Source organism: Knoellia sp. B-D-2 (genome assembly GCF_057714695.1).
In genome coordinates this window covers 1,694,380-1,747,871 of the sequence record NZ_CM173189.1, presented here as the reverse complement: position 1 = coordinate 1,747,871, position 53,492 = coordinate 1,694,380, and the positions used below count along the sequence as shown (strand labels likewise).

61 protein-coding genes (2 of these 61 only partly in view) are annotated in these 53,492 nt (G+C 72.9%); 26 read left to right on the top strand and 35 right to left on the bottom strand.

Annotated elements, in window-relative coordinates:
• From AC3EU2_RS08355 to AC3EU2_RS08345, 3 genes are all read right to left on the bottom strand, one after another.
• On the bottom strand, nt 1-718 hold the beginning of the coding sequence (locus AC3EU2_RS08355; protein WP_488179242.1) for an Ig-like domain-containing protein. 1,094 nt of this gene lie to the left of the window's left edge; only the first 718 of its 1,812 coding nucleotides appear in the window; the start codon lies at nt 716-718; its stop codon lies beyond the left edge, outside the window.
• Between the two features lie 161 nt (nt 719-879).
• The gene (locus AC3EU2_RS08350; RefSeq protein WP_488179241.1) at nt 880-1,461 is read right to left on the bottom strand and encodes a signal peptidase I; all 582 of its coding nucleotides are present in this window, start codon (nt 1,459-1,461) and stop codon (nt 880-882) included.
• Nucleotides 1,462-1,619: 158 nt separating this feature from the next.
• On the bottom strand, nt 1,620-2,174 hold the full coding sequence (locus AC3EU2_RS08345) for a TasA family protein (RefSeq protein ID WP_488179240.1): 555 nt from the start codon (nt 2,172-2,174) through the stop codon (nt 1,620-1,622).
• Nucleotides 2,175-2,498: 324 nt separating this feature from the next.
• Between AC3EU2_RS08345 and AC3EU2_RS08340 the strand changes: the two genes are divergently transcribed.
• From AC3EU2_RS08340 to AC3EU2_RS08320, 5 genes are all read left to right on the top strand, one after another.
• The gene (locus tag AC3EU2_RS08340; RefSeq protein ID WP_488179239.1) at nt 2,499-2,648 is read left to right on the top strand and encodes a hypothetical protein; all 150 of its coding nucleotides are present in this window, start codon (nt 2,499-2,501) and stop codon (nt 2,646-2,648) included.
• A gap of 65 nt (nt 2,649-2,713) precedes the next feature.
• The gene (locus AC3EU2_RS08335) at nt 2,714-5,650 is read left to right on the top strand and encodes a helix-turn-helix transcriptional regulator (RefSeq protein WP_488179238.1); all 2,937 of its coding nucleotides are present in this window, start codon (nt 2,714-2,716) and stop codon (nt 5,648-5,650) included.
• Nucleotides 5,651-5,706: 56 nt separating this feature from the next.
• Nucleotides 5,707-6,630, top strand: a complete 924-nt coding sequence (locus AC3EU2_RS08330) for a TIGR02587 family membrane protein (protein WP_488179237.1) — start codon at nt 5,707-5,709, stop codon at nt 6,628-6,630.
• Nucleotides 6,627-7,010, top strand: a complete 384-nt coding sequence (locus tag AC3EU2_RS08325) for a hypothetical protein (RefSeq protein ID WP_488179236.1) — start codon at nt 6,627-6,629, stop codon at nt 7,008-7,010. The genes AC3EU2_RS08330 and AC3EU2_RS08325 overlap by 4 nt, the downstream gene beginning before the upstream one ends.
• Nucleotides 7,011-7,026: 16 nt before the next feature.
• Complete coding sequence (locus AC3EU2_RS08320) at nt 7,027-7,509, top strand: SRPBCC family protein (RefSeq protein WP_488179235.1); 483 nt, start codon at nt 7,027-7,029, stop codon at nt 7,507-7,509.
• Here the strand turns inward: AC3EU2_RS08320 and AC3EU2_RS08315 are convergent.
• From AC3EU2_RS08315 to AC3EU2_RS08305, 3 genes are read right to left on the bottom strand one after another with little or no spacing between them, the layout of a single operon-like run.
• On the bottom strand, nt 7,484-7,894 hold the full coding sequence (locus AC3EU2_RS08315) for a PPOX class F420-dependent oxidoreductase (RefSeq protein WP_488179234.1): 411 nt from the start codon (nt 7,892-7,894) through the stop codon (nt 7,484-7,486). The genes AC3EU2_RS08320 and AC3EU2_RS08315 overlap by 26 nt on opposite strands.
• A 13-nt stretch (nt 7,895-7,907) precedes the next feature.
• Nucleotides 7,908-8,270 (bottom strand): UBP-type zinc finger domain-containing protein, encoded by a 363-nt coding sequence (locus tag AC3EU2_RS08310; RefSeq protein WP_488179233.1) that lies wholly within the window; start codon nt 8,268-8,270, stop codon nt 7,908-7,910.
• 7 nt (nt 8,271-8,277) lie between these two features.
• Nucleotides 8,278-8,667, bottom strand: a complete 390-nt coding sequence (locus tag AC3EU2_RS08305) for a DUF1304 domain-containing protein (protein WP_488179232.1) — start codon at nt 8,665-8,667, stop codon at nt 8,278-8,280.
• Nucleotides 8,668-8,748: 81 nt separating this feature from the next.
• Here AC3EU2_RS08305 and AC3EU2_RS08300 point away from each other — a divergent pair, with 81 nt between their 5' ends.
• Nucleotides 8,749-9,501, top strand: a complete 753-nt coding sequence (locus AC3EU2_RS08300; protein WP_488179231.1) for a histidine phosphatase family protein — start codon at nt 8,749-8,751, stop codon at nt 9,499-9,501.
• On the top strand, nt 9,494-10,408 hold the full coding sequence (locus AC3EU2_RS08295; RefSeq protein ID WP_488179230.1) for an NAD(P)H-hydrate dehydratase: 915 nt from the start codon (nt 9,494-9,496) through the stop codon (nt 10,406-10,408). Before AC3EU2_RS08300 ends, AC3EU2_RS08295 begins: the two co-directional genes overlap by 8 nt.
• Nucleotides 10,409-10,435: 27 nt before the next feature.
• Here AC3EU2_RS08295 and AC3EU2_RS08290 read toward each other — a convergent pair whose 3' ends face one another.
• The 3 genes from AC3EU2_RS08290 to AC3EU2_RS08280 are packed head-to-tail and all read right to left on the bottom strand — an operon-like array spanning nt 10,436 to nt 13,472.
• A complete protein-coding gene (locus tag AC3EU2_RS08290; RefSeq protein WP_488179460.1) occupies nt 10,436-12,022 on the bottom strand; it encodes a helix-turn-helix transcriptional regulator in 1,587 nt (528 codons plus the stop codon).
• Nucleotides 11,935-13,200 (bottom strand): flavin-containing monooxygenase, encoded by a 1,266-nt coding sequence (locus AC3EU2_RS08285; RefSeq protein ID WP_488179229.1) that lies wholly within the window; start codon nt 13,198-13,200, stop codon nt 11,935-11,937. The genes AC3EU2_RS08290 and AC3EU2_RS08285 overlap by 88 nt, the downstream gene beginning before the upstream one ends.
• Nucleotides 13,173-13,472: a hypothetical protein gene (locus AC3EU2_RS08280; protein WP_488179228.1), complete on the bottom strand. Its 300-nt coding sequence runs from the start codon at nt 13,470-13,472 to the stop codon at nt 13,173-13,175. Before AC3EU2_RS08280 ends, AC3EU2_RS08285 begins: the two co-directional genes overlap by 28 nt.
• 130 nt (nt 13,473-13,602) lie before the next feature.
• Between AC3EU2_RS08280 and AC3EU2_RS08275 the strand changes: the two genes are divergently transcribed.
• Nucleotides 13,603-14,559, top strand: coding sequence for an SDR family NAD(P)-dependent oxidoreductase (locus tag AC3EU2_RS08275; protein ID WP_488179227.1), 957 nt, complete (start codon nt 13,603-13,605; stop codon nt 14,557-14,559).
• Nucleotides 14,560-14,561: 2 nt separating this feature from the next.
• On the top strand, nt 14,562-15,041 hold the full coding sequence (locus AC3EU2_RS08270; RefSeq protein ID WP_488179226.1) for an SRPBCC family protein: 480 nt from the start codon (nt 14,562-14,564) through the stop codon (nt 15,039-15,041).
• 42 nt (nt 15,042-15,083) lie between these two features.
• On the opposite strand, the gene AC3EU2_RS08265 is transcribed toward AC3EU2_RS08270, so the two are convergent.
• Genes AC3EU2_RS08265 through AC3EU2_RS08250 form a run of 4 tightly spaced genes read right to left on the bottom strand, consistent with a single transcriptional unit; the run spans nt 15,084 to nt 18,117 of the window.
• The gene (locus AC3EU2_RS08265; protein ID WP_488179225.1) at nt 15,084-16,679 is read right to left on the bottom strand and encodes a phytoene desaturase family protein; all 1,596 of its coding nucleotides are present in this window, start codon (nt 16,677-16,679) and stop codon (nt 15,084-15,086) included.
• A gap of 46 nt (nt 16,680-16,725) precedes the next feature.
• Nucleotides 16,726-17,214 carry a pyridoxamine 5'-phosphate oxidase family protein gene (locus tag AC3EU2_RS08260; protein WP_488179224.1) on the bottom strand — a complete coding sequence of 163 codons (489 nt, stop codon included), beginning with the start codon at nt 17,212-17,214 and terminating at the stop codon, nt 16,726-16,728.
• Nucleotides 17,207-17,674 (bottom strand): PPOX class F420-dependent oxidoreductase, encoded by a 468-nt coding sequence (locus AC3EU2_RS08255; RefSeq protein WP_488179223.1) that lies wholly within the window; start codon nt 17,672-17,674, stop codon nt 17,207-17,209. The genes AC3EU2_RS08260 and AC3EU2_RS08255 overlap by 8 nt, the downstream gene beginning before the upstream one ends.
• The gene (locus AC3EU2_RS08250; RefSeq protein WP_488179222.1) at nt 17,671-18,117 is read right to left on the bottom strand and encodes an SRPBCC family protein; all 447 of its coding nucleotides are present in this window, start codon (nt 18,115-18,117) and stop codon (nt 17,671-17,673) included. The genes AC3EU2_RS08255 and AC3EU2_RS08250 overlap by 4 nt, the downstream gene beginning before the upstream one ends.
• A gap of 202 nt (nt 18,118-18,319) precedes the next feature.
• Between AC3EU2_RS08250 and AC3EU2_RS08245 the strand changes: the two genes are divergently transcribed.
• The 3 genes from AC3EU2_RS08245 to AC3EU2_RS08235 are packed head-to-tail and all read left to right on the top strand — an operon-like array spanning nt 18,320 to nt 22,666.
• On the top strand, nt 18,320-20,437 hold the full coding sequence (locus AC3EU2_RS08245) for a catalase (RefSeq protein ID WP_488179221.1): 2,118 nt from the start codon (nt 18,320-18,322) through the stop codon (nt 20,435-20,437).
• A gap of 37 nt (nt 20,438-20,474) precedes the next feature.
• Entirely contained in the window at nt 20,475-21,653 is a 1,179-nt protein-coding gene (locus tag AC3EU2_RS08240) for a zinc-dependent alcohol dehydrogenase (protein WP_488179220.1), read from the top strand.
• Complete coding sequence (locus AC3EU2_RS08235) at nt 21,650-22,666, top strand: SDR family NAD(P)-dependent oxidoreductase (protein ID WP_488179219.1); 1,017 nt, start codon at nt 21,650-21,652, stop codon at nt 22,664-22,666. The genes AC3EU2_RS08240 and AC3EU2_RS08235 overlap by 4 nt, the downstream gene beginning before the upstream one ends.
• Here AC3EU2_RS08235 and AC3EU2_RS08230 read toward each other — a convergent pair whose 3' ends face one another.
• The 13 genes from AC3EU2_RS08230 to AC3EU2_RS08170 all read right to left on the bottom strand — a co-directional run bounded on the left by AC3EU2_RS08230 (nt 22,667) and on the right by AC3EU2_RS08170 (nt 34,539).
• Nucleotides 22,667-23,386 carry a helix-turn-helix transcriptional regulator gene (locus AC3EU2_RS08230; RefSeq protein WP_488179218.1) on the bottom strand — a complete coding sequence of 240 codons (720 nt, stop codon included), beginning with the start codon at nt 23,384-23,386 and terminating at the stop codon, nt 22,667-22,669. It lies immediately after the preceding gene.
• Nucleotides 23,383-24,255 carry a glycosyltransferase family 2 protein gene (locus AC3EU2_RS08225; RefSeq protein ID WP_488179217.1) on the bottom strand — a complete coding sequence of 291 codons (873 nt, stop codon included), beginning with the start codon at nt 24,253-24,255 and terminating at the stop codon, nt 23,383-23,385. Before AC3EU2_RS08225 ends, AC3EU2_RS08230 begins: the two co-directional genes overlap by 4 nt.
• Nucleotides 24,248-25,303 carry a glycosyltransferase gene (locus tag AC3EU2_RS08220; RefSeq protein WP_488179216.1) on the bottom strand — a complete coding sequence of 352 codons (1,056 nt, stop codon included), beginning with the start codon at nt 25,301-25,303 and terminating at the stop codon, nt 24,248-24,250. Before AC3EU2_RS08220 ends, AC3EU2_RS08225 begins: the two co-directional genes overlap by 8 nt.
• Nucleotides 25,300-26,385 carry a glycosyltransferase gene (locus AC3EU2_RS08215; protein ID WP_488179215.1) on the bottom strand — a complete coding sequence of 362 codons (1,086 nt, stop codon included), beginning with the start codon at nt 26,383-26,385 and terminating at the stop codon, nt 25,300-25,302. Before AC3EU2_RS08215 ends, AC3EU2_RS08220 begins: the two co-directional genes overlap by 4 nt.
• 1 nt (nt 26,386) lies before the next feature.
• Nucleotides 26,387-26,773 (bottom strand): hypothetical protein, encoded by a 387-nt coding sequence (locus tag AC3EU2_RS08210; protein WP_488179214.1) that lies wholly within the window; start codon nt 26,771-26,773, stop codon nt 26,387-26,389.
• A complete protein-coding gene (locus AC3EU2_RS08205) occupies nt 26,770-27,312 on the bottom strand; it encodes a hypothetical protein (protein ID WP_488179213.1) in 543 nt (180 codons plus the stop codon). Before AC3EU2_RS08205 ends, AC3EU2_RS08210 begins: the two co-directional genes overlap by 4 nt.
• Before the next feature lie 66 nt (nt 27,313-27,378).
• Nucleotides 27,379-28,119 carry a glycosyltransferase family 2 protein gene (locus AC3EU2_RS08200; RefSeq protein WP_488179212.1) on the bottom strand — a complete coding sequence of 247 codons (741 nt, stop codon included), beginning with the start codon at nt 28,117-28,119 and terminating at the stop codon, nt 27,379-27,381.
• Entirely contained in the window at nt 28,116-29,477 is a 1,362-nt protein-coding gene (locus tag AC3EU2_RS08195) for a PIG-L family deacetylase (RefSeq protein WP_488179211.1), read from the bottom strand. Before AC3EU2_RS08195 ends, AC3EU2_RS08200 begins: the two co-directional genes overlap by 4 nt.
• Nucleotides 29,474-30,535, bottom strand: a complete 1,062-nt coding sequence (locus tag AC3EU2_RS08190) for an acyl-CoA dehydrogenase family protein (RefSeq protein ID WP_488179210.1) — start codon at nt 30,533-30,535, stop codon at nt 29,474-29,476. The genes AC3EU2_RS08195 and AC3EU2_RS08190 overlap by 4 nt, the downstream gene beginning before the upstream one ends.
• 87 nt (nt 30,536-30,622) lie before the next feature.
• Nucleotides 30,623-31,498 (bottom strand): 5-oxoprolinase subunit C family protein, encoded by an 876-nt coding sequence (locus AC3EU2_RS08185; protein ID WP_488179209.1) that lies wholly within the window; start codon nt 31,496-31,498, stop codon nt 30,623-30,625.
• Nucleotides 31,495-32,112, bottom strand: coding sequence for a 5-oxoprolinase subunit B family protein (locus AC3EU2_RS08180; RefSeq protein WP_488179208.1), 618 nt, complete (start codon nt 32,110-32,112; stop codon nt 31,495-31,497). The genes AC3EU2_RS08185 and AC3EU2_RS08180 overlap by 4 nt, the downstream gene beginning before the upstream one ends.
• Entirely contained in the window at nt 32,109-32,879 is a 771-nt protein-coding gene (locus AC3EU2_RS08175) for a LamB/YcsF family protein (RefSeq protein WP_488179207.1), read from the bottom strand. Before AC3EU2_RS08175 ends, AC3EU2_RS08180 begins: the two co-directional genes overlap by 4 nt.
• A gap of 40 nt (nt 32,880-32,919) precedes the next feature.
• Nucleotides 32,920-34,539, bottom strand: a complete 1,620-nt coding sequence (locus tag AC3EU2_RS08170) for a fused MFS/spermidine synthase (RefSeq protein WP_488179206.1) — start codon at nt 34,537-34,539, stop codon at nt 32,920-32,922.
• A 96-nt stretch (nt 34,540-34,635) separates the two neighbouring features.
• Here AC3EU2_RS08170 and AC3EU2_RS08165 point away from each other — a divergent pair, with 96 nt between their 5' ends.
• The gene (locus AC3EU2_RS08165) at nt 34,636-35,256 is read left to right on the top strand and encodes a cytochrome b (RefSeq protein ID WP_488179205.1); all 621 of its coding nucleotides are present in this window, start codon (nt 34,636-34,638) and stop codon (nt 35,254-35,256) included.
• A gap of 32 nt (nt 35,257-35,288) precedes the next feature.
• Here the strand turns inward: AC3EU2_RS08165 and AC3EU2_RS08160 are convergent, their stop codons facing one another.
• On the bottom strand, nt 35,289-35,795 hold the full coding sequence (locus AC3EU2_RS08160; RefSeq protein ID WP_488179204.1) for a 2'-5' RNA ligase family protein: 507 nt from the start codon (nt 35,793-35,795) through the stop codon (nt 35,289-35,291).
• A 100-nt stretch (nt 35,796-35,895) separates the two neighbouring features.
• The gene (locus tag AC3EU2_RS08155; RefSeq protein ID WP_488179202.1) at nt 35,896-36,432 is read right to left on the bottom strand and encodes a glycine cleavage system transcriptional repressor; all 537 of its coding nucleotides are present in this window, start codon (nt 36,430-36,432) and stop codon (nt 35,896-35,898) included.
• 142 nt (nt 36,433-36,574) lie between these two features.
• Here AC3EU2_RS08155 and AC3EU2_RS08150 point away from each other — a divergent pair, with 142 nt between their 5' ends.
• A complete protein-coding gene (locus AC3EU2_RS08150) occupies nt 36,575-37,084 on the top strand; it encodes a YqcI/YcgG family protein (RefSeq protein WP_488179200.1) in 510 nt (169 codons plus the stop codon).
• A gap of 103 nt (nt 37,085-37,187) precedes the next feature.
• Nucleotides 37,188-38,135 carry an NAD(P)-dependent alcohol dehydrogenase gene (locus AC3EU2_RS08145; RefSeq protein ID WP_488179199.1) on the top strand — a complete coding sequence of 316 codons (948 nt, stop codon included), beginning with the start codon at nt 37,188-37,190 and terminating at the stop codon, nt 38,133-38,135.
• On the opposite strand, the gene AC3EU2_RS08140 is transcribed toward AC3EU2_RS08145, so the two are convergent.
• Both AC3EU2_RS08140 and AC3EU2_RS08135 read right to left on the bottom strand, forming a co-directional pair.
• Nucleotides 38,132-38,980: an Fpg/Nei family DNA glycosylase gene (locus AC3EU2_RS08140; RefSeq protein ID WP_488179198.1), complete on the bottom strand. Its 849-nt coding sequence runs from the start codon at nt 38,978-38,980 to the stop codon at nt 38,132-38,134. The genes AC3EU2_RS08145 and AC3EU2_RS08140 overlap by 4 nt on opposite strands.
• A gap of 20 nt (nt 38,981-39,000) precedes the next feature.
• Entirely contained in the window at nt 39,001-39,222 is a 222-nt protein-coding gene (locus AC3EU2_RS08135) for a hypervirulence associated TUDOR domain-containing protein (RefSeq protein ID WP_488179197.1), read from the bottom strand.
• 122 nt (nt 39,223-39,344) lie between these two features.
• On the opposite strand from AC3EU2_RS08135, the gene gntA reads away from it, so the two are divergent.
• From gntA to AC3EU2_RS08115, 4 genes are all read left to right on the top strand, one after another.
• Nucleotides 39,345-40,025 (top strand): guanitoxin biosynthesis heme-dependent pre-guanitoxin N-hydroxylase GntA, encoded by a 681-nt coding sequence (gntA, locus tag AC3EU2_RS08130; protein WP_488179459.1) that lies wholly within the window; start codon nt 39,345-39,347, stop codon nt 40,023-40,025.
• Nucleotides 40,022-40,642: a DUF1989 domain-containing protein gene (locus AC3EU2_RS08125; protein WP_488179196.1), complete on the top strand. Its 621-nt coding sequence runs from the start codon at nt 40,022-40,024 to the stop codon at nt 40,640-40,642. Before gntA ends, AC3EU2_RS08125 begins: the two co-directional genes overlap by 4 nt.
• Before the next feature lie 284 nt (nt 40,643-40,926).
• Nucleotides 40,927-42,249 (top strand): DUF2252 domain-containing protein, encoded by a 1,323-nt coding sequence (locus AC3EU2_RS08120; protein WP_488179195.1) that lies wholly within the window; start codon nt 40,927-40,929, stop codon nt 42,247-42,249.
• Between the two features lie 71 nt (nt 42,250-42,320).
• Nucleotides 42,321-43,097 carry an isocitrate lyase/PEP mutase family protein gene (locus tag AC3EU2_RS08115; protein WP_488179194.1) on the top strand — a complete coding sequence of 259 codons (777 nt, stop codon included), beginning with the start codon at nt 42,321-42,323 and terminating at the stop codon, nt 43,095-43,097.
• A 33-nt stretch (nt 43,098-43,130) separates the two neighbouring features.
• Here AC3EU2_RS08115 and AC3EU2_RS08110 read toward each other — a convergent pair whose 3' ends face one another.
• Entirely contained in the window at nt 43,131-43,565 is a 435-nt protein-coding gene (locus AC3EU2_RS08110; protein WP_488179193.1) for a hypothetical protein, read from the bottom strand.
• Between the two features lie 199 nt (nt 43,566-43,764).
• Here AC3EU2_RS08110 and AC3EU2_RS08105 point away from each other — a divergent pair, with 199 nt between their 5' ends.
• On the top strand, nt 43,765-44,205 hold the full coding sequence (locus AC3EU2_RS08105) for a VOC family protein (RefSeq protein WP_488179458.1): 441 nt from the start codon (nt 43,765-43,767) through the stop codon (nt 44,203-44,205).
• Nucleotides 44,206-44,213: 8 nt separating this feature from the next.
• Here AC3EU2_RS08105 and AC3EU2_RS08100 read toward each other — a convergent pair whose 3' ends face one another.
• The gene (locus AC3EU2_RS08100; RefSeq protein WP_488179192.1) at nt 44,214-47,003 is read right to left on the bottom strand and encodes a helix-turn-helix transcriptional regulator; all 2,790 of its coding nucleotides are present in this window, start codon (nt 47,001-47,003) and stop codon (nt 44,214-44,216) included.
• Between the two features lie 150 nt (nt 47,004-47,153).
• Here AC3EU2_RS08100 and AC3EU2_RS08095 point away from each other — a divergent pair, with 150 nt between their 5' ends.
• The 4 genes from AC3EU2_RS08095 to AC3EU2_RS08080 are packed head-to-tail and all read left to right on the top strand — an operon-like array spanning nt 47,154 to nt 48,529.
• Nucleotides 47,154-47,597 carry a phage tail protein gene (locus tag AC3EU2_RS08095; protein WP_488179191.1) on the top strand — a complete coding sequence of 148 codons (444 nt, stop codon included), beginning with the start codon at nt 47,154-47,156 and terminating at the stop codon, nt 47,595-47,597.
• Between the two features lie 31 nt (nt 47,598-47,628).
• Nucleotides 47,629-47,964 carry a YnfA family protein gene (locus AC3EU2_RS08090; protein ID WP_488179190.1) on the top strand — a complete coding sequence of 112 codons (336 nt, stop codon included), beginning with the start codon at nt 47,629-47,631 and terminating at the stop codon, nt 47,962-47,964.
• Nucleotides 47,965-48,000: 36 nt separating this feature from the next.
• The gene (locus tag AC3EU2_RS08085) at nt 48,001-48,249 is read left to right on the top strand and encodes a DinB family protein (RefSeq protein ID WP_488179189.1); all 249 of its coding nucleotides are present in this window, start codon (nt 48,001-48,003) and stop codon (nt 48,247-48,249) included.
• A gap of 25 nt (nt 48,250-48,274) precedes the next feature.
• On the top strand, nt 48,275-48,529 hold the full coding sequence (locus AC3EU2_RS08080; RefSeq protein ID WP_488179188.1) for a hypothetical protein: 255 nt from the start codon (nt 48,275-48,277) through the stop codon (nt 48,527-48,529).
• A 235-nt stretch (nt 48,530-48,764) separates the two neighbouring features.
• Here AC3EU2_RS08080 and AC3EU2_RS08075 read toward each other — a convergent pair whose 3' ends face one another.
• From AC3EU2_RS08075 to AC3EU2_RS08065, 3 genes are all read right to left on the bottom strand, one after another.
• A complete protein-coding gene (locus AC3EU2_RS08075) occupies nt 48,765-49,961 on the bottom strand; it encodes a Fic family protein (RefSeq protein ID WP_488179187.1) in 1,197 nt (398 codons plus the stop codon).
• 355 nt (nt 49,962-50,316) lie between these two features.
• Nucleotides 50,317-52,080, bottom strand: a complete 1,764-nt coding sequence (gene dnaB / locus AC3EU2_RS08070; RefSeq protein WP_488179186.1) for a replicative DNA helicase — start codon at nt 52,078-52,080, stop codon at nt 50,317-50,319.
• A gap of 406 nt (nt 52,081-52,486) precedes the next feature.
• Entirely contained in the window at nt 52,487-52,762 is a 276-nt protein-coding gene (locus AC3EU2_RS08065; RefSeq protein WP_404386064.1) for a DUF2277 domain-containing protein, read from the bottom strand.
• A gap of 176 nt (nt 52,763-52,938) precedes the next feature.
• Between AC3EU2_RS08065 and AC3EU2_RS08060 the strand changes: the two genes are divergently transcribed.
• Nucleotides 52,939-53,298 carry a hypothetical protein gene (locus AC3EU2_RS08060; RefSeq protein ID WP_488179185.1) on the top strand — a complete coding sequence of 120 codons (360 nt, stop codon included), beginning with the start codon at nt 52,939-52,941 and terminating at the stop codon, nt 53,296-53,298.
• 74 nt (nt 53,299-53,372) lie between these two features.
• Nucleotides 53,373-53,492 carry the beginning of an MATE family efflux transporter gene (locus tag AC3EU2_RS08055; protein ID WP_488179184.1) on the top strand. It continues 1,239 nt past the right edge of the window, so the window shows 120 of its 1,359 coding nt (coding positions 1-120); it begins with the start codon at nt 53,373-53,375; its stop codon lies beyond the right edge, outside the window.

Genomic DNA, 53,492 nt, shown 5'->3' with positions numbered 1-53,492 from the left:
CCGCGTTGTCGACGGTGACGGCCTCAACGGTGGCCGAGGGGGTCTGGGTGGTGCCCGCGGTGAGGACCGAGCGGAGGTCGTAGTCCCCCGCCGTGAGGGCCGACGTGTTCCAGCTGCAGCCGTAGGGGCTGGCCAGGCCGGTGCAGATCGACTTCCACGAAGTGGTCCCGGTGGGGGCGTACTCGACCCTGACCGTGCCTCCGGCTGCGTTGTTGTGGACGGATGTGGTGAGGCCGACGGTGCCGCGGACCACGTCGCCCGGCGAGGTGAGGACGACGAGGATCTTGTTGGCGACCGTCGTTCGCACGGTGTCGGAGATCGTCTGGTAGCCGGCGTTGTCGGTGGCGCGGGCGCGCAGCGAGTACTGCCCGTCGGCCAGCCCGGCGGTCGCCCAGGAGCATGACCAGGGCGCAAGCGTGTCGGTGCAGATCGTCGCCCAGTCGGAAGCGCCGGGTGCGAGCTGCTGCAGGGTCACCGAGGCGATGCCGGTCTCGGCGTCGGCAGCGGTCATCGAGATGGTGGTGGTGTCCTTGACCGCAGCGCCGGGGCTGACGACCGACACGGTCGGAGGGGTCCAGTCGACGGCGGCCCTCACGGTGGCACCGGCCTGGCTGGTCGCGGTGAAGGTGGCCGACGAGAAGCCGGGAAGACCGATGGTGGTCACTGCGACCACGGCAGCGAGGAGGAGGAGCTGAAGCGAGCGAGAGAGCCTCGTCACGGTGTCGTCCTCTTCTGCGGTGGGTCGGCGGGTGGGTGGTGGGCAGGAGCCCTGGCGTTGGCACCAACGCTAGTGAGAAGGGCTCCACGGCTCTTCCACAGATCTGCCCCAGGTGTTCCCCGTTTCGCTACGGCAGGTGGGGGAAACGCCCGGGGCAGGCATCAGACGGGGAGGCCGGCTCCCGAGGGTGCGGACACCTCCGGGCGGGGCGTCCGCGGGGGACGAAGGGCGCCGACGAGGTCGCGCAGCGCCAGGAGGGCGATGACCGCGGCGGGGCCGCCGATGGCGATCGTCCGCACCTGTGGGTCCGCCAGGGCGACGAACGCGTAGCCGACGTACGGGACGGCGTGCTCGACGACCGGCTGGGTCCCCTCGGCAAGGCCGAAGGTCCACGGGTCCGGGTCGGGGTTCGCGTCGCCCTGGGTCCTGAAGACGGTCGTGCCGTTCTCGCCGGGCGCGATTCCCGTGATGCGGTGCGTGACGAGGTTGCCGACGCCGCTGTCCCGCGGGGGCAGGTAGGTGATGACGTCGCCGACGGCGAGGTCCTCGACGGCGACGGGCTTCTCGAAGACGATCGAGCCGCGCTCGATCGCGCCGGACATCGAGCCGCCGGTGATGACGTAGCGCTCGTAGCCCAGGAGGCCGGGCACGATGTAGGCCACGCAGCCCAGGGTGACGACGAGCAGGAGCACGGTGCCGAGCGCGCGGACGCAGCGGCGGGCGACCTGGGCGAGACGAGGCATCTCGGGCTCCTTCGTGCGGCGGTGCTGGCGGGTGTGGGGTGCGCGGGGCGCAGGGGGGGCGGTCAGGCGGGTGGAGCTGGTGTGACGGGCTGGGCCGGTGGCAGGGCGCCGGTGGGGCGCCCTGCCTCAACCCGGATGTCGATCGTCGTGCTCAGGAGTCAGGACTGGTCGAAGGTCGAGCCGTCGAGCTGGACAGAGTCCCAGGTGTACGTGGCGTTGGCGCTCTTGCCCTGCTCGCTGTTCGGCGCGGCCGCGTCCAGGGTGACGGTGAAGCGGTAGGTGTTGGCGGCGGCGGGGGCGAACTCACCGAGGGCGGTGGCGGTGCCGTCGACGAGGTCGCCGAAGTTGCCGTTGTAGACCGGGGTGTTCGTCGCGACGTCGGTGATGACGAGCTTGAGGTAGTTCTCGCCCGCGGTCTTCTCGCCGAAGGCGTTGGCCGACAGGGTCTCGGTGAGGCTGAACCTGGCCGGCAGGGTGCCCGTGTTCGTCAGGGTGACGGCGCCGATGACGGTGTCACCCGGCTTCATGTTCGTGAGGGTGAAGATCGCGCCGCCGTCCTTGGAGTTCGTGTGCGTCAGCGTGCCACTGGTGACCGAGCTGATGGTGTTGCCGGTCGTCGACGAAAAGGTCGCACCCGAGCCGACGGCGATGGCACCGGCGACGGTCAGGGTGGCGAGCGGGATGAGGATCTTCTTGGTGCGGCTGACGCTCATGTCGTTCTCCTGGATCGAGGCCGCCGGGGTGTTCCCGACGTGTGGGGTTGTTGAAAAGAACGCTACGGAGCCGTGTTCCACAGCATTCCCACGCGCGTGCCCCCGGATCTCCCCACTTCGGAACGAGATGGCTACTCATCGGTACCCACGGCGTCGCAACCCCACGAAGCCGGCCTGAGGCGCCCGACCCACGGGCTGAGGTGGCCCGCCCCGCGGGCTGAGGTGGCCCCGCCCGCGAGAGATACGGCATACGCCCGATGTGGGCGCCTACCTCACGGGACGACCGTGGAGGAGTCAGCAGAACCGGTCACGAAAGGACCCGCCATGAACGCCCTCATCACCCCGGAGCTCGTCAAGGCCGAGATCCACGCCCGCTACGGGCTCACCCCCGAGACGCACGAGCGCCCCGGCTCCTCCCTCCACGTCATCCGTCGGGTCCGAGCCCGCGTCCAGGCCGCGCGCGGGAGCCGCTGAGCGACGGTGGGGCACCCGCAGCACTCGCACCCGCCGGGGACACGGAGTCGTCGATAATCGCCAGCATGACTGCTCCCGTGCGCGAGCTCGTCGGCCGCGACGCCGACCTCGCGAGGATCGCCGAGATCATCGGTCTCGAGGACCCTCATGGGGTCGGCGTCGTCGTGTCCGGGGACGCGGGCATCGGCAAGTCCAGCCTCCTCGCCCGCGTGGCGCAGGACGCCCAGGCGTCCGGCTGGAACGTCGCGTGGGGACACTGCGTGGGCCAGGCCGGCAGCGGGGTCGCGCACCTGCCCTTCACCGAGATCGTCACGCGGCTCCAGCAGCTCGCCGCCGACGTGGTCGAGCACCAGGTGGCGACCCGCCCGGCGCTGGGTGTCCTCCTCCCCGGCGGGCGGGAGGAGACGACGACGACGCAGTCACCCGGGCACGTGGCCGAGGGGGTCCACGCCCTGCTCACCGCGGTCGGTGAGGTCGCGCCCCTCCTCGTGCTCGTCGAGGACGCCCACTGGGCCGACCACTCCTCCCGCGACCTGCTCACCCTCCTCCTCACCCGCGGGTTCTCCACACCGGTGGCCCTCGTCGTCGCCTACCGCTCCGACGACCTCCACCGGCGCCACCCGCTGCACGAGACCCTCGCGGTCTGGGCCCGGATCGCCGGGGTCGAGCGGCTGGACCTGCACGCGCTCGCGGACGCCGCGATCCACGACATCGTCACCCGGGACGAGGGACGGCACCTCGACGACGCCGTGGCCGCCGAGATCGCCCGCCGCGCCGAGGGCAACCCCTTCTTCGCCGAGGAGCTCACCGCGAGCGCCGTCTCCGGACGCCCGGTCTCCGGTGGCCTGGGTCGGGTCCTCGGCGCCCGCATCGACCAGCTCACCCCGCACGCCCAGCAGGTCATCCGGGCGATGTCCCTCGCCGGGCGCACGGTGGGCCACGAGCTGCTGCTGCGCGTCACCGGACTCACCGAGCCCGAGCTCGAGGCCGCCGTCGCGGACGCCGTCGAGCACCACGTCGTCGAGACCCGGTGGCCCCCCGCCTACGCCTTCCGCCACGCGCTGCTCGGTGAGACCGTGACGGACGACCTCATGCCGGGTGAGCGACTGCGCCTCCACCGCGCGTATGCCGGTGTGCTGGCATCCGACCCGACACTCGGCCCGGCCTCGGAGCTGGCACGGCACGCCGCCGCCGCCGGTGACCTCGCCACGGCCGTCGCCGCGTCGCGGGACGCCGCCCGCGGCGACCTGGCCGTGGGTGGGCCCTCGGGGGCGCTCGAGCACCTCGAGCAGGCGCTGTCGTGGATGGCGGAGTCCGCACCGGAGCGTGACGAGGTCAGCCTCGAGGCGTCGGACGCCGCGCTGGCGGCAGGCGACGTCATGCGCTCCGTCCAGCTGCTCCGTGACCGGATCGAGCACCCGGGTCCCGGCCAGACGCCCGTCGCGCGCGCCCGGCTGCTCGCCACCTGCGCCAACCGCAGCCGGCTCAACGACCTGCTCGTGCCCGAGGCCGGGATCGCCATGACGACCGAGGCCCTCGCCCTCGTGCCGGAGGAGGACGGCGCCGAGCGGCTGTTCGTCCTCACCGCGCACACCCAGCAGCTCGTCGACAACCGCCGGTACGGGGAGGCCGCCGCCCTCGGTGAGGAGGCGAGCACCCTCGCCGAGACGCTCGGGCGGTCCGCCGCTCACCACGAGATCCGCACGGTCCTGTCGCGGGTCATCGAGATCCACGACGACCTCGACGCCCTCGAACGGCACATCGACCGGCTGCTCGCCGACCTCGGCGACCGGCCCGACCCGCTGCTCATCCGCATCCACCACCAGGCCGCGACGATGCACCATCGTCGCGGCGACCTCCACCGGGCCCTGGAGTCCTACGACCGGGGCGCCGCCGTCGCCCGCGCGCTCCACCTCGACTGGGCGCCGTTCGCCCTGGAGTCGCGCCTCATCGGTGGGCTCACGGCATACGAGATCGGCGACTGGGACGGCGCGCGGCGACGTCTCGCCGTGGACGACCCGCTGCTGCCGCAGCCCGGCCGCGCCTTCTTCGACGCGGCCCTCATGACGGTGCGCGCCGGCCGGGGCGAGGTCCTCGGTGAGGACGAGATCGCGGCGGTGCGCGAGTGGTGGCACGTCGACGGCTTCGGTGTCGTCCAGCTCGTCATGCCCGCCGTCGAGCACTACGGCGGGCAGGGAGACCTCACCCGGGCCCTCGACATCGCCCAGGACGCCGTCGCGCAGCTCGAGCGGACGTGGGGTCGCTTCCACGCGGTCGTCCGGCTGTCCGCGCTGCTCGCCGGGCAGGCAGGGACCGCGGCACCCCACCTCGACGACGCGCTGCGCCGCAGGGCGCTCGCCGACCTCGAGGCGCTCACGGCGCGGGCCGACGCGATCGTCCAGCGTCCGCAACGCGGCGTCCGGGACCCGTCCGCCGCCGCGCCGGCCGAGGGCCTGGCCCGGAGCAACACCGAGACCTGGGCGTGGGACGTCCGGCTGCGGGCCGAGCTGCTGCGCCTGCGCTGGCGGGACCCCCGCTCGGACACCCCGAGCCCGGACGCCCTGGTCCGCGCGTGGCAGGACTCGGTCGACGCCTTCGAGCGGTACGGCCACGTCCACGAGACCGCACGCTCGCGCGCCCGCCTCGCCGCGGCGCTGCGGGCGGTCGGTGACACCGGCCGGGCGCGACACGAGGCCGGCCTGGCCCGCGAGGTGGCGGTCCGTCTCGGTGCCGCCCCGCTGCTCCGTGAGGTCGACGACCTCACGGTCGGGCCCGGAGCCGGCTCGGGGGTGGGGACGCACGGCGACACCGACCTGACGGCCCGCGAGCACGAGGTGCTCGGCCTCGTCGCCCGCGGCCTGAGCAACGGCCAAATCGGTGCCCAGCTCTTCATCTCCACCAAGACCGCGAGCGTCCACGTCTCGCGCATCCTCGCCAAGCTCGGGGCCGCCTCGCGCACCGAGGCCGCGGCGATCGGTCGCGAGCGCGGCCTCGTCGACTGACGTCGCGACGGCTCGTGCGCGGCCCGCGCCGGGGTCGGGGTCGCTATGGTCCGGGGATGACGCGACGGGTGGTGGCGACGGCGGGCGCCACGGGCCCGCGGGCCGTCCGCCACCCGTGGAAGGCGGAGGCCGTCGACCTCGTCCGGGCGGTCTCGGGGGGCCTGTTGTTCGGGGTTCCGCTGCTCTTCACGATGGAGGTGTGGTGGGCAGGCACGGTGACGCCGTCGTGGGCGCTGCTCCCGCTGCTCGTGCTGCTGTCCGTCCCGGTCCTGTTGATGAACAAGACCGAGGGGTTCCGGGCCACACGCGACGTGCGGTGGCGTGACGCCGCGGCCGACACGGTCGAGGCGGTCGCCGTCTCTCTCGTCGTCTGCGCGGCGGTCCTCGTGCTCCTGCGGGAGCTGACCCCGGACACTCCCCTCGGGTCCGGCCTCGGGAAGGTGCTGTACGAGGCGGTGCCCTTCTGCCTCGGGGTGGGCGTGGCCAGGCACCTCCTCGGGGGAGGCTCCGGGAGCGAGGGTCACGGGGACCGGTCGTCAGGGGGGTCACCGGGCCGGGACCGTGGCCGGGGGGCCGACGGGCGCACGGTGTCCGCGACGGTCGCCGACCTCGGAGCCACCGTCGTCGGGGCCGTCGCCATCTCCCTGAGCATCGCGCCCACCGACGAGGTGTCCGTGATCGCGAGCGCCATGACCCCGGTGTGGCTCCTCGCCCTCATGGCCGCGTCGCTGCTCGTGTCCTACGCCATCGTGTTCGTGGCCGACTTCTCCCGGCAGGACCGCCGGCACGAGCAGGAGGGCCTGTTCCAGCACCCGATGACCGAGACGGTCGTGTGCTACCTCGTCGCCCTGCTCACGGCCTTCGTCCTGCTCTGGGTCTTCCAGCGCGGCCTGACGCCGTGGCCGGACCTGCTCGCCCGCACCGTCGTGCTCGGCCTTCCGGCCGCCATCGGCGGCGCCGCGGGGAGACTGACGATATGAGCCGCACGCGTGAGCGCACGACCGCCGAGTGGGTCACCTTCGTCGGCTCGTGCCTCGTCCTCGCGGTCGTCGTCGCCCTCGTGGTCAGCATGCTCGTCGGGTCGCGTGACCCCGCGGCCCCACGCGCCGTCGCCACGGGTGAGGTGCGCACCGTGGACGGCGCGAACCACGTGACGGTGACGGTGACCAACTCCGGCGACGAGACCGCCACCGACGTCCGGGTGGTCATGGAGTTCACGGTCGGGGCGGAGACGCGCGAGGCCGACCAGGTCGTCGACTTCCTCGCGGGTGGCGAGACCCGAGAGCTCGTCTTCGTCGTCGACCCGGCATCCCCCACGGGCTCGCGCACGGTGGCCGTCACCGGATGGACAGTGCCCTGAGTGGATGATGGGCGCCATGGCAACCTTCTCCGCGACCAAGATCTCCGAGGCCACCGTCGAGCATCCGCGCGACCTGGTGTGGGACGTCCTCACCGACCCCGAGGCGGTCGCCCGGCTGACGCCGATGGTGGCGTCGATCACGGCGACGGATGACCGGTGGCGCTGGCAGCTCACCCGGATTCCGGTGCTGGGGAAGTCGTTCGAGCTCGCCTTCACCGAGACGATGACCTACGACCCGCGGACGCGGATCACGTTCCGGCACACCCCGGTCGGCAGCGAGCGCGCGGGGACCGACGGACGCTACGACCTCGCCGACGCCGCCGACGGCGCGTCCACCGACCTGCGGATCGAGCTCAAGGTCACCGTGGACCTGCCGTTCCCGGGGCTGGCCCGCCCGGCGATCCAGACCACGATGCAGGGGGTGCTCGCGGCGATGGGGGCCGGCTTCGCGCGCTCGATCGAGCGGGAGCTCGTCAGCCGAGCGGCACGACGTCCCTGAGGACGATCGCGGCGCGTTTCTTGCGACCGGGCAGCCGGTCGAGGACCGGCTCCACCGTGGTGAGCGCGCGGTACCACCAGCCGTACTTCGCGCCGATCGCCCGCTTCACGCGGGCGATCGCGGCCTTGTCGCGGTGCACCGTCGCCGTGGCGGCGAAGCGCGGGGCGCCGTCGGCGACGGTGCCCCTCACGTCGCACGGTCGGAGCTCGACGCGGGAGGTGTGGGCCAGGCGCTTGGTCTTGCCGGTCTCGTCCACCGTGACGACGAGGAGGTCGCCGCCCTCGGGGGCGATCCACACGGGGCTCGGCACGGGCTTTCCGTTGCGCCGGAACGTCGTCAGCTCGACGTACTGCTGCTGCGCCAGGAAGGCCGTCGGGTCGCTCACGGGGTCCGCCCTCTCACGTGTGGAGGTGTTCGCGCCAGTCGTCGGGGACGCGCCCCTCGGGTCCGGGCACGGGCTGGTCCGCGGGGTGGAAGCGCGGCTGGGCCAGGGTCGGGCCCCGCCCCAGCTCCTCCGTGGTGTAGTTCCAGAACCACACCTCGTCGGGCTCGTAGCTCGCGACGATCGGGTGGCCGGTCTCGCGGTAGTGCGCCGTCGCGTGCTGACCCGGCGAGCTGTCACAGCAACCCACGGTGCCGCACGTGGTGCACCGGCGCAGGTGGACCCACCAGCCCTGTTCCGCAGTGCACGTGGCACAGCCGGCACCCGAGGGCGGGACGGTGGGGTCGAGGTGCGCGGACCGCGGGAAGTTGACAGGCACGGCGCCGCTACCCCCCGGCCCGGGCGACGAGGAGGACCACGACGGCCAGCGCGGGAGGGACCCCCTGGATGAGGGCGGCCCGCATCTTGGAGCGGTCGCTCGTCGCGAGGACCAGGGCGGCGGCGAGCATCGAGCCGCACCCGGCGAACACCAGGGCAGCCCCGACGTCCTCGGAGCCGGTCGCGGACACGATGATCCCGACGACCGTGACGACGGCGAGGAAGAGGTTGTAGAAGCCCTGGTTGTAGGCCATCGGCCTCGTCACCCGGGCGGTCTCCGGCGTCGTCCCGAAGACGGCGCGCGTGCGCGGGTCGGTCCAGGCCAGCGACTCCAGCCGGAAGATGTAGACGTGGACCAGCGCGGCGATGCCGGCGAGCACGTACGCGAGCGTGAGCATGGCCCGAGCCTAGTGAACCGGGGGTGCGGTGCGGGGAGGCCTTCCCGCCATGGCGGGGTCCCGGACCTCTAGCCTCGGTTCATGCCGGCCACCAGCATCATCCTCGTCCGCCACGGCCAGTCCGAGGGCAACGTCGCCGCCGAGTCCGCCGAGCGCGAGCAGCTCGAGCGCATCGCCGTTCCGGCGCGGGACCCCGACATCACCCTGTCCGAGCTGGGACGCGAGCAGGCCGGCGCCGTCGGACGGTGGCTCGGCGACCTGCCGGAGGACGAACGGCCGCAGATCGCCTGGACCAGCCCGTACCGCCGGGCCCGGGAGACGGCCGAGATCGCCCTCGACGTCATGGGTGACCGTCTGACCTTCCGGGTGGACGAGCGGCTGCGCGACCGCGACATGGGGATCACCGACATGCTCACCGGGGCGGGGATCCGGGCCGCGCACCCGGAGGAGGCCGAGCGACGCGAGTGGCTCGGGAAGTTCTACTACCGGCCCCCGGGCGGCGAGTCGTGGGCGGACGTGGCCCAGCGGGTGCGGGGCGTCCTCACCGACATCGCGAACACGGAGCGTCACGACCGGGTGCTCGTCACCGCCCACGACGTCGTCATCCTGCTGTTCACGTACGTCGCCGAGGGACTCGACGAGGAGGCGGTGCTCGAGCGGGCGCGCACCCATGGTCTGAAGAACGCCGCGATCTGCCGCCTGCACCGCGACGAGGAGTCACCCACCGGCTGGGTCCTCTCCGACTACAACATCGACACCCACCTCCGTGACCTCGGCATCGAGGTCACGGCGCAGCCGGGCGCCTCGGACGAGGTCGGTGCGGGCCGTGGGTGAGGTCCCGGAGGGAGTGCGGGGTGGGACCCGTCGGGCTCCCCGCCTCGTCACGCCGCACGTCCTCGACCAGTGGCCGCTGCCGGAGCCGAGCGGCTCCAAGTACAGCCGCGGGCAGGCCCTGGTCGTGGGTGGCGCTCGCTCGACCCCGGGTGGTGTCCTCCTCGCGGGCCAGTCGGCACTGCGGATGGGCTCCGGGCGCCTCAGCGTCGCGGTGGCCGAGAGCGTCGCCCAGCACGTGGCCGTCGCCCTGCCCGAGTGCGGGGCGACCGGGCTCGCCGAGGACGGACGCGGGTCGGTGACCGGGGTCGGCGCCGGCGCAGCGCTGGCCAAGGAGCTGTCCCGGGCGGACGGGCTGCTGCTCGGCCCCGGCCTTGACGACGCGGACGGCACCGCCCGGCTGCTCACCGAGGTCGTGCAGGAGCTTCCGGCGGACACGCCGGTCGTCCTCGACGCCTACGGCGTCACCGTGCTGCCCCACGTGGAAGCGGACACGAGTCGCGCACTTCGCGACCGGCTCGTCGTCACCCCCAACACGGGGGAGCTCGCGTTCCTCCTCGGCGAGGAGGAGGTCGACGACGAGGACGTCGTCGCCGGAGCCCTCGAGGTGTCGCGCCGGTTCGGCGCGGTCGTCGGCTGCGACACCTGGGTGGTGGCCGACCGGCGAATCTGGAGGATCACGACCGGCGACACGGGACTGGGCACCTCCGGAAGCGGCGACGTGGTCGCCGGAGCGACGCTGGGCCTGCTCAGCCGGGGGGCCACGCCGCTGCAGGCACTCGTCTGGGCCAAGTACGTCCACGCGGCGGCGGGTGACGACCTCGTCATGACGCACGGGCGGGTCGGCTACCTCGCGAGCGAGCTCGCGGGCCACCTGCCGCGGGTGCTCCGGTCCCTGCGGGGGAACTGACCGAGCTCCTGCGGTGCGCGCGGGCGGTCACGTCAGGTCGTGCTCGAAGGCATACGCGGTCGCCGCCGTCCGCGACGTCACCCCCGTCTTCGTGAAGATGTTGCTCAGGTGGCGCGCGACGGTCTTCTGGCTGAGGAACAGCGCTTCGGCGATCTGCGGGTTGCTCCGCCCGGTCGCCACGAGTCGCAGGACCTCGACCTCGCGAGCGGTCAGCCCGTCGGGGAGGCCGCCGCCGAGCAGCCTGGCGACCTCCTGACGGTCGGTGTGCGCCCCCAGCTCGGCGAACGTCCTCACGGCGACGCGGAGGTCGGACTCGGCCGAGGCCTCGTCCCCGAGAGCGCGAAGCGCCAGCCCGATCCGGGCACGAGCCTGCGCGGCGTCGTAGCGGCAGCCGAGGTCGATCCACACCCTCCAGGAGCGACGGAGGTGGGCGAGGGCGCGGGCCGGGTCGTCACTGGCGAGCGCGACGAGGCCGGCGGCGTACGACGCCCTGGCGGTGACCGCGTCACACGCGAAGGTGCCGGCGATGTCGAGGAACTCGTCCGCGAGCACCCGAGCGGCGTCGACCTCGCCACCGGCGATGAGGATCTGCACCGCCGCAGCGAGCCGCCGTGAGCGCGTCACCGGGTCGTGGGCCTCGTCGAGCATCCGGTGCGTCGACGCGACGGCGGGAGCGATCCTGCCGCGCGTCAGGAGGAGGAGCGACCGGCCCGGTTGGGGGTCGTGCCCGTGCGAGGCGGCGACGTCGTAGGCGGCCTCGGCACCATCGAGGTCGCCGATGATGCGCAGCACCTCTCCCCGTTCGTACGTCGCCAGGCCCTGGGCCGGGTCCATGCCGTCGGCCCGGTACCGCTCGACCGCGAGGGCGAGCTCGTCCAGGGCCTCGGCGAACGAGCCGTGGGCCGACAGGATCTGACCTCGGTGCACGGCGCACTGACCCGTGTACGGGACCAGGCCGGACTGGTCGTCGCACCAGCGGGTCAGCGCGGCCGTCCACTCGCTCATGCGTGGGTAGTCGCCGATCTCCTGGCAGCCCTCGATCATGACGCAGTAGACCAGGCCGGCCATGATCGGCGAGACCTCACCCGCGGTCAGCGCGACCATCGCCTCGTCGAGGAGCAGGAGCCCCTCGGCGACCTGTCCCGTGTAGAACAACAGTCGTCCGGTGCTCGCCCGCGCGAACGTCGCGAGGTCGACGTCTCGTCCCCTGCCGGCGATCTCGCCGATCCGCTGGCAGGCGCGCAGGGCGCCGTCGAGGTCGCCGTTCCCGAGGCAGCGGTACATCTCGTGGATGCCGAGGTAGCCCCGCTCGAGAGCCTCCTCAGGCTCACCCTCGAGCAGCCGGTGCGCGCGCGCCACCCACCCGGCACCCACGGACGGCTCGCCGCGGATGCTGAGGATGACACCGATCCAGTGGGCGTCGCGGGCTGCGCCGCTCCTGTCGCCGGCCGCCACGGAGAGCGTGAAGGACCGCTGGAGTGCTCGGACGGCTCCCTCGCGGTCACCGGTGAGGTATGCCGCGGAGCTCAGCTCGCGGAGGTCGTCCGCCGGGAGCTGTGCCGGGTCGACCCGCGCGTAGTGCTCGCACGCAGCCGTCCAGTCGCGGCGTGCGATGGCTGACCGCCCGAGGGTGAGTGCGTCGGCATCCATCGCTCCTCCGACCTCGACTGTACTCGCGCCCCACCTCGCCGGTCGGCGGCCGGCCGGTGCCTGACGAGGTGTCGCACGACCGTGTCGGCGTCGTGGCGAGCCCCGTTGATGAGCATCGAACGTGCGGAGGTCTGGAAGCCCAGTCCCATGAAGTAGAGGCCGGGTGCGTCGGCGACCACCCCTCCCAGCTCGCGGGGCCATCCGTGCTCGTCGAAGACGTCGAGGTCGACCCAGCCGAAGGCCTGTCTGAAGCCGGTGCACCAGATGACCGTCCGCACGTCGACAGGACCACGGTCGGCAAGGACGGGCCTGCCGTCCGCCACCCCGGTGACTCGGCCCCGGACCCAGTCGACGTGGCGCTCCGCGAGGTCCGCCGCCTGCACCCGCAGCCGCGGGCCGCCGCCGAACCGGAAGTGCTCCAACTGCCTGCGCCCCACGGGGTTCCGCCGGGTGAGGACGTGGCCGAACGCGAAGAGCATCATCGGCATGACGACCTTGAGCAGGGGGGAGGTGAACGACACGGGGATCTGCCCGGTGTCCCGGCCCGCCAATGTCGTCGGGTGGGTCTCGGCGACCTCGTACGCGATGTCGCAGCCCGAGTGGGAGGCGCCGACGACGAGGACCGGACCGGGCGGGAGGTCGCCCGGACGGCGGTACTCGCTCGAGTGGAGCTGGACGATCGACGGGTCGAGCTGCTCGGCGAAGGCGGGTACTGCCGGTGTGCGCCCGAAGGTCCCGGTCGCGATGACGACGTTCCGAGCGTGGATGTCTCCGTGCCCCGTCGTGACGACGTAGCCGCGGTCGGTGCCGTTCCCGTCCGGTGCGCTGGCGACCCGGGCGACGGGTGTGCCGAGCCGGACCGGCAGGGCGAGCTCGGCGGCATACGACTCCAGGTACGCGGCGAACTCGTCCTTGGTCGGGAACGACCACCGGGGTGCCGGGAAGCGCATCCCCGGCAGCGAGTCCACGGCAGCCGGCGTGAAGATCCGGAGGCTGTCCCACTGATGGCGCCAGCCGTCGCCGACTCGTTCCTCGGAGTCGAGGATGACGAACGCGCGACCGCGTCGCTGGAGGTGGTAGCCGGTGGCCAGACCGGCCTGGCCGGCGCCGATGATCACGGTGTCGATGTGTTCGGTTCGCATGGTGCCCTCCTGGGAGCGAAGCGCAGGCTCCAAAGGAGCATCAGCGCGGAGGAGACGACGTAGAAGGTGTGCAGCAGCCAGATCGGGCCCGGCGGGAGGCTGAAGACGTAGACCGTGTAGACGAGGTTCCCCACGTTGGCCAGGACGAGGTTGCTGCGGCTGTAGGACCTGAGGTCCTTGGTGCGGCGGGCCTTCCCCAGCATCGGCAGAGCGCTGGCGGCGAACACGATCGTTGCGACGGCGCCTGCGACGACGGGGAGGGAGGTGCCCATGCCGGCGACGCTAGGTTCCGGGCGCCGGGGACCGCGTCGGGCTGGCGACCCATTGCGGCGCGCGCGGGATGGGTCAGGTGACCCATGCGCTCCGGGGCACGTGCGCGGTTCCAGACCGCAGACTGGCCCCATGACCCGTACCGGCAGGACCGTCCTCGTCACCGGCGCCTCGAGCGGGATCGGGCGGGCGACCGCGCTGCAGCTCGCCGAGGAGGGGGCCAACCTCGTCCTCCTCGCCCGGTCGGGCCAAGCGCTCGACACCGTCCGGCGGGAGTGCGAGGCGCGCGGTGGGCACGCCCTCGTCACCGTGGCCGACGTGGGCGACCCCGCGTCGCTGGCGGCCGCCTTCGACGCGGGCCGGGAGCGGTTCGGTCCCCTCGACGGGGTCGTGCACTCGGCGGCGGCCCTCGCCTACGGTCGCTTCGAGGACGTGCCGGCCGAGGTGTTCGACGCCTCGATCCACACGACCCTCACCGGGACCGCCAACGTCGCCCGGGTCGCCCTGGAGTCGTTCTCGGAGACCGGGAGCGGCAGCCTCGTGGTCATCGGGTCGCTCCTCGGCAAGATCAGCACGCCGTGGATGAGCTCCTACGTCACGGCGAAGTGGGGCGTGCACGGCCTCGTGCGAACCCTGCAGATCGAGGCCCGCAGCACCCCCGGCATCGACATCAGCCTCGTCTGGCCGGGCGGGGTCGACACGCCCGTCTACCTCCAGGCCGGAACCTACCTCCAGCGTCACGGCCGGCCCCCGCCGCCGGTCGACCCCCCGGAGAAGGTCGCTCGCGCCGCGGTCCGCGCCCTGGGTCGCCCGCGCCGCGAGGTCTCGGTCGGCTTGACGAACCACGTCGCCGTCATCGGCTTCCGCATGGCCCCAGCGGTCTTCGACCGCATCGTCACCCCGCTCATGCGCGTCGGCGGGCTCTCGCGCGGCGAGGTCGCGAACTCGCCCGGCAACGTCCTGGCGCCCCTCCCTGAGGGTGAGGCGCTGCATGGGCGCTGGGGCAGACACTGGCTGCGTGGCGCCACACTCGGCGGCGTCACCGTTGGCGTGGCCGCACTCGGCCGCGCACACCGACAGAGGAGCTGAGCATGGAGCAGAACGACGGAGTCGTCACCGTGACCCGCGACGTCGACGCACCCGACCAGGCAGTGTGGGACGTGCTCGCCGACGGGTGGTCCTACGCGACCTGGGTCGTCGGCGCCTCCCGCGTCCGCGACGTCGACGACAGCTGGCCCGCGCCGGAGTCCCGGATCCACCACTCGTTCGGCGTCTGGCCCCTGCTCCTCAACGACACCACGCGCGTGGAGCACTCGGTCGAGCCCTCCGCGCTCGTGCTCACGGCACGCGGGTGGCCGGCCGGCGAGGCGCGGGTCTCGATCTCGATCACACCGCGCGGTGAGGGTGGCTGCACGGTGCGGATCGAGGAGGACGCCTCCAGCGGACCGGGGACGCTCATCCCGAGGCCGGCCCGTCAGCTCGCGATCGGGCCGCGCAACGTCGAGGCGCTCAAGCGTCTGGCCTTCCTCGCCGAGGGCCGTCACCGCAACGGCGAACGCCCCACGGGCTGACCACGCGCGTGGGCGGCGGCCCGGCGGGGCACCCCGGGGCCGTCAGTCGCGAGGCAGCAGCCGGTTCCACGCCGTCCTCGTCAGGGCGCGACGCGCCCCGCCGGTGAGGCGGCCGTTGGCACCGAGTGCCGCCCGCGCGGCGTTCCACCCGCAGGCGCCGTGCACGCCGCCCCCGGGGTGAGCCGACGCGCTCGCGAGGTAGAGCCCGGGCACCGGCGTCTCGGGTCGGCCGAGACCGGCGGTCGGTCGGAAGACGAGCTGCTGGTGCAACCCCGACGTCCCGGCGTTGATGGCGCCGTCGACGAGGTTGGCGTCCTCGCGCTCGAGGTCGGCGGGCGACTGCACGTGGCGGCCGACCTGCGTCCCGCGGAAGCCCGGGGCGACCCGTTCGATGGCGTCCTCGATGCGTCCGACGTGGGCCTCGAGGCGCTCGCCGCTCCACTCGCCACCGTGCGGGACGTGCGTGTAGGCCCACGCCGACTCCGTGCCGTCCGGCGACCGCGTCGGGTCCGACGTCGTCATCTGCCCGAAGAGGATGAACGGTCGCTCGGGCGTGCGACCCACCGACAGGTCAGCGGCGAAGTCGACGAAGCCGTCGGTGTCGACACCGAGGTGCACGGTCCCGGCGCCACGGGCACCCTCGTGGCGCCACGGCACCGGTTGGTCCAGGGCCCAGTTGACCTTGATCGTCGGGTTGTCCCACTGGAAGCGGTCGAGGTCGCGCAGGAGCCGGGGAGGGAGCGCCTGGCCGGCGAGGAGGTCGCGGTAGAGCCCCGGGGCCGGGACGTCGGCGAGGACACCGCGCCGCGCCGTCACGGTCCGGCCGTCGGCCAGGCGCACCCCGCTCGCGCGGCCCTGGTCGACGGTGACTGCCGTGACGGCCGTCCCCGTGACGAACCGCGCGCCCCTGCTTTCGGCTCGGCGGCGCAGCGCCTCCGCCAGCTCGCCCGCGCCGCCCTCGGGGACCGGGAAGCCCACGTCCTGGCCGAGCATGCACAGCAGCCACCCGAACATGCCGCTCCCCGCGGCGTCCGGCGGGACGTCGCTGTGCATCGCGTTGCCGGTGAGGAGCAGGCCGGCCCCGGGACCGGTGAACCGCTCCTGCGCGAGCCGGCGGACGGGGGTCACGGCCAGGCGGGCGAAGTCGAGGGTGTCGGCCGCACCGAGCCGGCGCAGCATGCGGGTCGCGGACACCACCGGCGGGAACGGGGTGAACAGGGCGTCGAGCAGCGGATCGCGGATGCGGTCCCAGCCGTGGACGAGGTCGAGCCAGGCGGCACCGTCGCCGGCACCCTGCTCCTCGAGCCCGGCCGCGGTCTCCTCGGCGTGGTCGCGCAGGACCGCAGCGCTGCCGTCGTCGAGGGCGTGCGCGAGCACGTGGGGCGCCCTGCGCCAGACCAGGCCGTGCTCCTCGAGGTGCAGGTCGCGGATGATCGGGCTGGCCGCCGCGAGCGGGTAGAAGGCGCTGAACAGGTCGCTGACCCAGCCGGGGGCCGTCACCTCCGCGCTGCGGACGGCGCCGCCCACCACGTCGTTGGCCTCGACGACCACGACGTCCCAGCCCGCGTCGACGAGCGCGTTGGCGGCGACGAGACCGTTCGGTCCCGCCCCGACCACCACCGCGTCCGCCGTGCCCATCGAGGTCATCGTCGGCCGTCCCGTCCTGTCCGTCGGTCGTCCGCGCTCAGAGCGTGACGACGCCGCTGCTGTCGTCGTCCTCGTCCTGCGCCTTGTCGTCGGTCACGAGACCCTTGACGAGCTGGACGAGCATCGCGGCCTTGCCCGGCGACTCCCAGTACTCGGCCGTGTCAGCCGTGACCCGGATGAGCCCGTTGTTGGGGGTCTGGGCGTCGCCCTTCATCCAGGCGGACACCGAGGGGTCCCACAACTCCTCGAGCTTGGCGTCGTCCTCGCTGATGACGGCGTCGCCCGCGAGCGAGACCCAGCCGGTGTCACTGGCGTACGCGACGTTGACGGCCGGGCGCTGGCGGATCGCCGCGACCTTGTCGGTGTCGAGCTCGGTGATGAACCACACGGTGCCCGGGTCCTCGAAGTCCTGGGTGCCCATGGGCGTGGAGACGAGGCGGCCGGCGTCGTCGACGTAGGTCAGGGTCGCGATCCGGGTCTCCTTCATGATCTCGGCGATGAGGTCCCGGGGGGTCGTGTCAGCCATGTCGTGCTTCCTCTCGTGCGGAACTGCGGGGCGTGGGGGTGATGAGGACGACGGTGTCGCGGTAGGTCAGGCCCTTGCGCCGGGTGGCGAGTCCCCCGACGACGGCGAAGAGCGCGCACTGCCAGCCGTACTTCGCGCGGATGGCGCCCTGCACCTCGTCGAAGTCCCGCCCGGACTGCATCATCTGCGCCGTGGCCTCGACCGGCTGCGTGCCCGACGTCGGCGTGCCGGTGCGGCTGCACGGCTGCACGGTGACCCGCGGCGTGTGCCGCAGCCGCTTGGTCTTGCCGGTCCCCATCGTCGTGTAGAAGCCGACGCGCGCCTCGTCGCTCAGGTGGGTGATCCACACCGGGGTCGGCACCCCCTCGCCGCCTCGTCGGAGCGTCGTGAGCAGCACGAAGTCCTCGGCGCCGAGCGTGGCGGCACTCGCAGCACTCGCAGCGCTGGTGTCGGTGGTCACCGGCCGACGCGGGTGAGGGCGGCGGTCATGTCACGGACGGTGTCGTCGGCGACCTTCTTGAAGACGAGCTGCATGAGCGGGTCGGCGAAGCGCGCCGCGCCCTTGAACGTGATCGTCGCCTCGTAGCGGATCCGGCTGCGGCCGCCGTCGAGGGAGGTCACGCCGATGTCGTCGGTGGAGTCGGCGGTGGCGTTGCTGCCCTGCAGGACGACGTGGTCCGGCTGCAGGGTCACGAGCTCGTACTGCAGCTGGGTCTCGCGACCGAGCACCTTGCTCGTGTTGGTCCACGACGCACCGGGGAGTGCGGGCGCCGAGGGGTCGCCGTTGCGCACGCAGGACACCGTCCCGGGGTCCCATTCGACGGCGTTGGCGAAGTCGGCCAGGTAGGCGACCGCGTCGTCCTGCGGGCAGGGGACGTCGAACTCTCGGACGATGTTGACCATCGGTGCTCCTCGGGGTTGGTCCTGCCACCGTAAGGCATTTTTCTGGGCCCTCACCTGCGGCGACGTCGCCCTCCTCGGTACGGCGGCGCCTCACCCCAAGGGAGGGAGCAGAAGCGCCCCGACGGGCGTAGCGTCCAGAAGACGACCGCGTGCTCGCGGGTCGGTCGGCTCCCGGGCACTCACGCCGACGAGGGAGCACTGGATGCCGACGAAGAAGCAGAAGCCCGCCGCACGAGCCACGTCACGGGCGACGAAGGACACGCCCGGAGACCACATCGGCAACGGTGGCGAGCTGCACCAGGTGGCCGGTGGCGACAGTCCCGTCCTCACCACCGCCCAGGGTGCGCCGGTCCAGGACGACAACAACTCGTTGCGCGCCGGGGACCGCGGGCCCACCCTGCTCGAGGACCACGCGTTCCGCGAGAAGATCTTCCACTTCGACCACGAGCGCATCCCGGAGCGCGTCGTCCACGCCCGCGGCTACGGAGCCCACGGCGTCTTCGAGTGCCACGAGTCGCTGTCCGACCTCACCCGGGCGAGCATCTTCGCCGAGGCGGGCAAGCAGACCGAGACCTTCGTCCGCTTCTCCACCGTCGCCGGCAACCTCGGCTCCTTCGACCTCGCCCGCGACGTGCGCGGCTTCGCGACGAAGTTCTACACCGACGAGGGCAACTGGGACCTCGTCGGCAACAACATCCCCGTGTTCTTCATCCAGGACGCCGTGAAGTTCCCCGACCTCGTCCACTCGGTCAAGGAGGAGCCCGATCGCGGCTTCCCGCAGGCCCAGTCGGCCCACGACACCTTCTGGGACTTCGCCTCCCTCATGCCCGAGTCCACGCACATGACGCTCTGGCAGATGTCCGACCGGGCCATCCCGCGCTCGTTCCGGATGATGGAGGGCTTCGGCGTCCACACCTTCCGGTTCGTCAACGCCGCCGGCGAGAGCACCTTCGTCAAGTTCCACTGGAAGCCCGTCCTCGGCATGCAGTCGGTCGTCTGGAACGAGGCCGTGAAGATCAACGGCGCCGACCCCGACTTCCACCGGCGCGACCTCTTCGACGCCATCACCGCCGGCGACTTCCCCCAGTGGGAGCTGGGCGTCCAGGTCTTCGACGACGCCTTCGCCGACGCGTTCGACTTCGACATCCTTGACGCCACGAAGATCGTTCCCGAGGAGCTCGTCCCGGTGCGCACGGTCGGCACGATGACGCTGAACCGCGTGGTGGACAACGTCTTCGCCGAGATCGAGCAGGTCGCGTTCATGACGCAGAACGTGCCCCCCGGCATCGACTTCACGAACGACCCGCTGCTCCAGGGCCGCAACTTCTCCTACCTCGACACCCAGCTCAAGCGCCTCGGCAGCACGAACTTCAGCCAGCTCCCGGTCAACGCGCCGCGCTGCCCGGTCGCGCACTTCCAGCGGGACGGGCACATGCAGACGTCCACGCAACCGGGGCGGGCGGCATACGAGCCGAACTCCTTCACCGGTAGCGACCGCGGTCCGCGCGAGGCCGGTCCGGACGGGCACGTGCCCTTCCCGGCGCCGGTCGACGGGCTGACCCGACGGGTCCGCGCCGAGTCCTTCCGCGACCACTACAGCCAGGCCCGTCAGTTCTTCATCAGCCAGACCGACGTCGAGCAGGACCACATCGTCGCCGCCTACGTCTTCGAGCTCGGCAAGTGCGAGATCCCGGCCATCCGCGAGCGGATGGTCGCCAACCTGCGCAACGTCGACGAGTCACTCGCCGCTCGCGTGGCCGACGGGCTGGGTATGCCGCTCCCTGCGGCGTCCGAGGCCGCCGCACCTCTCGTGGAGACCGAGCCCTCCCCGGCCCTGAGCATCCTCGGCAACGCCAAGGAGACCTTCGAGGGGCGCAAGCTCGGCCTGCTCGTGGGCGACGGCGCCGACGCGGCCACGGTCAAGCGCGTCCAGAAGGGCGTGACGAAGGCCGGCGGGACCGTCGAGGTCGTCGCGGCCAAGGTCGGCGGTGCCACCCTCTCCGACGGCACGCTCCTCGAGGCGAAGCAGGCCGTAGCCGGAGCCCCGTCGGTGCTCTACGACACGGTGGTCGTCCTCACCGGGCCCGACGGCGGCCAGGCCCTCGCCGACGAGCCCGCTGCGCGCGACTTCCTCACCGACGCGTTCACCCACTACAAGGTCATCGGTCTCGGCGGGTCCACCGACGCACTCGTCGCAGCGGCCGGCCTGGCCGGGAAGCTCGACGACGCCTGCCTGGCCGTGGGCACCGCGGCCGAGGCGACGGCATACGTCGCCCGCATCGTCGGTCCGCGCCACTGGTCACGCGACCTGTCCGCCTGACCCCTCCGCCCGTCCCGACAGCAAGGAGCACCACAACATGAAGGCACTCACCTGGCAGGGCAAGAAGGACCTCCGCGTCGAGGAGGTCCCCGACCCCCGCATCGAGCAGCCCACGGACGCCGTCATCAAGGTGACGTCGACGGCGATCTGCGGCTCCGACCTCCACCTCTACGACCCGCTCGGCCCGTTCCTCGCGCCCGGCGACGTCCTCGGCCACGAGACGATGGGCGTGGTCGAGGAGGTCGGCTCGGAGGTCAGCCACATCAAGCCCGGTGACCGGGTCGTCGTCCCGTTCAACATCTCGTGCGGTCACTGCTGGATGTGCGAGCGAGGTCTCATGGCGCAGTGCGAGACGACCCAGGTTCGCGCACAGGGCAAGGGCGCCGCCCTCTTCGGGTACACCGAGCTCTACGGGTCGGTCCCCGGTGGGCAGGCGGAGTACCTCCGGGTCCCGCAGGCGCAGTTCGGCCCGGTGCTCGTGCCCGAGGGCGTGGCCGACGAGCGCTTCCTCTACCTCTCCGACATCCTGCCCACCGCGTGGCAGGGCGTCGAGTACGCCGAGGTCCCCGAGGGCGGCACCCTCGCCGTCTTCGGGCTCGGCCCGGTCGGACTCCTCGCGGTCGCCATCGGCGTCCACCGGGGGCTGCGGGTCATCGGCGTCGACAACGTGCCGGAGCGCATGGCCAAGGCGGCGGCGTACGGCGCGACCGTCGTCCGCTCCGACCTCGACGACGTCCCCGGCGCGATCCGCGACCTCACCGACGGGCGCGGTGTCGACGGAGGCCTCGACGCCGTCGGCATGGAGGCGCACGGCAGCCCGGTGGCTGAGGCGGCGATCAAGACGGTGGGCTTCGTCCCCGACCGGCTCGCCAAGCCGATGATGGAGAAGGTCGGCATCGACCGGCTCGCGGCCCTGCGCGCGACCATCGGTGCGGTGCGACGCGGCGGGACGGTCTCCGTCAGCGGCGTCTACGGCGGCATGGCCGACCCGATGCCGATGATGGAGATGTTCGACAAGGGCCTGTCGATCCGGATGGGTCAGTGCCACGTCAAGCGCTGGGTCGACGACATCATCCCCGTCGTCCTCGAGGGCGGCGACCCGCTCGGTCTCGAGACCCTCGCCACCCACCGGCTGCCCCTCGCGGACGCCCCCGCCGCCTACTCCATGTTCCAGAAGAAGGAGGACGGCTGCATCAAGGTGGTCCTCAAGCCATGACGGGTGTCGCGCTGGTCGCGGGTGCCTCCCGAAGACTCGGGCTGCTCATCAGCACCGAACTGGCCGCTCGCGGGTACCGGGTCCACGGGTGCGCGCGTGACCGCGCCGAGCTCGACCGGGCCGAGCACCTCGTCAACACCGGCGAGGTGGGGCCGGGCGCCGAGGACCGCACCCATGGCAACCCGGCATCGTCCGTGCGGGGCGAGTTCGTCGGCCACGTGTGCGACGTCGCGGACGCCGAGGCGGTGACGGCCTGGGTCGAGGGCGTGCGCGCGTCCGAGGGTCGGGTCGACGTCGCGATCCACGTCGCCGGGATCATCCAGGTGGGCCCGGTGGAGTCCACCACCCTGGGCCACTTCCGCGCGGCCATCGACACGATGCTGCTCGGACCCGTCCACCTCTGCCTCGCCGTCCTGCCGACGATGCTCGACGCCGGCGCCGGACGGATCGGCGTGGTGAGCTCGGTCGGTGGCGTCGTCTCGGTGCCGCACCTGCTGCCCTACTCCGTGGCGAAGTTCGGCGCGGTCGGGCTGACCGAGGGGCTCCAGGCCGAGCTCAGCGGCACCGGGGTCACCGCGACGACGATCGTCCCCGGCCTCATGCGCACGGGCGGGCACGTCCACGCCCAGTTCGTCGGCGATGCCGCCAAGGACTACGCCTGGTTCGCTCCGGGCGCGTCGCTCCCGCTGCTGTCGGTGTCCGCCGAGCGGGCGGCCCGACGCATCGTCGACGCCGTGCTCGCGGGCCGCTCGCAGGTCGAGCTCACTCCGCTGACTTGGGTCGGGCGGCGGGTGCACGGGCTCTTCCCGGGCCCGACCTCGCGCCTGCTGGGCCTCGTGGCGAGAGCCCTGCCGAGCGGCGACGGGCGCGCGCCGTCGATGAGTGCGGACGCCGGGCACGTCGAGGGGGCGGAGGCGCGAGCGACGCTCGGGTCCCGCGTCGTCGACGGTGTCAGCATCCTCGGTGACCGGGCCGCGCGCCGCCTCAACGAGACGGGTGGGCGCGACGGATAGTCAGCCGTCGCGCTCGAGGGCCCGCGGGGCCGAGGACGAGCCGACCGCCGTCTTCTCGGCGGCCGTCGGCGGCAGGAGAACCCGCATGCGCGTAGGGGCCATGCCGTGGTCGATGCCCCAGAGCACGGCCTGGCTGCGCGTCGTGACGCCCATCGTCCGGTAGGCCGAGCGGATGTAGGACTTCACCGAGTTGATGCTGAGGTAGGTCCGTTCGGCGATCTCGTTGTTGCTCAGTCCCGAGGTGACCAGGGCGATGATCTCCGACTCGCGTGGGGTGAGGCCGTGGTCGCGCCCCGGCCAGGACTGGCTGGCCATGACCGGCTCGTCGGGGACCGGGGCGAGGTCGAGAGCGCCCTCGTGGACCCTGACCAGGGCCGCGGCGAGGCTGGCGCCATCGAGGGACTTCGGGAGGGCGGCGTGGACGCCGCGGGCACGCGCGGTGACGATGAGCTCCTCCGTCAGAACCCACGTGTAGAGGACGAGCCGACCGATCCGGGGGCTCTGGGCGAGGTCGTCGAGGTCGGGCTCGTCCAGGCTCGTGTGGGTGAACGTGTCGTACAGCGCGACGTCGACCGGGCTGACGGGCATGAGGTCGGCGTCGAGCTCGACCACCCGGACGAGGTCCGCGTGGGGCGTGAGCATCGACGCGACGCCCCGCACGATGAGCTCGTGGTCGTTGACCACCGCCACACTGACGGGGCGATCGGGGGCGGGGGTCATGTCTGAACGCTACCTCTGCCCGCCGCCGGCTCCTGACGCTGCGGTGAGAGCGTCAGCCGCCCGCCGTCCCGGCGGACCAGCCCGCGCCGCTCGAACTCGTCCAGCCAGCCCCGCATCGGCCACTCCCCCCACCGCTCGTGGAACGTGGTGGCGTTGCGCACGATGTCCTCGAGGTGGCCCAGGGGAGGGTGCGAGACGGGGTGGAACTGGTGGTACGCGTCGGCCCCGCCGACCCACACGAGGTCCAGGGCGCGCGCGCGAGCGACCCGGCCGAGGTCGGTGTCCTCGGCCCCGTATCCGACGTAGCCCTCGTGGAAGCCGCCGAGCGTGCGCCACGTGCTCGAGGCCACGGCACAGCTGAGCGACCAGAAGAGGTCGTGGTCGCCCCCGCGCAGGAGCTCCCCGGGGGCCGGGTCGGGGCGGGCGGCGTGGGGGGCCCGGAGCGTGGTGAGGTCCTGCGGGTCATCCGGCACCCGGACGCCGTCGGGGAGGTAGGTGACCGGGCCCGCGAGCAACGCGTCGGGGGCGCGTTCCGCAGCCCGTCGGTAGGCGTCGACGAGTCCCGGTCCGGGGACGCAGTCGACGTCGAGCAGGACGACCAGCTCGGCGCCGGCGGACAGCGCGACCTCGACGCCCGTGTTGCGGGCCTTCGCCAGGGGCAGCCCGCGCGGGTCGTCGTCCACGTGGACCACGGTGGTGCGGTCGTCCGGGCCGATGACGGTGTCGATGACGTCGTCGATGTCCGCGTCCCCCATCGCCACGACCACGTGCGGCGTCCTCGGGGCGACCGACCGCAGGACACGGCACTGCTCGCGGAGGTGGTCGTGGCGGCCCCGGACGATCGTCACGACGGTGGTGCGGTCAGACACCCGCCACCACCTCGACGAGCGAGGCCGCCCGTGACGCCGCGCCCTCGCAGCCCCACGTGCTCCAGCCCTCACCGCCGTGCGTGCGGGCCCGCTGGACGAGCTCGCCCCACTGCGCACCGTGCACGTCGTCGCGCTGCACGACCTGGGCGATCCCGGAGCTCGCGAGCACCGCGCCCATGTGGCGCTGCTCGTCGAAGGGCCGGCTCTGCGGGAGGACGACGGCCGGGAGTCCCCAGCCGGCGACGTCCGCGATGGCGTTCTGGCCGGCGTGGGTGACGACGACGTCCGAGTGCGCGAGGTGGTCCTGCACGTCCGGGACCCACGCACTGCCCCCGACCACGGTCCAGTCGATGTCGGGGACCGCGCCGGTGATGAGGGCGGGCAGGTCGGGGTCGTCGAACCCGTCCGAGCCGGCGAGGACGAGGCCCCGCGCCCGGCGCGCCCGCCCGCTCGATCCGGGTGTGGCCTCGGACGGTGAGTGGACCGGGCCGCGCGCGATCCCCCCGACGGCGACGACGCGTGGGTCGAGCCCGTCCCTGCGCGTCGCGTCGCGCGACGTGCGCCAGATGTCCTCGGTCGCCCAAGCGGGCCACGGCGCGAGCACCGCGCTGGCAGCGTCGTACGCCGCGGCATGGGCCGGGTCGGTGCGCGCTCCGGGTTGGGCGACGACGACGACCGGGACCCCCAGGAGACGGACGAGGACGGCCACCTCGCACGACACGTCGACCACGAGGACGTCGGGTTCCTCCACCTGGATCCAGCGCGCGATCGTCGTCATGCGCTCGCGGAAGCCGCTGTGCCACAACGGTGCCCAGTGCATCATCCCGTGAACCGTGACGTCGGCCCCGACTTCGGTCACCGGTTCCACGAGCGGGGCGTCCAGGGCGAGACGGACCGAGGTGACCGGGCCGCGGTGTGCGGCGTCACCCTCGAGTCCCGACCCGAGGAGGGTGACGTCGGCGCCTCGAGCCATGAGCTCGCGGGCGACCACCATCGCGCGAGTGCGGTGACCCGCGCCGTGGTGGTGGACGTACCACCCGACCTTCATGACGGGACCCCTTGGTCGAGGACGAGCTCGCGGTAGAGCGCGGCGTAGTCGTCGACCATGCGGTCAGCGCCGAGGGCGCCGCGTGCGGCGGCGTGGACGTGCGGCCGCGGCAGACGGGCGGCCCGCGCCACGGCCTCGCCGAGCGCCTCCACGACGGCCTCGTCGTCGCCCTCGGCGCTGACGAGCAGCCCGATCTCTGGCGTGACGAACTCCGACAGGCCACCGCGGTCGACCGCGACGACGGGGGTTCCCCACATCGCGGCCTCGGCCGCGACGAGGCCGAACGGCTCGTCCCACCGGGGCGTGACGAGGGCGACCGCACTCGCGCGTACGAGCGAGGCGAGCTCGCCGTGCGACAGGTGGCCGACGTGCTCGACGTCGCCTCCCAGCTCCGGGGCGATGACCTCGTCGAACCAGGCCCGGTCGCTGACCGGGCCGGCGAGCCGCAGGCCGCGGCCCGCCCGTCGAGCCGCGCGGATGGCGAGGTCGGCGCCCTTGTCGGGGGTGAGGCGTCCGGTCCACACGACGTGCTCCCCGCCGGTGCCGGCCCCGAGCCCGTCGTCCTCGACGCCGTTGAGGATGACCCGGGCCGGGACCGGCAGCGTGGTCCAGTCCCCGGCGTTGGCCCTGGACACGCAGACGTAGGCGGACTCCGGGCCGGCGAGGGCCACGCCCAGCTCCATCCACGGGAAGGGCGGGGTGTGCAGGGTGGTCACCACGGGCCGGGCCAGGGCGGCGCTGAACGCGAGCGGGAGGAAGTGCAGGCTCTGGTTGTGGACGACGTCGACGTCGCCCCGCGTGAGCAGGTCGGCCACCGCACCGGTGAACGCGGCGTGGTCGGTGAGGAAGTCCGGCTCGGGCAGCTGGCCGTCGAGGGCGGCGACCTCGCTCAACGCGGGGAGGTCGACGTAGGGCACGAGCTCGTCCGCGAGGTCCGGGTCGGTGCCGGAGCGGGCGTACAGGCGGACGTGGTGGCCGATGCGGCGCAGCCCGCGCGCGAGCAGCGCGGTGTGCGACTCCTGGCCGCCGGCATACGGCTCGGCGATGGGGTGGCGTGACGTCGCCAGCATGGCGATCCGCATCTCAGCCTCCCGTCAGCGCACGAAGGAGGAGGTCGGGCTGCGCGACGGTGAGGGTGGCACCCGGGTGCCTGATCGTGCGGGTGGGGTCGATGCCCGCGACCGGTGTGGCGAACCGCAGGCACACGGCCCGGTCGCCGTTGGTGGCGAAGGTGACGCCCCGGTCGGAGAACGAGAGGTGGGGCGGGCCGGCGGTCTTGAGCCAGCCGAACCCCCCGGTGATCTCCGCGCCGACGATGTTGTCGCGAGCGGTCACGAGGCTCCACGGGCCGAAGCGCACTCTCAGCTCCTCGTCCGTGACGTCCACGTGAGTCGTCGCGGGACGGATGCCGAAGACGAGGGCGGGGAGCCGGTACGCGGGGGCGAACGCGAACTCGAAGCGGGTGCTCACCGGCGCCGCCGCAGCGAGGTCGGGCGGTCGAGCAGCCCGGCCACCCCCCGCTGCTGCTCACCGAGGTAGGCGTCCAGCACGAGCAGGCCGCCGGTGGTCAGGGGCGTCGCCCACTGCAGCCAGCGCAGTCGCTGCGCGAGCTCACGCGCGCGTCCCCACGCGGCCGGGTCGTGGTCGGCCTTCTCCCGCGCCTCGCCGAGGCGGGCTCCGTTGACGTATGCCGCACCGCTCGCCGCGATCGCGGCTCCCGTCAGCACGGTCTTGGCGACGACCGCGATGGTGGTGGGGGTGTGGCTGAGCGTGCGCCGCCGGTTGTCGGCGAGGATCGCGATGCCGCTGAGCAGGTGCAGACCGATGGCGCCCCCCTGGACGGGGCCCCACGTGGTCCAGCCCCGGTCGGCGATCTCGGAGCGCTCCCGGGACGTGTCCCCCTCTTCGGCGGCCGGGTTGAGCCCGACCGCCCCCATGAGCGAGCCGCCGAACCAGGCCGCGTTGGTCACGAGGTGCAGGGCGCGCACGGAGGTGCTGTATGCCGTCATCCTTCGACCGTAGGTCGGGCCGGTGCGGTGCGGCTCACCCCAAAGGGGGGTCGGGCGCCGCCGCGCTCAGCCGACCTCCTGGCGGGGGTGTCCGTCCGCGGCCTCGCCCGCGAGGACCTCGGCCTCCAGGGAGGTGAGGTAGTCCGAGAAGCCGCCACGGGCACGGGGCGTGCGCCGGGCGGACGAGGCGACGCGGACCGTGTCGGTGGCGACCCACCGGCCCGTGTGGGCCCGGATCCTGCGGACGAGGTCGACGTCCTCGTCGGTGGCCATCGCGCGGAAGCCGCCGACCTCGAGGTAGGCGCTCCCCCGGAGGCCGAGGTTGGCGCCGTGGACGTGCGGGTGGCCCTCGCCGAGGCGGTGGCGGGAGCGCCACTCGCTGAGGACCGACGCGTCGGTGAGCCCGAGCGGCTCGACCGTGCCGACGACGGCGTCATGGGTGTCCGAGAGGGCGAGGTGGCCGGTGAGCCAGTGCGGGGGGACGACGGTGTCGGCGTCGGTGCAGGCGACCCACAGGTCCACGGGGTCGACGCCTCGCGCCCCCGACACGGCCAGGGCCGCCCGGACGCCGGCGTGCCGGGTGGCACCGACGTTGCCGTGGTCGACGGTCAGGCGGCGCACCGGGGCGCGGCGGGCGACCTCCGCGGAGCGGTCGAGGCACCGGTCCAGGACGACGGTCACCTCGACGGCGAGGTCGGGTCGCGCCTGCCGGAGCGCCACCCGGGCCACCTCGACGCTGTCGAGGCACCGCGGGAGGCGACGCTCCTCGTTGCGCGCCGGGATGACGACGTGGACGGCCCGGATCATCTCGGCACCGCGTAGGCGTCGACGAGGACGTCGGGCTCGACGTGGGTGAGGCGGGACCAGGAGCCGCAGACGGCGCGCACCTGTGCGTGCACGGCGGGGCCGTCGAGGGGGATGTCGCGCGTCGGGTGCCGCCAGTGCACGAGGACCAGCTCGCCGCCGGGCGCGAGCCGATCGAGCAGCCGGCCCAGGGTGAGCCACAGCTCGACGGGGTGCAGGAAGTAGCCGACCTCCGAGAGGACGACGAGGTCCAGGGGCCCGTCGACCGCGTCGAGGACCGACGGCGCCTCGCCGTGCACCCAGGTGATGTTCCCGGGGGCGTCGCGGCGTGCGACGGCGAGCGCGCGCTCGCTCAGGTCGACGGCGACGACCTCGTCCGCCCGCGCCGCGAGGGCCCGGGTGAGGACGCCGGTCGAGCACCCGAGGTCGAGGACGCGGCCGTGGTGCTCGCCGCCGAAGACGGCCAGCGTGAGGGCGCGCTTGCGGCGCTCGTACCAGCTGGGGCTGGCCCAGGGGTCGTCGCCGTCGGTGAACATCTCGTCGAAGGCCGCGGCCCGGGCGGGGGACGGCGCGCCGCCCTCGCCGAGGTCGTGTCCGGGGAGGACGAGCGTGGTGAAGCCCCGACGAAAGGGCGCGAGGACGGCGTCGCCGAGCAGGGCCTCGTCGCCCTCGGACGAGGACAGCGGGGCGAGCTGGCTGTGGTGCTGCGCCAGCGCCCGCTCGCGCCGGTCGAGCCCGGCGAGGGTGGCGTCCACGACGACCGCGTCCGCCCAGGGCAGGTCGTCCGGACGGCCCCAGTGCCACAACCAGACGAGGTAGTGCCCGACGGCGAGCCGCTGCTCACCGTCGCCGCGCGCCTCGGCGACCGCGGTGGCGGCACCGCGGCCGGCGGCGTCGTGGTCCGGGTGACCGTCCGCGGTCCACGGTGCGAGGACGAGCGTCCCCGAAGGGGCGAGCTCGCGCACCGCGGCGACGACCCGGTCGTGGTGCCCGGCCAGCCCACCGTCGGGCAGCCCGGCGTGGACCACCCGAGCGGTCGGGGCGAGGACGGCGGCGGCGCGGTCGGCCTCCTCGCCCCGCCGGCGCGACATCTCGTCCCGGCTCACCGTCGGGGAGTGCGGGTGCGACGCCTCGCCCTCGGTGAGGACGAGCACGGTGACGGCGACCCCGAGCGCGGCCGCGTCGGCGATGAACGCCCCGGCGCCCAGGCACTCGTCGTCGGGGTGGGCCGCCACGACGAGCAGGTGGTCGTGTCCCGCGAGCACGGCGTGCGCCGGAGGCACCGGTACGGCGCCCCAGCGGGTGTCGCGCACCCAGCGCAGCTCGCCCTCGGGGTGGTCGAGTCGGGTCCGGCCGGTCATTCGGCCGGGCCGACGAGGAGGGCTCCGGTGCGGGCCAGGTCGCGGTCGCCGTGGTGCTGACGGACGTAGACCGCGAGGTCCGCGACCCGTCGGGCGTGCTCCTCGTTCGACGTCAGCGGCCCCGGCCCGAGGGCTCGGCCGGTCTCGGTCAGGGCCAGCTCGGCCGCGGCCGCGGCGGCGTTGCGGGCCCTGGCGGCCACGAGCTCACCGGCGGGACCGACGGCGTCGCCGCTGTCGATCGCGGAGGCGGCGGCGCGGAGCTCGAGCTCCGCGGCGCGCAGGGCACCATCGAGACGCCCGAGGTGGAGCGTGGCCACCTGGTCGGGCTCGCGTCGGCGGGCGCCGTCGAGCACCGTCTGGGCGAGCGCGGCCGCGGCCCCGAACCAGACCGCGGCCACCCCGACGCCGCCCCAGGCGAAGCCGGGACGAGAGAGGTACCAGCCGGGCGGACCGACCGGGGTGGCGGGGACACCGGTGAGCCGCAGGCCGGTGCTGCGCACGGCGGCGAGGCCGCGCGAGACCCACGGTGCGTCCGACGTCTCGACGCCGGGGTGGGCGAGGTCGACGGCGAAGGCGCGTCGCCGGTGCTCGTCGACGTGGGCGGTGATGACGGCGTGGCTGACCTCGCCGGCGAGCGAGCACCACGGCTTGGTCCCGTCCAGCGTCCACGCCTGCCCGGACGGGGTGGCGCGAAGGTGCGCGCCGGGTGCGTGGGCGGCATACACACCCCAGGTGCTGCCCGGTGGTGCGCTGACGGCGGGCTCGCCGGCGTCGGCGGCCTGGGCCAGGATCGCGAGCGCGTCGAGGTGCGGTTCGACGACGCGGGCGACCGTGAGGTCTCCCGCACCGAGGGAGCCGAGGACCCGGAGGACCGCCCAGGACCGCCGACCCAGGTCCGCCGAGACCGGCCCGAGCCCGCGGGCCAGGGCGAGCGCGGCCCCGAGATCGGGGCCGGCGCCGCGCGCCGCGGCGACGAGGCCCGCGTCGGCCCAGTCGAGGAAGGAGGCCGTCGTGGCGGGCGGCGGGCGGTGCCCTCCCGCCGGGGGTCCGTCGCTCACGCAGCGACCGTCGTGGAGCGTGCCTCAGGGCCCGCCGTGCAGGGATCCGTCATCCTCCGACGGTAGGCGCGCTCCTGCGTGCGTGCCTCACCCCAAAGGGGGGCTGCCCGGCCCCGGCACGAGCCGGAACCGCACCGGGTCCCCCGGGCGCAGCTGCGCGGCCACGGGGACGTCGTCGGGGTGGACGACGGCGACCACCGGGTAGCCGCCGGTCACCGGGTGGTCGGCGAGGAGGACCACCGGGTGACCGTCCGGAGGCACCTGCACCGCCCCCTCGACCATCCCCTCCGAGGGCAGCTCACCCTCGTGCACCCGCGTGAGCGCCGGCCCGTCCAGCCGCACGCCGACCCGGTCCGAAGACGGTGCGACCTCGAAGCGGGCGGAGCCCAGCAGCTCGAGCGACTCGGGGGCGAACCAGTCGTCACGTGGTCCGCGCAGGAGTCGCAGCACCGGCTCGACCGGCCACGAGCGGCCCGGCACGACGTCCACGCCGGGGACCGGGCCGGCGGGAGGGCCCACCGCGAACCGGACGCCGTCCGTCACCGGCGGTGGGCCCAGCCCGGAGAGCAGGTCCGTCGCCGCGGACCCCAGCGTGCGGTCGCAGACCAGTCCGCCACGCACGGCGAGGTAGGTGCGGACGCCACGGGACGGCACCCCGATCTCCAGGGTCTGGCCCGCGGCGACCGTGAACGCGGCGTGCGTCGACCCGGGTCGACCGTCGAGCGTCACTGGAGCCGGGGCTCCGGTGAGGGCGACGGTCACCGAGTCGTGGGCGCGCAGCGTGAGACCACCGAAGGTCAGCTCGAGGGCGGGGGAGCCCTCGGGGTTGCCGACGAGCCGGTTGGCCAGACGGAGGCTGGGCCGGTCGACCGCACCGGAGCGACCCACCCCCAGGTGCGCGCGGCCGGGCCGGCCGAGGTCCTGCACGGTCGTCAGCGCTCCGGCCCGGAGGACCTCGATCACGAGCGGGCCTCGGTGAACCGCACGCGGGTGCCCGGCGTGAGCAGGGCCGGCGGTTCCCGGGCGAGGTCCCACAGGATGACGTCCGACCGACCGATGAGCTGCCACCCACCCGGCCCCTCGCGCGGGTAGATGCCGGTGAACTCCGCTGCGAGAGCGACCGATCCGGCGGGGACACGAGTGCGTGGCGTCGCCCGCCGGGGGACGTGGATGCTCGGGTCGCCGCCGGCGACGTAGGCGAAGCCGGGGGCGAACCCGGTGAAGGCGACCCGGTGCTCCGCGGCCAGGTGGCGCCGCACGACTTCGTCCCTGCCCATGCCGGTCACCTCGGCCACGTCGTCGAGGTCGACCCCGTCGTACGTCACCGGGATGACGACCTCGCGTTCCTGCCCGGGCCGGGGCGGCTGGGCGGTGTCGAGGTCGGTGACCGCCGCGGCGACGGTCGCCCAGGACGTCGTGGGCCCGAAGGTGAGCAGCACGGTGCGAGCGGCCGGCACGAGGTCGACGACGCCGTGGGGCCGGTCGGCGTCGAGGGCGCGGTGCAGGGCCATGACGTCCTCGAGGGCGTCGCACTCGACGAGCAGGCCGCGCAGGCCCGCGGGCCGCATGCGCCTCATGGGGGGTCGGCGAACGGGCGGACCGTGATCCCGGCGTCGTCCAGCGCCCGCCGCACCGCCCGCGCGATCTCGACGGCGCCTGGAGTGTCGCCGTGGACGCAGATGGACTGTGCCGCGAGGCGGACCGTCGACCCGTCCACCGCGGTGACCGTGCCGTCGCGGACCAGCCGGGCGCACCGTCGGGCGATCTCCGCGGCGTCGTGCAGCACCGCGCCGGGCTCGCGCCGCGACAGGAGCAGCCCGTCCGGCGTGTAGGCCCGGTCGGCGAAGGCCTCGGACACGGCGGTGAGCCCCGCGTCGCCCGCAGCCCGGAGCAGCTCGGAGCCGGCGAGCCCGACGAGGGCGAGGGAGTCGTCGAACAGGGCGACCGCCGCGGCGATGGCGTCCGCGGTGGCCGGCGTGACGGCGGCGGAGTTGTAGAGCGCCCCGTGCGGCTTGACGTAGCGGACGCGGGTCCCGGCCACCTTGGCGAAGGCGTCCAGCGCCCCGATCTGGTAGATCACCTCGTCGACCAGCTCCGCGGGGTCGACCTCGATGTGGCGACGACCGAAGCCGACGAGGTCACGGTGCCCGACCTGCGCCCCGATCGCGACGCCGCGCTCCGCGGCCGCGGCGCAGACGCGCCGCAGGATGCTGGGGTCGCCGGCGTGGAAGCCGCACGCGACGTTGGCGCTGGTGACGACGTCGAGCATCGCGTCGTCGTCGCCGAGGGTCCACCGGCCGAAGCCCTCGCCGAGGTCGCTGTTGAGGTCGACCGTGTGCGTCATGCCTGCATCCTCCGCCCGCTGGGGTGCGGTGTCGCGGAGGTCATCCGGACCGCCCCGGTGCCGGGTACGGGGTGAGGAGCTGGTCGACGGGCGCGTGGTCGTCGGTGAGGATCATGGCGTCGCCGACCCAGGCCTCGAGCTCGGGACCGGTGAGGAGGCGCCAGTCCGGGACGCGACCACCCAGGCGGGCCGCGAGCGCGGCGCCGTCCACCGGTGCCTGCGACGCGACGACGACGACGTTGCCGCCGGCCCCCGCCTCGCCCTCGAGCACGTCGGTGCCCGCGGCCAGCACGACGTGGTCGAAGACCGTCCGCAGCGTCGCGATCTCGGCCCGGACGAACTCCATGGGTCCGAAGTCGATGAGGTTCGCGGCATAGAGGCCGCCGGGGCCGAGCGCCCGACGCACCTCGGTCATGGCCTCGCGCGTCGTGAGGTGCCACGGGACCGACACCCCACCGAACGCGTCCCCGACGACGAGGTCCTGGCTGGCCGTCCCGATCCGCTCGACGCCGAGGCGGCCGTCCTCGATCCGCACGTCGAGGTCGGGTCCGGTCTCGAGGCCCAGCCGGTCGACGTCGACGTCGAGCACGCCGGCATCGATCTCGGAGACGACGCTCCGTGTGCCGGGCCGCACCTCCGCGAGGTAGCGCGGGAGGGTGAGGCCGCCTCCGCCCAGGTGGTAGGCCGTGAGGGGCTCGGCCCCCGGGAACGCGGTGTCCGCCACCGACGCCAGGGCGGCGATGTAGTCGAACTCGAGGTGGGTCGGGTCCGCCAGGTCGACGTAGGAGTGCCGGAGCCCGTCGAGGACGAGCACCCGCCCGGTGGGGCGGTCGTCGTCCTGCACCACCCGGGCGCAGTGGTAGACCGTCTCGACGTCACAGCTGCCCGGCCCCCAGACGGCGCCGAGCAGGCCCGGCACGAGGAGGATTGCGGGCGGTGCGGTCCGCACCAGCGCGGACCGGTCGCCGCGCCCGAGCCGGACCCCGACGACCACGCCGGCGAGGACGAGCACCACACCGAGGCCCACGAGGATCGCGCTCACCGGGAACGCGGTGACGAAGACGAAGCCGGTGAGGATCGTCCCCGCGATGGCGCCGAGGGTGCCGACGCCGGAGAGCCCGCCGACGACGCTGCCGGTCCGGGCGAGGTCGGTGAGCCGGAGCGTCGCCACGATCGGGGAGATCGCCGAGAGCAAGGCGCCCGGGACGAAGATCGCCGCGGCGGCGAAGAGGAAGACCCCCGCGCCGGCGAGCTCGCCGCCCCCGCGCACGACGACCGGCATGAGCGCGACGCACGCGCCGGACGTCGCGAGGAGCGGCCCCAGCAGGCGCCGGGAGTCGGTGCCGTCGGCGACGCGCCCGCCCACCCACGCCCCTGCCGCGATCGCGGCCAGGGCTACGCCGATGACGAGCGTGCTGGTCTCGAGGGTGAGCCCGAGGTAGGGCGCGAGGAGGCGCAGGGCGACGAGCTCCACGACGAGGACCGCGGCGCTCGAGCCGAAGACGAGGGCCGCTGCGGTGCGCGCGCCCAGCGGCTCGCGGCCGGCGGCGCGGGCGCCATCGCCGCCGCCACCGCCGTCGCCGTCGCCGCCGTCGCCGTCGGCGCCGTCGGCGCCCGGCTCCGGTCCGGAGGCGGTGTCGTCCTGCCCGTCGAGATCCACCCGGGCATCCTCGCGCACCCCCACGGCGCATCCGCGCCGCGAATCGCAGCGGCGCGCACGAGCGAGCACCGCGCACCGGACCCCTAGGGTCGGTCCATGCGCTGGCGCAACGGTCCGCACGGCTACGGACGGGTGTCCAAGGCCCTGCACTGGGTGACGGTGCTCGCCCTGACCGCCCAGTTCGTCGTGGGCTGGAGCATGGAGGCCGACGACGGCGCCTTCGCGGCCCAAGAGGCCCGGCTCGAGCAGCTCGAGGACCGGGCCGACGACCTCGAGGGCGACGCCCGCGACGCCGCGCGCGCCGAGGTCGACCGGCTCCAGGACGAGCAGGAGACCCGCAGCGACCGCGCCGAGGACGAGTTCGTCCGGGACTCGCTCCACCGGCCGACCGACCCGTCTCTGCCGCTCGCCCATGCCGCTCTCGGCCTGCTCGTCCTCGCACTGGGCATCGTCCGGGTCCTGTGGCGGCGTCACGGGCTGCCGCCCTGGGCCGAGCACCTGGGCCCGGCGGCGAGACGCATCTCGGCCGTGACCGAGAAGGTCCTCATCGGCCTGCTGTTCGCCATCCCCCTCAGCGGACTGCTGCTCCTCGAGGTCGGGAGCAACTGGCTCGGTGTCCACGTCGCCGCCCACCTGCTGTTCTTCGCCGCCATCGCGGTGCACGTCGGCCTCATGCTCGGGCACGCCCGGCAGGGCCAGCTCCGCCGCATGCTCTGAGCGCGGCCTGCGCTCCCGGTGCCGGACCCGCGTCAGCAGCCGATCGGGTGGGTCCGCCTCTCCACGCTGTCCCATCGCCTGAGCCGGGTCGCCGAGCCGTCCAGGCCGGGCGCCCGCAACAGCGACAGCGCCGCACCGAGATCACCGATCGGTATGCCGCGTGCGAGCGTCACGTGGGGCACCCACCTCCCGGGGATGGTGAGTGGGCTGGGGACGGCCCTGCTGGCGGCGACGACGGTCGCGTGGAGCTCGAGCAGCGTGGCGTCGGCGACAACGAGGCGGGCGAGGACGAGGCATCGTCCGGGGAACGCGATGACCGGTCCAAGTCGCACCGCCACCGGGAGCGCGCCCGCGAGGGCCGCCCCGACCTCCTCGTCGGACGCCGGTAGGTCGTCGGTGGCGAGCACCGTGACGTGGGGGGCGTTCGTCTCCCCGGTGTGGTCGGCCTGGCTCGGCAGCCCGGCCCGGCTGAGCGTCAGCCACTCCCGCCGCACCGCGTCGTCGGTGTCGTCGTCGAGGAGCAGCTCCAGCGCCTGCATGTGCCCATCGTGGCCCACCGGTCCACCACCCTCGGTGAGGCGCGGGCGCGAGCGTGGGTGAGGCGGGGGTGGGGGCGCGCGGGCAGCGACGGGCTCGGGGTCAGCCCTCGTCCGGGGTGAGCGACACCTCGACCATGATCTCGCTCGCGATCTCCTCGAGGTCGGTCTGCACGACCGCCAGGTCGACGTCCCGCGGCACGGTGACGACCGCACGGGCGTCGAAGAGGCGTCCGCCCGCCATCGGCGCGTCGCGGGTGACGCTCTCGAGCGAGGCCACGCTGAGGCCGTGGCGGGCCAGGACTCCGGACACCGCACCGACGATGCCGGGGCGGTCGTTGCCGAGGAGCTCGATGCGCACGTGCCGGAGGTCCCCCGGGCCGGCGGCCTCGTCTGGACCCGGCGTCGACCCGGAGTGCACGGACACGTCGAGGAGCCCCTCGAGCGGCAACAGCGCCGCCCGCAGGGCATCGGCACGATCCTCGGGCACGGTGACGAGGACGATGCCGGCAAACTTGCCGCCGAGCTCGCTGAGGTGGCTGCGCTCCCAGTTGCCGCCCCCCTCCGCGATGACGTCGGCGAGGGCCTTGACGAGTCCGGCGCGGTCGTCGCCGATGACAGTGAGGACGAGAGTGGTCACGCTCGATCGTAGCCGGGCAGGGCGATGCTGCCACCCCTAGGGAGGTAGTCCCGCGGGGGCGCCACACATAGGTTCGGGGTAGCCCGGGGACGGCGCCCGACACCGGCGAGGTGCGACGCCCGGACGGCACGAGGAGCCACCGATGACCCTGACCCACACCCTCTCCGACCCGACCCTGACGGCCGCGGGCCGAAGCCCGCTGGCCGAGGTGCGCGAGTGGTTCAGCCGCGCGCCCGAGCCCTTCCCTGGTGCCCGCATCGCCGTCGACGGAACCGACGTCCGCGTCGTGACGACCGGCCGGCTCGGCAGTCCCAACAGCAGCTTCGACGTCTACGGCGCGGTCCGGGAGCTCACCGCGCAGAACGCCGCGGACGGCGGCTCCCGGAGCCTGCTCGCCCTGCTCGAGGGGCCCCTGTCGGCGAGCGAGCGGTCCCTCGAGGACCGGCTGTGGCACACACTGCAGCACCTCAGCGACTTCGACGACGGTCCGTGGGACGACTCCGTGGTGGGCTCCCTCGAGGCCGCTGACCACGCCTTCGCCCTGGCCGGGGACACATGGTCCGTCGAGCTGCTGCACCCGCAGTCGCCCGAGACCGTCCGTCGTGCGCCGTGGCCCGTCCTCGTCGTCCGGCCGCTGACCACCTCGCGCTGACCGGCACGCGCCCGCCGTCGCCTCGCCCCGTCGGCGACCGCCCCGGCGACCGTCTCGACCCGGTATAGCCTCGTCACGACCCCACCGGCGTGAGGAGGACGGCGTGCGCGCAGTGATCGTCGAGCGCTACGGACCGCCCGAGGTGGCGCGGGTGACGTCGGTCCCGGACCCCTCTCCCGCCGCGGGCCAGGTGCTCGTCCGCGTGCGCGCGGCGGCCGTCACCTCCGGCGACGCCCGGATCCGCGGCGGGCGCTTCCCGGACGGCTTCGCCCTCCCGGCCCGGATCGCCCTCGGGCTGCGCGGTCCGCGTCGCCGGGTCCTCGGCGGCACGTGGTCCGGCGACGTCGAGTCGGTGGGCGCGTCGGTCACCGGGTTCTCACCGGGTGACGAGGTGTGCGGCATGAACGGGGTGAGGATGGGCGCGCACGCCGAGCTCCTCGCCGTGCCCGTCACCAAGGTCTCCCACACGCCCTCGGGAGTGAGCCACGACGACGCGGCCGGGCTCCTCTTCGGCGGGACGACGGCGCTCTGCTACCTGCGCGACAAGGTGCGGCTGCAGTCGGGGTCGAGCGTCCTCGTCGTCGGCGCGTCCGGAGCCGTGGGGACCAACGCCGTGCAGCTGGCCCGCCACATGGGCGCGACGGTCACCGGCGTCACGAGCGCTGCCCACGTCGAGCTCGTCCGACGCCTCGGCGCGCACGACGTGATCGACCGCGGCCGGGTCGACCTGGCCGACCTCACGCAGCGCTTCGACGTCGTCCTCGACACCGTCGGAGCGCTCACCCGCTCCACCGGCCGGCGACTCCTCGCCCCCGGCGGGGTGCTGGCGCTCGTCGCCGCGAGCCTGGCCGACACCATCCGCGCCCGGGGCGACGTCGTCGCCGGGCCGTTCCCGGAGCGGGCCGCCGACGTCGACGAGCTGCTCGCGATGCTCGTCGCCGGGGAGCTCACCGTGGTGCACGACGCCCAGTTCCCCCTCGAGGACATCGCGGAGGCCTACCGCCGCGTCGACTCCGGCCACAAGGTCGGAAACGTCCTCGTGCGTCCCTAGACCTCGCCGGCCCGAGCCGGGGTCGCGCCGCCCTGGCAGACCGGGCACCAGAACATCCGCTGCAGTCCCATCCGCTCCGCCCGGACGCTCGTGCCGCACACGTGACACGGACGTCCGGCCCGGCCGTAGACGGCATACCTCTTGGGCCATCGCGGCACCCGCTCGCCGCGCACGAGTGCCTCGCGGGCGGCCACCATCTGCGCCTCGTCCGTGACGATCCAGCCGGCGCCCAGGCCCAGCGTCATGAGGTCGACGGTGTCCTGCCAGAGTGCGGCGAAGGTGTCGTCGTCGACGTCGTGGCCGGGGGTGAACGGGTCGAGCCGGGCACGGTGGAGCAGCTCGGCGCGGTAGACGTTGCCGATGCCGGCGATGACCTTCTGGTCGATGAGGAGGGCGCCGACGGGGCGGCGGGAGGCCTGGATCCGCCGCCGGGCGAGGTCCGGCTCGGCGTCGGCGCGCAGCGGGTCCGGACCGAGTCGCGCGCGCAGCGCGAGGACACCGTCGCCGTCGAGGAGCTCGCAGACCGCGGGGTCGGTGAGCTCACCGAGGTGCGTCGCCGACAGGAGCCGCCACGCGACGTTGCCGTGCAGGGGCGGTTCGGTGCGCGGGAAGTCCCCGTCCAGTGCGCGTGTGTGCCGGCGGACCGAGACCGCACCGTCCATCGCGAGGTGGAGGTGGGCGGTGAGCTCGACGCCGACCGCCGACACGAGGAGGTGTTTGCCCACGGCCTGCGCGTCGGCGACGACGCGGCGGTCGAAGACCTCGGCGTCGAACTCACGGTTGGGCGAGCTCGACCGCACCGGCTGGCCGATGAACCGCCGCAGGCGCCCCGCGATGCCGTGCACGGCGTGACCCTCGGCCACGCTCAGCCGCCGTCCGCTCGCTCGACCTCGCTCGCGAGCTTGAGGACGACCGTTCCGTCGTCCTGCCTGATGACGTATGCCGGGTCGTCGGCGCTGCCGTGCCGGGTCACCTCCTCGCCCTTGGTCGTGCGCGAGACGTCGTCGTGGTGCACCTCGTCGATGATGCCCTCCGCCCGGGACCGTCCCCACGCCCACGTCACCCTAGTTCCGCTGCGCATCGCCATGGACCCAGCATGGTCCACGCCACCGTCATCCGGCTCGTCAGCGTGGGGCGCGGCCCACCGTCCGCTCACCCCAACGGAGGTGGTGGAGCGGTCGCCGGCCTGCCTACGGTCACGGGGTGACGATGCGACCCTCCCCCGACGACGTGCTGACCCAGATGAAGGAGTGGGTGCTCGACCCCGAGTACCCCTGTCTGGGAGCTCGTGCGGTCTTCAACCGCGACCGTGCCCACGTCGTCACCACGGGCCGGCTCGGGAGCGCGGCGAGCAGCCTCGACGTCCACCGGGCCCTGTGCGAGTTCGGGGAGTCGGCCGACCCCGACGTGGGCTTCACCTCGCTGCTCGCGGTGTTCGGCGGGCCCCCGCCCGTCACCGAGCGGGCCTTCGAGGACGCCCTGTGGCGCACCCTGCAGCACCTCTGCGACTTCGACGACACCCCGTGGAACCCGGAGGTCTCGAGCGACCCCGACGACGTCGACTTCTCGTTCAGCATCGGTGGCACCGCGTTCTTCGTCGTCGGTCTGCACCCCCACGCCTCCCGGATCGCCCGGCGCGCGCCGTGGCCGGTGCTGACGTTCAACCTGCACGCGCAGTTCGAGCAGCTCAAGGAGTCGGAGCGCTACGGGCACATGCGGGACGCGATCCGTCATCGTGACGTCGAGCTGCAGGGCTCGGTCAACCCGATGGTGGCCGACCACGGCACCATCTCCGAGGCGCGCCAGTACTCCGGCAGGGCGGTGCCCGACTCCTGGCAGGCCCCCCTGACGGTCGAGGACGACCGCGACCCGGCATCCTCGACGTCATGACCCTCGACTGCCAGCCCGGCTTCTCGCGCCTCCCCCCGCAGACCGGCACCCATGTCCGGCTCGCAGCCGGCGACGTCCTCACCATCGTCGACCCCAGCGGGGTGCAGGTGAGCGACCTCTACTGCGTCGCCGCCGACGACGTCGCCGAGACGCTCTCGTCGGGACGCTCGATCGACTTCGAGAACACGATCCGGTTCACCACCGGCGGCAAGCTCTGGAGCAACCGCAGCCGGCCGATGCTCACCATCGTCGAGGACACGTGCGGGACCCACGACTTCCTGCTGACGCCGTGCAGCCAGCGGACCTTCGACATCCTCTACCCGGACCTCGGCGGTGCGCCGCACCCGAGCTGCCACGCCAACCTCGTCGGCGCACTCTCACCCCACGGGGTCGGGCCGGACCAGGTCGGCACGACGCTCAACATCTTCATGAACGTCTGGGCCGACCGCGACGGTGAGCTGCACATCGACGCTCCGCCGAGCCGCGCCGGCGACCGTTTCTCGGTCAGGGCCGAGATGGACCTCCACGTGGGGATCACCGCCTGTTCGGCGGAGAAGTCCAACGGGGGGGTGTGCAAACCGATCGACTGGTCGGTGACCCGGGCGGGAGTGGCCTGACCCGCCGCCGCGGTGATGGCGGTGCGGGATCGCTCACACGAGGAGGTTGAGCACCACCGTCAGCAGGATCGAGAGGACGATGGAGACGGCGATCATGGTGAGGCAGCCTGCGGCGCCTCCGACGGGACGGATCTGCAGGGGGCTCATGGGTGCCACCGTTGCACGGCCGGCGGTGCGGGCACTCCACCCCGATGGGCGGCACGCGTCCCGTCACGCCTCCTCGAGGGGCGGCGCGAGACCGAGGCCGACCCCCCGGCCCCTCGTCCCGGGCTAGGGTCCGACTCATGCCGCGGACCCAGTCATCGAGAAGCCGACGCCGGGTCATCGTGGACGTGCTCCGGGAGTCGTTCGGTGAGGCGATGGCCGCCGAGCCCACGGCATACCGGGCGAAGTTCCGCAGCATGGCGCACGACCCGCACTCGTTCTACCGGGGCGCGGCCGGGGTGTTCTACCGCGACATCACGCGGATGGGCGCGCCCTACGTCGACGAGCGGTCCTCGAGGATCTGGGTCCACGGGGACCTGCACGTCGAGAACTTCGGCACCTACCTCAACGCGGGTGGGCGGCTCGTCTTCGACGTCAACGACTTCGACGAGGCCTTCCTGGGTCACTTCACGTGGGACCTGCTGCGCTTCTCGACGTCACTCGCGGTGCTGGGCTGGCAGAAGGCACTTCCCGACGAGGTGGTTCGCGGGCTCATCGAGGGCTACCTGCGGGCCTACCTGCGTCAGGTCAACCACTACCGCGACGTCCCCGGCGACACCGACTTCGCCCTGCGCCTCGACAACGCCCGAGGTCCGGTCCTGGCCGCGCTGCGCAAGGCCCGCGAGGTGCGCCGGGTCGACCTGCTGGACACCCTGACCACCGTCGAGGACAACCAGCGCGTCTTCGTGGCCACCGGCGGTGCGAGGCGCATCGGGAGGGCAGAGCGGTCCACGGTGATGGACGGCTTCGAGCGCTACCTCGACACGATCCCCGACGACAAGCGCAGCCGGACCCCGGTCTTCTACGACGTGCGCGACGTCGTGGCCACCGTCAGCCACGGCATCGGGAGCGCGGGCATGCCCTCCTACACCCTGCTGCTCGAGGGCTACAGCCAGGCGCTGGAGAACGACGTCCTCGTCGAGATGAAGCAGGCCAGCGTCCCGGTGCTGCGCAGGTTCGTGGACAGCGCCGCCACGGAGGCCGCCTTCGAGCACGAGGCCCACCGCACGGTGGTGAGCCAACGGGCGCTGCAGGCGCACACGGACGCGCTGCTCGGTCACACGACGATCGACGGGATCGGGTTCGTCCTCTCCGAGATCTCCCCCTACGAGGTCGACCTCGCGTGGCACGACCTGTCCGAACCGGACGAGATCGGCATCGTCGTCCGCCAGCTCGGCCAGGCGACGGCGAAGATCCACTGCGCCTCCGACGAGGACAGCGACGAGGACCTCGTGGACTTCCAAGTCGAGGAGGCCATCGCCGGTTCCGTGGAGGGTCGGCGCACCGAGTTCACGGCGTGGGTGGTCGAGCGGGCGATGGAGTATGCCGGCCAGGTCCGGACCGACCACGCGCTCTTCGTCGAGACGTTCCGCGAGGGCGGGCTGGGCGTCGAGGCGGTCTGAACCGGCGCCGGGCGCACCGTTCCGGGCGAGGGCCGGGAATAGGATCCGTCGCTTCTGCTTTGTTCGATGACATGACTGCCTCCGCACGCGCGACCGACCTGCTCGCCCTCCACCGAGCCCCCGAGCTCCTCACCGTGGTCAACGTCTGGGACGCCATCAGCGCGAAGACCGTCGCCGCCGTGACCGGCACCAAGGCGTTGGCGACCGCGAGCCACTCGATCGCCGCCACCCTCGGCTACCCCGACGGCGAGGTCATCCCGGTCGAGGAGATGATCGACATGTGTCGTCGGATCGTCGACGCGACCGACCTGCCCGTGAGCGCCGACCTCGAGGGGGGCTACGGAGACGCCGCTGACACCGTCCGTCGCGCGATCGGGGTGGGGATCGTGGGCGCCAACCTCGAGGACCAGATGAAGCCGCTCGCCGAGGCCGCCGCCCAGGTCGAGGCCGTGATGGCCGCGGCCGCCGCGGAGGGTGTGCCCGACTTCGTGCTCAACGCCCGGACCGACGCGTTCCACCTCGGTCGTGGCCGCGACCGCGGCGAGGTCCTCGCGGAGGCGGTCGAGCGGGGCAGGGCCTACCTCGACGCCGGCGCCCCCGTCGTGTTCGTGCCGGCGATCCTCACCGAGGAGGAGATCGTCACGCTCGTCGACGCGTACGGTCCGCAGCGCCTCACGACCATCGCGATTCCCGGCACGCCCTCGCTCGCCCGCCAGCAGGAGCTCGGGGTGGCCCGCGTCTCGCACGGTCCCCTGTCCCAGAACGTCGCCCTCACCGCGCTGCAGGAGCTGGTCGAGGAGGTCGCGCGCGGAGGCGGCGTCCCCTCGTCGATGCGCATCCTCAACTAGGGCGTGAGGCGCCCCCGCTCTCGCGCTCCGGCGTCAGCGCGCGGTGTACGAGATGAGGACCTCACCAACCAGGGACAGGGTCCCCGACGCGTCGGTGCTCTCCTGCGAGAAGACGCACCGGTCGAGCCGTCCGTGCGCCGGCGGCCGCTTGCCATAGGACTCGACGACGGTCTGGGGTTCGCCACCGGTGGGGGTGAACGTCGTCGTGAAGGTCAGGGCATAGGGGATCCCGACGGTCGTGCCGTCGACGACGAGGCCGGGTGCGTAGGGGCCGTTGCCCGACACGGTGATGGTGACGGCGCCGAGGGTGTCGCACCGCAGGTCGAGGGTGTCGCGTACGCGAGCAGCCTGCGCCGGCGTCGAGAACACCAGGCCCATGCCGAGGCTGGCGGCGAACCCGACGCTCAGCAGCCGCAGGACCGCGGCACGGCGTGTGCCGGAGGACGGTCGCGAGGTCGTGGGGGTCATGGTCGTTCCTTTCGTGGGGGACCCCCGACGATCCCGGCCGCGCCCACTGGCTCGCGTCGGGAACATCCCCCATCTCGGGAGGCCTGACCGCTCCGGACCGCGCAGTGGGGCATTCCCCCGAGGCGCCCACGTCACCGGGAGGTCGATCCTCGGTGGTGCCCACGTTCCGCACGACCACTCCTTGGAGGTGAGCGCCGTGATGACGCCCCCGCTGCTCGGTCTCTCCCACATCTCACTCAGCGTCCGCGACTGCGCCGCGGCCCGGGCCTTCTGGGTCGACGTCCTCGGCTTCGAGGTGGTCTCCGAGGAGGACGGCTTCTGCTTCGTGTTCGACCGAGGGCTCGGGCTCGCCGTGATGATCAGTGACCACGGTCAGCGGGTCGCCGACGCCTTCGACGAGCTGCGCACGGGCCTGGACCATCTCGCGTATGCCGTGCCCGACCGCGAGGCGCTCACGAGCTGGGAGCAGCGCCTCACCCGCAAGGGCGTCCCCCACTCACCGATCGTCGAGACCGATGCCGGGCACCACCTCAACCTCCGGGCGCCTGACGATCTCCCGGTCGAGCTCTTCGTCATGAAGCCCGAGTTCGCCACGTTCCTCGGGATCGACCACTCCGCGCCCGTGGCCGTCGCGCGCTGACCACCCTCCTACGGCGCTGCGGTCGCGTCGTCCGTGCGGGCGAACGAGCGCGCGAGCTCGGTTCGCGACCGGAGTCCTCGCTTGCGCAGCACCGCTCCCACGTGGTGCTCGACCGTCTTCGGGCTGAGGAACAGCGCGGCCGCGACCTCGCGGTTGGTCAGCCCCGTGGCCACGAGGAGGGCGACCCGGGTCTCCTGGGACGTCAGCGGCTCCCCCGTCCCCTCGCGGGCCTGGAGGCGCTCCCCGGTTGCCGCGATCTCCGCGGCGGCTCGCCCGGCCCACAGGGTCAGGCCCATCGCCTCGAACTCGCGCTGCGCCGTGCGCAGGTGCGCCCGGGCGTCGACGCGGCGGCCGCCCCGGCGCAGGCGCATCCCGAGGATCAACCGGGTCCGTGCGGAATCGAGGCGGTCGGTGTGGGGGTCGTGGAGCGTCAGGGCCCGCTCGAGCGCCTGCTCTGCCCGACCGAGGTCGTCCGCGACCAGACCCTCGCACCGACTGACCATGGCCGCCACCTGTGGGATCTCGGCGTGCGGTCGCCCCTGCAGGACGTCACGGAACCGAGCGGTCAGGGCTCGCGCGTCCTCGTCCCGACCCAGCCCGAGGTACGCCTCGACGAGGTCCGGGGCCACGCCCAGGGGCTCGAGGTAGGCACCCACCCCGTCGAACCGGGCGACCTGGTCCTCCAGGACCACCACCACCGTCTCGAGGTCACCGGCGCACAACGCGCAGGTGGCGACGACGCGGGCCAGGTGAGGTGGCATCGGGTCGAAGCCGTTCGCGGCCACCACCTCCCGAGCGCGGAGCAGGTGTCGGCTCGCCTCGTCGTGCGCCCCGCGGTAGGCGCTCTCGAGGGCCATGGCCTCCGAGGCGGTCCCGACGTCGAGGCGCAGGTCCAGCGCCTCGAGCAGCTCGACCGACTCCCCTGCGGCGGCGTAGGCGCGGACGTGGTCGCCCATCCACGCTGAGCCCATCGCGTAGAGGGCCAGACCTCCGGCGAGCACGCCGAGCGCGCCCTGCTCGCGGGCGCGGGCGATGCGTCGCTCGGCGTACGGGAGCGCCGGCCACGGGTCCATGAGCCATCGGGAGATGAGCAGCGACATGACGAGATGGCGGGGGTCGTCGCGGAGCTTCTCGTCGGACTCCGCCACGGAGATCGCGTGGTGGAGCAGGCCCGCGCCCACGTCCGGGTGCCCGTCCACCACCCGCGCCGCCCCGAGGACGTACGACGCGAGCAGGTCCTGCTCCGGACGGTCCCGGTCCGCTACCTCCCCGGCCCGCTCGGCTGCGGCCAGCATGCCGGCGGTGTCGTCGAGCAGGTGGCAGACGCCGAACAGCTCGACCAGCACCCTGAGGCGGAGGTGGCCGCGCGCGAGGGCCGCGGCCTGCTCCAACCTGCCCTTGGCCGCCCGCAGGGTGCCGTGCGCCTGCTCGAGGGTTCCCAGGACGAGCAGGACGTGGGCGCGGGCGGCCGGGCCGGCGTCGGAGGACAGCACCTCGGCGGAAAGCTCCCGTGCTCGCGCGGAGTCACCGGCGACGAACGCGTCCTCGGTCGCGAGGGCGAGCCACTCGCTGCGTTGCCCGGCGTCCGACGTGAGTCGCGCGGCGCGCTCGATCACCCGCGAGGCGGCACCCGGGCCGTGCCGCGCCCGCTCCTCCTCCGCCACCCCGGCCAGCTCGTCGGCGAGCGCGGTGTCGCGCCCTGTCGTCGCCTCGGCTCGGTGCCACACGCTCACCGCGCCATCGGTGATGGACGCCAGGACGGCGTGGGCGGCGCGGCGTTCGCGTCCGGAGGCTCGTGCCCACGCGGTCGACCGCAGCAGCGGGTGCCGGAAGACCAGCGCGCCCGGCGCGAGGTCGAGAACGTCGGCCGCGTCAGCGATGCACGCCTCGGGGTCGAGACCCAGCTCCCCCAAGGCAGTGAGGACAGGCCCCGCAGTCCCATCGAGGTTCGCGGCGCAGAGAACGGCCGCCTGCCACGCGTGGGGCGGGAGAGCCGCGAGCCGTTCCGAGAACACCGCCCGGAGCCGCTGCGGCACGGGGAGCGTGGCGGGAAGGGGGGCCGCTCCCGCCCGTTGCGCGCGGTCCAGGACGCGACGACACTCGCGCAGGGCCAGGGGGTTGCCCCCGGTCTCGGTGACCAGCCGGGCGGCGACGTCGGCCGCGACCCCCGGACCCAGCAGCTGGCGCGCCGGCCCCGGCGCCAGGCCGGCGAGGTCCAGCACGTCGACGTCCGCGAGACGGGGAGGGAGGGCGGCGACCGCGCGGAAGCCCAGCGCGGTGGCCACGCGGTCGTGGCCCAGCCGACGGGCCGCGAACATCAGGGCGTCGGCCGACCCCACGTCGAGCCACTGCACGTCGTCGAGCACCAGGAGGACCGGGTGCTGCACCGCCGCGGCGGCGAGCAGGCTCAAGGTCCCCGCACCCACGAGGAAGCGGTCGCCCGACCCGGCGCGCGCCGGACCCCATCCGAGCACGGCCGCCAGCGCCTCCGCCTGCGCCCCGGGGACCGAGGGGAGGAGGTCGCGCAGGGGGCGCAGGACCGCGAGCAGGCCACCCCCTGACAGGCCCGTCTCGGCCTCGACACCGCTGACCCCCAGCACGGTCCAGCCGTCCTCCCTGGCGCGCGCGGCCAGCACTCCGAGCAGATGCGTCTTACCGCTGCCCGCCTCGCCGCGCACCATCGTGATCGCTGGACGGCCCGCGCCTGCATCGGCGAGCAGCCCTGTCAGGCAGTCCACTTCGACGTCGCGGCCGACCGTCGCCGTCCCGGCGCCGACCTCATGGCCGAAGCTCGCCATGAACCGCACGGTACTCCGGCGGCGCCGCCTCCGGACGACCTTCGACGCTCGGCGTCCGCCAACGGGTGTGCCGGGCTGGCCGTTGACGCCCGATTCCGTGGCTGCCACCCTGCTCGAGACAGGTGCCACGGTCGGACGGAGGGTCACACCATGCCGGGTCGCCGAGAACAGGACGGCATGGCCGGCCACCATTTCGGCCTCGAGGTCGACGGCGTGCGCGTCGCGATGCTCACCGAGGTCACTGGGCTGGCGACGGAGCGCGACGTCATCGAGCTGAGGGAGAACGGGGCCGACGGACGGGCAGTCGTCAGGAAGCTGCCCGGCGACCTCGAGGTGGGAGAGGTCGTCGTGAGTCGGTTGCTGAGCGCCGACCGGACCTTCGAGCAGTGGATGGACGACGTCGCCCTCGACGCGGCCGGCGCCAGGCGGAACGCCGCCGTCGTCGTGTTCGACCGCCAGGGCCAGCCCGTCGCCACGTTCACCCTGGCCCACGCGTGGCCCCGCCGGCTGGAGTACACCGGCCTCAGGGCCGACGCGTCGGAGCTGCTCACCGAGCGACTCGTGCTCGTCCACGAGGGCATCGACCGCACCTGACGCCGTCTGCGGTCCTGAGAGGATGCGCGACATGACGATCGCCCGGTCTGCGTTCCTGTTCGCCTTGGCCGCTCTCGCGGAGATCGGCGGCGCATGGCTGATCTGGCAGACCGTCCGGGAGCACCGGGGGTGGGCGTGGGCCGGGGCGGGAATCATCGCGTTGGGCCTCTACGGCTTCGTCGCCACGCTCCAGGCCGACGCGAACTTCGGGCGGATCCTGGCTGCGTACGGGGGCGTCTTCGTGGCCGGGTCACTGGCTTGGGGCATGGCGCTGGATGGCTTCCGCCCGGACCGGTACGACCTGGTCGGTGCCGCGATCTGTCTTGTCGGGGTCGGGGTCATCATGTACGCGCCTCGCGCCGCCTAGCGTCAGCATCCGTGCCATGCACGGGGAAGGAGCGTCATGAGTGATCCGGCGGACCGGCAGACCATTCAGGCGGAGCTGGAGCGCGCCCGCGGGCTGCTCCACGACCTCGCGGCCAGTGCCTCGCCCACGGACCTGCAACGGCGCACCACCGGCACGAGGTGGACCAACCGACAGATGCTGTTCCACATGGTCTTCGGCTACATGATCGTGTGCGCCCGCTCGGGTTGGTGCGTCTGTTCGGCCGGCTCCCTGACGGTTGCAGCCAGCGGTTCGCCCGGACGCTGAATGCGGCAGGCGACCGTTCCATGCGGTGAACTACCTCGGCTCGTGCGGTGGCGCGATGGTCTTCCATGGCGCCCGTCTCGAAGCGCAGGCCGACCGGGTCATCGCACTTCTGCACCGACGTTTGGACCACGAAACTGACGAGTCCTTGGCTCGCCGAATGCACTTCCCTGTCGACTGGGACCCGTTCTTCCGCGACACGATGACTCTGCTTGACGTCTACCACTACGGCACTGAGCATTTCGACTTCCACGCCCAACAGCTGACCCTGACACCCTCCTGACCATCACCTCGACCGTCATCACGCAGGGTGTGAGGCGACATGAAAAGTGTCACCGCCCGCGACACGGAGCGTCACTGGTGACACCCCGTGTCGCTCAGCCACAGAAGGGATGGGACGCATCTCTGCCGCTTCGGGCGGGATCGACTGTGGTTCATGAAGATGGGCAGGAAGATGATGATGAAGAAGATCGGATGAACCGCAGGTGCGGCCAGGGCCGCTAGGGCGTGCTGTGCGGTCAGCCTCGGCGGGCGCGTGCAGCGAAGTCGTCGAGGGCCGTGATGACGTCTTTGGCGATGTAGACGATGTTGCGCTGGACGCCGCTGGCCTTTTCGACGATCCCGGCGCCCATGAGTTGCCGTATCGCGTTGTCCGCGGCGGGTTGGGACACCTTGGTCCGGTCCTGGATGAGGGTCGAGGTGATGGCGGGCTGGCTCAGCAGGACGGGTAGGGCACGCCAGACCGCGGCGTCGCTGCGGGCGGTGATACGCACCGTCCAGTCCTGGTAGGCAGTGTTGAGGTCGTTGGCGAGGACGCGACCGTTGTCGACGGCGGAGAAGGACGCCCGTGCGAACCGTTCGACGATGGGGCTGGGGTCGCCGTGCCGGTAGGCGGTGAGGGCGTCGAAGTACGCGTCGGTGTCGTTCAGGAGTCCGGCGGAGACAGGCAGCGTCGTGCGTGTTGTGGCCCCGCCACCCTTGAGGAGGGCGTGGACGAGCGCGCGGCCGGTGCGGCCGTTGCCGTCGTTGAAGGGGTGGATCGTTTCGAACTGGGCGTGCGCCAGCGCGGCTTGGGTCAGGAGGGGAATGTCGGTACGGGTGGTGAACGCGCAGAGGTCGTGGATGCTGGCCTGGACCCGGCCGTGGTGCGGAGGAACGAACACGGCTCCGTGTGGGGTTGGTGATGCCCCTATCCACACCTGCGCGTCCCGGAACCGGCCAGGGTTGGCGTGGTCCTGACCGCGCATGAGCGCTTCGTGAATGTCCAGGATCGTGTCCGGGGTGACCTTGTCGGCGAGGGCAACGGCTCGGTTCATGGCCGCGACGTTCGCGGCGACGAGTGTGGCGTTGCTGCCGTATTTGGCGAAGCCGATCTCGGCCAAGGCCAGGGCGCGCGCGCCGGTGGTGATGTTCTCGATCTGGGACGAGGAGGCTGACTCGGTCCGCAGGAGAACTGAGGACAGCGGGGCGAACTCGCCGTCCGGGAACATCGTTGACAGTTCGGCATCGAACCGGGCGATGGCGTCGCGGGCGTCGTCCGCTGCCGCTGCGATCTGTGGGTCGACCGCGAAGGGCATGGTGGCGATGTCGGCCGGGATGGCGGCTTTGTAGGTGCTGCGGATCTTGGCGCGTTGGGTTCGCGACAGGCGCTGGGAGACGTCCGATTTCCACGGCACGTCGTCCCAGTTCAGCGCTAGCGCGGGCGTGACAGTCACCTCGTTACCCTTTCTTCCGTGATCCCTAAGATAAGGATATACGAATATCCTTATCTTCGACGTGACGTTGGAAAAGGTTAGCTGCCATGCGGGACGGCGTGTCCTGAGAGCCCCGGTGGCTCATCGAGGAGACGACTGCCCGTCCGAGCAGTGGACGCGTCCACATGCCGTTCAAGATCCTGCAACAGATCGTGGACGGTCAACCACACCCATCGACGTCCGGGTCACCACACTCGAACGTCTCGCCACCGCCCTCAACCGGAACCAACCCCATCATGAACACCGACTTCGCGAGGCACTCGATGTCGCGAGCGGTGACACTGTCGTGCCGCTACACACAGGGCGTCGTCTCGAGCTAGAAGCCGCCGTCCTTGGCCATGTTGCTGAACCTGCTGTAGTGGCCCTGGAAGGCGAGGACGAGGTCGGCCGTCGGACCGTTACGGTGCTTGGCCACGATGACGTCGGCCTCGCCATCGCGCTCGGGGTCGGAGCGGTCCCGGTGCAGCAGGATGACGAGGTCGGCATCTTGTTCGATCGACCCCGATTCACGCAGGTCGGACATCTGCGGGCGCTTGTCGGTGCGCTGCTCCGGTCCACGGTTCAGCTGCGAGATCGCGATGACCGGGACCTCGAGCTCCTTGGCGAGCAGCTTGAGCGCACGCGAGAACTCGGCGACCTCCTGCTGGCGGGACTCGACCTTCTTGCCCGAGCTCATCAGCTGGAGGTAGTCGATGATGACCATCTTGAGGTTGTGCTGCTGCTTGAGCCGGCGGCACTTGGCCCGGATCTCCATGAGCGACATGTTGGGCGAGTCGTCGATGAAGAGCGGGGCGTCCGAGATCTTGCCCATGACGCGGGCCAGCTTGTTCCACTGCTCCTGGCCCTTGAGGCCCTTGCGAAGGTCCTGCAGCTGGATGGTGGCCTCGGCCGAGAGGATGCGCATCGTGATCTCGGTGCGGCTCATCTCCAGCGAGAACACGGCCGTCGCCATGCCGTGCTTGATCGCCGCGGCGCGCGCGATGTCGATCCCGAGCGTCGAGTTGTGGGTGGGGATGCGAGTCGGCCCGGCGAGGTACAGGTGCTCGGCGTTGTCCACCTCGACACAGCGCACCAGCACCGACGGTGTGGCACGAACACTCTGGACGTACCGCGTGTCATGAACGATCTTGGGCCTGAGACCGAGGTCGACCATGTGCTGCGTGCTCACGACCTCCCCGCCCTCGATCGCCCACTGGTGCTCGGCGTCCGCGACGATGACCGATCCGTCGGAGAACTCGACCTCGTAGCACGGCCGGCCCTCCATGACCTCGGTCGCTGCCACGACACGGGTCGGCCGACCCGAGGCGTCGAGCAGGAGGTCGCCGGTCGCGACCGCACCCATGGTGGTCCATCCCGACGGAGTGGGGAGGGGGGTGTCGAGCGACAGCGCCTTGCCGACGGCCGGGCGCGCCGCGATGACGATCATCTGACCGGCGTGCAGCCCGTGGGTGAGGTTGTCGAGCTCGATGAACCCCGTCGGCACCCCGATCATCTCGTCGGTGCGGCCGGCCGCGGCCTCGATCTCCTCCATCGTCGCGTTGAGGAGCTCGCCGAGCTGGTGGTAGTCCTCGCCGCCGCGCTTCTCCGCGACCGAGTACACCTCGGCCTGCGCGCGGTTGACGATGTCGTCGATGTCCCCCTCGCCCTGGCCGTACCCCATCTGCACGATGCGCGTGCCGGCCTCGACGAGACGGCGCAGGACGGCGCGCTCGTGGACGATCTCGGCGTAGTACCCGGCGTTGGCTGCGGTGGGCACCGACTGGATGAGCTGGTGGAGGTAGGCCTGGCCGCCGACGCGGGTGAGGTCGCCACGCTTGGACAGCTCGTCGGCGACCGTGATGGCGTCGGCGGGCTCCCCGCGACCGTAGAGGTCGAGGACCGCGTCGTAGATGAGCTCGTGCGCCGGGCGGTAGAAGTCGACCGACCGGACGACCTCGAGGCAGTCGGCGATGGCGTCCTTGTTGATGAGCATCGAACCGAGGACGGACTGCTCGGCCCCGAGGTCCTGGGGTGGGAGCCGGTCGTCGGAGGGACCGCCGCTGGAACCCGTGTAGCCGTTGCTCAGCTCAGCGATCGACACCTGCCCACCCTTCCGTTCGAATTCCAGTACGCCATCTCACCCAGTGCAGCAGCCGCCACCGACACCGCGCCGTGCACTCGGCCCGGGCCAACCTAAGCCGTTTGCGGGAGCGGTTCCACCGCCCCTGTGCACAACGTGTGGACAGACGGTGCAAAACGCCCGACCTTGTTGTGCACAGCCGGTGGACAGCCCTGTGGACAAGCCCGACGATCGCGTTCCCGCAGTCCGCTGACCTGCGACGACGCGGATCCACCGATGTGTGAAAAAGAAAGTCTCGGGCGTGTCCTGTCCACATGCCCCGACCCGACCGGCATGGCCCGATCGGCCTGATCAGGCCATTCCCGAGCCCCCATACCACGCAGTAACCCCCGGCGGGAACCCCTCCCGGCCGCCAGATCCGGGCGTCTCAGCCGGCTCGTCCATACCTCTCGGCCGACCGGGCCCGCGCCTTGGCCGCCTCGATCTCACGGTCCTTCGGCGGCGCGGTCGTCACGAGGTGGTCGAGCAGGTGCTGGGTCGCGTCCGCGACCTCCCGTACCGCGGCGTCGAACGCCTCCTGGTTCGCCTGCGACGGCTTGGTCGACCCGCTCACCTTGCGCACGTACTGCAGCGCGGCGGCATACACCTCGGAGTCCGTGGCCGGTGGCTCGAAGTTGTGCAGCTGACGGATGTTTCGGCACATGCCCCGAGCGTATGCCGCCCGCTCCGGACCCGACACCCCTCGCGTGCCGACCGGAATCCGCGGATTCGTGGGTTCCGAGCCAACCCGGCGCTCCCTAGCGTCCGACCTGGTGGTTCGCCGCCCGCCCGGCCCAAGGGCCGGGAAGTCAGTTCCGTTCAACGACGATGGGAAATGACATGTTGATCTCCGTACGCACCGGTCTCGCCGCAGCAGCCACCGCCCTGGCACTCAGCTTCTCCGCACCGGCCGCGAACGCGCAGCCGGCACCGACGGCGGTCACCACCGCCACCACTGCCACCACCACCCGGGTCGTGGCCGCCACGACCGCCCTGCCCTGTGGCTTCAGCTTCTGGAACCAGAGCTACCGCAACTGCACCTGGGGCAACCGTTACGTCGTCGCCAACGCGCACGAGTCGATGTCGGGCCGCTGGGTGACCTACCGCTACTGCTTCCGCCCCGGACAGCAGAAGAGCCCGCTCGCCGTGTGGGGGATGCTCGTCTGGACCGTCAGCGAGTTCGGGCCGGGCAGCTGCTGACCCCGCTCCAGTGACGACCCGGCGGGGTCGGGCGCATCGGCGCCCGGCCCCGTCGGGGCACTAGGTTCGCACCCGTGACGACGCCGGCCGAGCAGTCCCAGCACCGCGAGGTGCTCCGACTCGCCCTTCCCGCGTTCCTCGCGCTCGTCGCGGAACCGCTCTTCCTCCTCACCGACTCCGCGATCGTCGGCCAC

Bases quoted from the DNA above. Each gene is read 5' to 3' on its own strand.
- AC3EU2_RS08300 (WP_488179231.1), top strand. From the start codon at position 8,749: ATGCCGGCCACCAGCATCATCCTCGTCCGCCACGGCCAGTCCGAGGGC.
- AC3EU2_RS08240 (WP_488179220.1), top strand. From the start codon at position 20,475: ATGAAGGCACTCACCTGGCAGGGCAAGAAGGACCTCCGCGTCGAGGAG.
- AC3EU2_RS08350 (WP_488179241.1), bottom strand. From the start codon at position 1,461: ATGCCTCGTCTCGCCCAGGTCGCCCGCCGCTGCGTCCGCGCGCTCGGC.
- AC3EU2_RS08245 (WP_488179221.1), top strand. From the start codon at position 18,320: ATGCCGACGAAGAAGCAGAAGCCCGCCGCACGAGCCACGTCACGGGCG.
- AC3EU2_RS08195 (WP_488179211.1), bottom strand. From the start codon at position 29,477: ATGACCGGCCGGACCCGACTCGACCACCCCGAGGGCGAGCTGCGCTGG.
- AC3EU2_RS08125 (WP_488179196.1), top strand. From the start codon at position 40,022: ATGACCCTCGACTGCCAGCCCGGCTTCTCGCGCCTCCCCCCGCAGACC.
- AC3EU2_RS08215 (WP_488179215.1), bottom strand. From the start codon at position 26,385: ATGCGGATCGCCATGCTGGCGACGTCACGCCACCCCATCGCCGAGCCG.
- AC3EU2_RS08060 (WP_488179185.1), top strand. From the start codon at position 52,939: ATGTTGATCTCCGTACGCACCGGTCTCGCCGCAGCAGCCACCGCCCTG.
- AC3EU2_RS08265 (WP_488179225.1), bottom strand. From the start codon at position 16,679: ATGGGCACGGCGGACGCGGTGGTGGTCGGGGCGGGACCGAACGGTCTC.
- AC3EU2_RS08150 (WP_488179200.1), top strand. From the start codon at position 36,575: ATGACCCTGACCCACACCCTCTCCGACCCGACCCTGACGGCCGCGGGC.
- AC3EU2_RS08120 (WP_488179195.1), top strand. From the start codon at position 40,927: ATGCCGCGGACCCAGTCATCGAGAAGCCGACGCCGGGTCATCGTGGAC.
- AC3EU2_RS08250 (WP_488179222.1), bottom strand. From the start codon at position 18,117: ATGGTCAACATCGTCCGAGAGTTCGACGTCCCCTGCCCGCAGGACGAC.
- AC3EU2_RS08095 (WP_488179191.1), top strand. From the start codon at position 47,154: ATGCCGGGTCGCCGAGAACAGGACGGCATGGCCGGCCACCATTTCGGC.
- AC3EU2_RS08325 (WP_488179236.1), top strand. From the start codon at position 6,627: ATGAGCCGCACGCGTGAGCGCACGACCGCCGAGTGGGTCACCTTCGTC.
- AC3EU2_RS08280 (WP_488179228.1), bottom strand. From the start codon at position 13,472: ATGGGCACCTCCCTCCCCGTCGTCGCAGGCGCCGTCGCAACGATCGTG.
- AC3EU2_RS08260 (WP_488179224.1), bottom strand. From the start codon at position 17,214: ATGGCTGACACGACCCCCCGGGACCTCATCGCCGAGATCATGAAGGAG.
- AC3EU2_RS08235 (WP_488179219.1), top strand. From the start codon at position 21,650: ATGACGGGTGTCGCGCTGGTCGCGGGTGCCTCCCGAAGACTCGGGCTG.
- AC3EU2_RS08110 (WP_488179193.1), bottom strand. From the start codon at position 43,565: ATGACCCCCACGACCTCGCGACCGTCCTCCGGCACACGCCGTGCCGCG.
- gntA (WP_488179459.1), top strand. From the start codon at position 39,345: ATGCGACCCTCCCCCGACGACGTGCTGACCCAGATGAAGGAGTGGGTG.
- AC3EU2_RS08160 (WP_488179204.1), bottom strand. From the start codon at position 35,795: ATGCAGGCGCTGGAGCTGCTCCTCGACGACGACACCGACGACGCGGTG.
- AC3EU2_RS08175 (WP_488179207.1), bottom strand. From the start codon at position 32,879: ATGACGCACACGGTCGACCTCAACAGCGACCTCGGCGAGGGCTTCGGC.
- AC3EU2_RS08090 (WP_488179190.1), top strand. From the start codon at position 47,629: ATGACGATCGCCCGGTCTGCGTTCCTGTTCGCCTTGGCCGCTCTCGCG.
- AC3EU2_RS08065 (WP_404386064.1), bottom strand. From the start codon at position 52,762: ATGTGCCGAAACATCCGTCAGCTGCACAACTTCGAGCCACCGGCCACG.
- AC3EU2_RS08275 (WP_488179227.1), top strand. From the start codon at position 13,603: ATGACCCGTACCGGCAGGACCGTCCTCGTCACCGGCGCCTCGAGCGGG.
- AC3EU2_RS08285 (WP_488179229.1), bottom strand. From the start codon at position 13,200: ATGCGAACCGAACACATCGACACCGTGATCATCGGCGCCGGCCAGGCC.
- AC3EU2_RS08330 (WP_488179237.1), top strand. From the start codon at position 5,707: ATGACGCGACGGGTGGTGGCGACGGCGGGCGCCACGGGCCCGCGGGCC.
- AC3EU2_RS08340 (WP_488179239.1), top strand. From the start codon at position 2,499: ATGAACGCCCTCATCACCCCGGAGCTCGTCAAGGCCGAGATCCACGCC.
- AC3EU2_RS08220 (WP_488179216.1), bottom strand. From the start codon at position 25,303: ATGAAGGTCGGGTGGTACGTCCACCACCACGGCGCGGGTCACCGCACT.
- AC3EU2_RS08345 (WP_488179240.1), bottom strand. From the start codon at position 2,174: ATGAGCGTCAGCCGCACCAAGAAGATCCTCATCCCGCTCGCCACCCTG.
- AC3EU2_RS08115 (WP_488179194.1), top strand. From the start codon at position 42,321: ATGACTGCCTCCGCACGCGCGACCGACCTGCTCGCCCTCCACCGAGCC.
- AC3EU2_RS08320 (WP_488179235.1), top strand. From the start codon at position 7,027: ATGGCAACCTTCTCCGCGACCAAGATCTCCGAGGCCACCGTCGAGCAT.
- AC3EU2_RS08230 (WP_488179218.1), bottom strand. From the start codon at position 23,386: ATGACCCCCGCCCCCGATCGCCCCGTCAGTGTGGCGGTGGTCAACGAC.
- AC3EU2_RS08165 (WP_488179205.1), top strand. From the start codon at position 34,636: ATGCGCTGGCGCAACGGTCCGCACGGCTACGGACGGGTGTCCAAGGCC.
- AC3EU2_RS08135 (WP_488179197.1), bottom strand. From the start codon at position 39,222: ATGGCGATGCGCAGCGGAACTAGGGTGACGTGGGCGTGGGGACGGTCC.
- AC3EU2_RS08205 (WP_488179213.1), bottom strand. From the start codon at position 27,312: ATGACGGCATACAGCACCTCCGTGCGCGCCCTGCACCTCGTGACCAAC.
- AC3EU2_RS08180 (WP_488179208.1), bottom strand. From the start codon at position 32,112: ATGAGGCGCATGCGGCCCGCGGGCCTGCGCGGCCTGCTCGTCGAGTGC.
- AC3EU2_RS08105 (WP_488179458.1), top strand. From the start codon at position 43,765: ATGACGCCCCCGCTGCTCGGTCTCTCCCACATCTCACTCAGCGTCCGC.
- AC3EU2_RS08335 (WP_488179238.1), top strand. From the start codon at position 2,714: ATGACTGCTCCCGTGCGCGAGCTCGTCGGCCGCGACGCCGACCTCGCG.
- AC3EU2_RS08100 (WP_488179192.1), bottom strand. From the start codon at position 47,003: ATGGCGAGCTTCGGCCATGAGGTCGGCGCCGGGACGGCGACGGTCGGC.
- AC3EU2_RS08200 (WP_488179212.1), bottom strand. From the start codon at position 28,119: ATGATCCGGGCCGTCCACGTCGTCATCCCGGCGCGCAACGAGGAGCGT.
- AC3EU2_RS08270 (WP_488179226.1), top strand. From the start codon at position 14,562: ATGGAGCAGAACGACGGAGTCGTCACCGTGACCCGCGACGTCGACGCA.
- AC3EU2_RS08305 (WP_488179232.1), bottom strand. From the start codon at position 8,667: ATGCTCACGCTCGCGTACGTGCTCGCCGGCATCGCCGCGCTGGTCCAC.
- AC3EU2_RS08085 (WP_488179189.1), top strand. From the start codon at position 48,001: ATGAGTGATCCGGCGGACCGGCAGACCATTCAGGCGGAGCTGGAGCGC.